Origin of the sequence: Rhodococcus sp. 06-235-1A, from assembly GCF_002258785.1 — a bacterium.
In the GTDB taxonomy this organism is placed as follows: domain Bacteria; phylum Actinomycetota; class Actinomycetes; order Mycobacteriales; family Mycobacteriaceae; genus Rhodococcoides.
Genome location: NZ_NOYI01000002.1, coordinates 173,014 through 230,684 on the forward strand (window position 1 = coordinate 173,014; position 57,671 = coordinate 230,684).

Consider the following 57,671-nt stretch of genomic DNA (forward strand, 5'->3'; position numbering starts at 1 on the left):
TTTTCCGGTTGCGTTCATTCCTGTTCACTCGCAATCGCATTGACCGCGGCGACGGTGATGGGACTGCCACCACGTCTACCTCTGACGACCAGGTACTCCACGCCGAGGTCGGCTGCGATCAGATCTTCCTTCGACTCCGCTGCGCCGATGAATCCGACCGGGCCGCCGACGATGGCTGCGGGTTTCGGGGCCCCGGCAGCGAGCAGCTCCATCAGGTGAAACAGCGCCGTCGGCGCGTTTCCGATGGCGACGACTGCTCCATCGAGTTTGTCGCCCCACAACTCCAGCGCGGCAGCGGTTCTCGTGGTGCCCATACTCCGAGCCAGATCCGGTACCCGAGGATCCGACAGGGTGCACAGCACTTCGTTGTCGGCGGGCAGTCGGCGACGAGTGATGCCGGCGGCGACCATGTTGGCGTCGCACAGAACGGGAGCGCCCGAGTTCAGCGCCGCGCGTGCAGATGTCACGACGCCGGGGGTGAATCCGATGGTGTCGGTCAGGTCGATCTCTCCGACCGCATGAATCATGCGCACGACGACCTGGGCGACATCCGGTGCGAACCGAGACAGATCGGCTTCGGATCGGATGGTCGCAAATGATTGTCGATAGATCTCCGCACCGTCGCGGACGTAGTCGTGCATGCGTGTCACGATAGGGGAGAGGGGCACCTCAGCAGGAAGCCGGTCTCGGTGCCGTCAGGACACGCGGTAGCCGATTCCGGTCGCGATGACGTCGGTGACCTCACCCTTGGGCCGCCCACAGCGCCGTTCGCACCCGGACCAGTGTTGCCGCTCGTCACGCGGAGTCATCCGAGCCTCCACAGCCGCTGCGAGGTCGGTTCGCACGTCCGCCCGCGATTTCTCGCAGCCTGGCAATCCGGTACACGCGCTCACCCGAATCCATGGCGACGCCGCGTCGAAGATCAGGCCCATAGGCGCCAGCACGCGTACAACCTGTTCGGCGGGTTCCTCGTCCAGATCACACACGATCAGCGACCGCCACGGAGTCATGATCACCGGTCGGTCGATGGCGGCGAGGAACTCGGCCAAGCGTGCGCCCATAACGCCGTTGGCAAGTCCAGCTGCCAACGCCACCAGCCCGTCGTCCTGATCGAGCCATCCGATCGGCGGCACCTCCAGCGGCTCTGGCAGCGTCAGAGCGGGGCCGGTAGCGAGTACGAGACGGTCGACGATGCGGTTCACCCCGTCGTCGAGTTCGGCAACTCTCCACTCGTTCTGCCGCAGTTCCACGAAGGCTTCGGCGCAGTTCAGCAGTGTCGAGACCACCCTGTCGCGGTCCACGCGAACTCCGCTGTCCCGTCCCGCCAACAGCACCGCGTACGACCCGTCGGGCTGCGCGTAGGCGCCGAAGTCAGGTTCGAGTCCGCACAGGTCGCCCCGGCCGTCGTCGAGAGCGAACAGCGTCCTACCTGGCAGCTGGGCCAAGTCAGGGCGCGCACACAGGCCCGTGTCGAGTTCATCCACGAGCCCACGCACATCGGTGAGACCGGCCAACCGGCCCGAGAGGGGTGAGGCGAGGATGTTGCGCACGCGTTCGTGCGTCGCGGACGGCAGCAAACCTGCCTCGGCCAATCTGCCGGCAAAGCCTTCCGGGTCCGAGACCGCCCGTACCTGGAGATTGCCTCGCGAGGTCAGCTCCAACGTGCCGTCACCCAGCTCGTCGGCCGCCCGAGCCAGAACCTGCAACTGGTCCGGCAACACCACGCCACCCGGCAGCCGGACTCGCGCCAACGGCCCGTCCGCGGCCAGGTGGGTCGTCAGCGCTCCGGGGCAGCCGTCGGACACCGGCCTTTCAGACGAACTCATGTACTCCAGGCTACAAGCGCAACAGATGAACCGATGTCGTGCTCACACCGGTAGCATTCGTTCGACACGGCTCAGGCCGGGAGGAAGCCGGTGAGAATCCGGAACGGTCGCGCCACTGTGACGGCCCCTGCAGTTCGCGTGCACGGACCGAAGTCAGACCCTCTCACCGACGAGCCGAAGAGAAGATTCACCGATCATTCGAACTACCGAAGTCGGGGGCGCGAAAACCCCCGAGGAGGGCGTTACTCGTGTTCTTGCTGCTGTCCACGTCGGACACCGATCTGCTCAGTGCCCGTGCCAGTGGAGCCGATTTCACCTGGGGTAACCCCTCCCGCCTGCTGGCGCAGGACATTCCGGCGATGGCCGAATCGGCCGAGCTGATCATCGTCCGCATCCTGGGATCGCGGCGCTCGTGGGAGGCGGGCATCGACGCCGTACTCGCCACCGGGCTTCCGGTTGTCGTTCTCGGCGGTGAGCAGACTCCTGACGCAGATCTGATGGAGCTCTCGACGGTACCTGCGAACGTCGCGGCGCAGGCGCACAACTATCTGGCCGAGGGCGGATCGGACAACCTTCGTCAGCTGTACAACTTCCTCTCCGACACCGTGCTGCTGACCGGACACGGTTTCGACGCGCCGCGGCACCTGCCGACGTGGGGCCACCTCGAGCGAAGCTCCGCGCAGCACTCCGACGGTCCGACGGTGGCGATCCTGTACTACCGCGCCCAGCACCTGGCCGGAAACACCCACTACATCGACGCTCTCGCGACGGCTGTCGAGAACGCCGGAGCCACGGCCCTCCCGATCTACTGCGCGTCGCTGCGTACGGCCGAAGCCGACCTGCTCGAGACCCTGAAGTCCGCAGATGCCCTGGTCGTCACGGTGCTGGCAGCAGGCGGCACCAAACCGGCCGGAGCGTCGGCAGGCGGGGACGACGAAGCCTGGGACGTCGCCGAACTCGCGGCTCTCGACGTCCCGATCCTGCAGGGTCTGTGCCTGACGAGCTCTCGCGCGACGTGGTCCCAGAACGACGACGGCCTCTCCCCGCTCGACGTGGCCACACAGGTCGCGGTACCGGAATTCGACGGCCGGCTCATCACGGTTCCGTTCTCGTTCAAGGAGATCGACGACGACGGCCTGACCACGTACGTTCCGGACCACGAGCGAGCAGCGCGCGTCGCCGGCATCGCAGTCAGGCACGCCCGGCTACGGCACATCCCGGCAGCCGACCGACGCATCGCTCTGATGTTCTCGGCCTATCCCACCAAGCACGCGCGGATCGGCAACGCCGTCGGCCTCGACACTCCGGCCAGCGCGATCGCGTTGATGTCGGACATGCGCACTGCCGGTTACGACCTCGGCCCGCTCGACGGCACGGACTCGGTACCCGGTCTGGCCGCTCGCGACGGTGATGCACTCATTCACGCTTTGATCGCCCGCGGTGGCCAGGATCCCAACTGGCTCACGGACGCTCAGCTCGAGGGCAACCCCATTCGCATCTCGGCGGCGCAGTACCGAACCTGGTTCGAGCAGCTCCCCGCGGATCTCCGAGACGGCGTCGTCGAGCATTGGGGCCCGGCACCGGGCGATCTGTATGTCGATCGTTCGGCCGATCCGAACGGTGAGATCGTGATCGCTGCAATGCAATTCGGCAACGTCGTGATCATGGTGCAGCCGCCGCGGGGGTTCGGCGAGAAGCCGGTTGCGATCTACCACGACCCTGATCTGCCGCCGAGCCACCACTATCTGGCGGCCTACCGGTGGATCTCGGCTACCCAGGCCGACGGCGGCTTCGGTGCCGACGCAATGGTGCACCTGGGCAAGCACGGCAACCTGGAGTGGCTGCCGGGCAAGACACTCGGTATGTCGGCTTCCTGCGGAACCGACGCGGCGCTGGGAGATCTGCCACTGATCTATCCGTTCCTCGTCAACGACCCGGGGGAGGGCACGCAGGCCAAACGTCGAGCCCACGCCACTCTCGTCGATCACCTGATTCCGCCGATGGCGCGTGCGGAGAGTTACGGAGACATCTCCCGGCTCGAGCAACTGCTCGACGAGCACGCGAACATCTCGGCACTCGACCCTGCCAAGCTGCCCGCAATCCGACAGCAGATCTGGACCCTGATGACCGCGGCGCAGATGCACAAGGACCTCGGACTCGAGGAACGCCCCGACGAGGAGGTGTTCGACGACATGCTGCTGCATGTCGACGGATGGCTGTGTGAGATCAAGGACGTGCAGATCCGAGATGGGCTGCACATCCTGGGCCAGGAACCCGTCGGTGATGCCGAGGTCGAGCTGGTGCTGGCGATGCTGCGTGCTCGGCAGATGTGGGGCGGTGAGCAGACGGTCCCCGGACTTCGCGAGGCTCTCGGGCTCAGCGAGGACGGCGACGAGGAACGCACGCGCGTCGACACCATCGAGGCGGTGGCGCACGGTCTGGTCGCGGCCATGCAGGCCACGCAGTGGAATCCCGCAGAGGCCGCACGGGTGGCGGGCGAGCACGGTGCCGTGGTGGCAGAAATTCTCGAGTTCGCCGCAGCCGAGGTGGTACCGCGTCTGCGCGGAACCTCACGCGAGATCGAGCAGGTATTGCACGCGCTCGACGGCGGGTTCATCGCGGCAGGGCCGAGCGGTTCACCGCTGCGCGGACTGATCAATGTGCTTCCTACCGGGCGCAACTTCTATTCCGTCGACCCGAAGGCCGTGCCGTCGAAACTGGCGTGGGAGACCGGTCAGGCGATGGCGGAGTCGTTGCTCGCTCGCTACCTTCAGGATCACGGGGAGTGGCCGAAGTCGGTCGGTTTGTCGGTGTGGGGCACGTCCGCGATGCGGACCTCCGGCGACGACATTGCCGAAGTCTTCGCACTGTTGGGCGTGTCACCGGTGTGGGACGAAGCATCGCGCCGAGTCACTCGGCTCGAGGTGATCGATCTCGTCGAGCTCGGCCGACCCCGCATCGACGTGACGGTCCGGATCAGCGGCTTCTTCCGCGACGCCTTCCCTCATGTGCTGGCTCTGCTCGACGATGCAGTCCGGATGGTTGCCGCGTTGGACGAGCCGGCCGAGCAGAACTACGTCCGAGCACATGCACAGGCCGATCTTGCCGAGCACGGCGACGAACGACGTTCCACGACAAGGATCTTCGGCTCCAAGCCGGGAACGTACGGTGCCGGCTTGCTTCAGCTGATCGACAGCAAGACCTGGCGCAGCGACGACGACCTCGCACAGGTGTACACCACCTGGGGCGGCTTCGCGTACGGCCGCGGTCTCGACGGCGTGCCCGCTTCGGACGACATGCGCACCGCCTACAAGCGCATTGCCGTCGCCGCCAAGAACACCGATACGCGCGAGCACGACATCGCCGATTCCGACGACTACTTCCAGTACCACGGCGGCATGGTCGCGACCGTGCGTGCGCTGACCGGAAAGTCGCCCGAGGCATACATCGGCGACAGCACGCGCCCGGAATCGGTGCGCACGCGCACCCTGTCGGAGGAGACCGCGCGGGTGTTCCGAGCCCGGGTGGTGAACCCGCGGTGGCTCGAGGCCATGCGCAGGCACGGATACAAGGGCGCGTTCGAGATGGCAGCGACGGTGGACTACCTGTTCGGCTACGACGCGACGACCGACGTCGTCCAGGATTGGATGTACGAGAAGCTGGCCGAGACGTACGTACTCGACGAGCAGAACCAGAAGTTCATGCAGCAGTCCAATCCGTGGGCGCTGCACGGTATCGCGGAGCGGCTGCTCGAAGCGGCCGAACGAAAGATGTGGGCCGAGCCGGACAAGCAGGTTCTCGACGGGTTGCGCCAGGTGTACCTGGAAACCGAGGGCGAGCTCGAAGGGGAGTAGCGACGTACTCTGAGCAGTATGGCCGCCACGTTCGAAGACATTGCCAAGGGCAAGTACGTACTGCTGACGACGTTCAAGAAGGACGGCACCGGGGTGCCGACACCGCTGTGGGGTGCCCTCGACGGTGATCGACTGCTCGTGTGGACGGTCGCAGATTCGTGGAAGGTCAAACGGATTCGCAGGAATCCGAGGGTCACCCTTGCGCCGTGCGACATGCGCGGCAACCCTCAGGGCGACGCGGTCGAGGCCACCGCAGAGATTCTCGACTCGGTCGAGACCGAAAAAGCGCGAGCGGCGATCGCATCGAAGTACGGCATCATCGGCTGGCTCACGGTCAAAGGCAGTGTGTTGCGTCGCGGCAAGAGCGGTTCCGTGGGTCTGGCGATCACCGCCGCCTGAGTAGCGAAAGTCGGCACCATCGCTCGTATGCACGGTTCCGAATGCTTTGTGAGGCAGCTTCCCCTGCTGCCGGAATGGAGCACCACGTGCCAATCGCAGTGACCGACTACAACCATGTACGCCTGACCGTCAGCGACATCGACCGGTCCCGGTCGTTCTACGACTCGGTATTCGGCTTCGACGTCGCATACGCCTGGGATCCCGACGCGGACGAGGAGACCAAGAAGGCTCTGTGGTTCCTCTTCGGCGGAGTCATCTACAAGTTCGGCGGTGGGCTGCTCGGTCTGCGCCCGGTCGCACCGAGCGACGACACGTTCGCCGAAGACCGTTGCGGTCTCGATCACCTCAGCTTCACCGTCGACACGCGCGCCGCGCTCGAGGACGCCGTGAAGACGCTCGACGACCTCGGCATCGCGCACGAGGGCATCAAGGACGCCGGGCCCGGACTGTCCATCCTGGAGTTCCGCGACCCCGACAACATCGCCCTCGAACTCTCAGGCCCCGACAAGTAGCTCGGACGGGCACTACTGTGCAGCGCTGACCGACGACATATGGAAATCGGGAATGCGTAGCGGCGGCATTGCTGTGCGGGTGAACCAGTCCTTCCACTCGCGCGGCAGTGTCGCCTCTGTCGTTCCTGCCTCGGTGACGCGTCGTAGCAGATCCAGCGGGCTTTCGTTGAAGCGGAAGTTGTTCACTGCACCGGTGATCCGACCGTCCTCGATCGCGTAGACGCCATCTCTGGTCAGGCCGGTCAGCAGCAGCGAGGTCGGGTCGACCTCCCGGATGTACCAGAGTGTCGTCAGGAGCAATCCGCGTTCTGTATCGGCAACCATCTTGTCCAGACCGACGTCCGTGCCGCCCGTCAGAACGAGGTTCTCACCCGGCACCGCGACGGGAACTCCGAACTTCTGCGCCGATGCACGTGGGTAGGACAGGGTGGACACCGATCCGTCGCGGATCCAGTCGACGCGGTCGATGTCCATGCCGTTGTCGAACACCGACACCGAATCGCTGGACGACCCGGCAACGACGAACGGGGCGTACTCGAGACCGGAGGCGTGAGGATCGGAGTACAACGTGAGCGGCAGATCCGTCAGCTTCTCACCCGTTCGCGTCCCGCCCGCACGGGAGAGCCCGGTACGGCCCTCCTGCGCTCCGCGGCCTTCCATGGTCCACATCAGATAGATCATCAGGTCCGCCACGGCCGACGGCGGAAGCAGAGTCTCGTAGCGACCAGCGGGCAACTCGACGGTGTTCTCGGCCCACCCGAGTCGCGTGGACAGCTCGTCCAGCATGGTCCCGACGGACACATCCCGGAAATCGACGGTCCCGGTGCCGACCCACGCGCTGGCCCCGGAACGCTTGCCGTTGATCTCGACCGAACCGGTCGGCTGCGTGAACGTACGACGCAGGCCCGTCGAGGTTCCGAGCCAGACGTTGTCGACCCGATGCTGAGCGAATCCGTACAACGCGTCGTGGCCGTCGAACCCGACATTCAATTCCGTTGCCAGCGAACCGAACACATCGATCGACGTGTGTTGCGCTCGGCGGTCCCAGTCCTGCGGGTCGGAGGCCGACTCTCTAGGCAGTAAGGGCATCGCGTCGTCGGCGGGCTCCGCCGATCGCGCCGCCGCTTCGCTCGCGCGAACCACGGCCTGGATATCCGACGGGTCGACGCTCGTCGACGACACGGTGCCCACTCGTGCAGTATCGGAATCACGCACGATCGAGACCACCTCCCAGCGCCGTGACGTCGCAATTCCGTTGGTGGTCATGGAGTTTCCGGCCCACCGAAGCGTGGCGTCGCTCGAGTCGGTGACGATGACGATGGTGTCGTCGACACTCGCGCAGGCGAGTGCACGTTCGATCACGAGCTGTGCGGCGATCATCTACCTGCCTCCGATCGGGTGTTGAGGACGTTGACTCCACGGAAGAGCGCGACGGGGCAGCCGTGGCTGACGGCGGCCACCTGTCCGGGTTGCGCCTTACCGCAATTGAATGCACCGCCCAGTCGCCAGGTGGACGCTCCGCCGAGCAGTTCCATCGAGCCCCAGAAATCGGTGGTCGTCGCCTGATACGCAACGTCGCGCACCTGGCCGTCGAGCACACCGTTGCGGATGCGGTAGAAGCGTTGTCCGGTGAACTGAAAGTTGTAGCGCTGCATGTCGATCGACCAGGATTTGTCGCCGACCACGTAGATGCCGTCCTCGACCGCCCCGATCACGTCGGCGGTCGAGCGGTCCGTGTCGGGATCGGCCTGCAGAGACACGTTGGCCATCCGCTGGATCGGGACATGATGGGGGGAATCCGCGTACGAGCACCCGTTGGACCGTTCGAGCCCGAGCCGGGGGGCGAAGACGCGATCGAGTTGGTATCCGACGAGTGTCCCGTCGCGAACCAGATCCCACTTCTGCGACGCCACCCCGTCGTCGTCGTAACCGATGCTGGCCAGGCCGTTGATCTCGGTTCGGTCGGCAGTGACGTGCATGATGGGCGATCCGTAGCGCAACGTACCCAGCTGGTCGGGCGTAGCGAACGAAGTGCCCGCGTAGGCGGCCTCGTAGCCGATGGCCCGATCGTATTCCGTTGCGTGGCCTATCGACTCGTGGATCGTGAGCCACAGGTTGGTCGGATCGATGACGAGATCCGTTGGTCCGGCCGCCACGGACGGCGCCTTCACTTTCTCTGCCAGCCACTCGGGAATGCGGGCCAGCTCGTCGGCCCAGTCCCATGTGCTGCGCTCACCCAGGTATTCCCAGCCCCGCCCGACGGGTGGCGCGAGCGTGCGCATGGTCTCGAACGCCCCGGCGGCGCGGTCGACCGTGGTGGCCTCGAACTGGGGATGCAGACGCACCCGCTGCTGGGTGATCGCGCTCCCGGCCAGGTCGGCGTAGAACGACTGCTCCTTGACCTGCATCACCGCTGCCGTCACATGGTCGACGCCGTCCGACGCGGCCAGACGAGACGAGTACTCGGCCAGCAACCCCACCTTGTCGGCAGTGGGTACCTCGAACGGATCGATGTCGTACTCCGACACCCACGTCGCATTCGAGTACACCGGCTCGGGGGCGAGTTCGACCCGTTCGCGATTGAGCGCACGGAGGGCGGTCGCAACCTCCACCGCTCTACGGGCGGTGACTGCAGCCGCGTCGGTACTCAACTCTGCGTGCGAGGCGAAGCCCCAGGTGCCGTCGACCACAACCCGCACTGCCAGCCCGATCTCACCGGCATCGACCGACGACTGAACCGAGCCGTCGCGCAGCGAGATCGCCTGTGTCGTCAAGCGCTGTACACGCACATCGGCGTGGGTCGCTCCAGCCGAACGTGCTGTGCTCAGCGCGGCATCCGCGAGGTCCCGCAGGGGCAGGGCGAGGAAGTCGGCATCGACCGACCGATCGGGTTGTCTCGTCACTGCACCGACGCTAGCCGAACTGCTGCCAGCCGAGTCGGACAACCATCCCCACCACGACGACGAGTAGGACGATCCTGACGAACCCGGCACCTCTGGACACCGCTGTCCTGGACCCGAGGACAGCACCGAAGACGTTGCACACCGCCATGGCAGCGCCGAGCTGCCAGTACACACTGCCGGTGACGGCGAAGAAAGCGAGGGCACCGACGTTCGATCCGACGTTGATCACCTTGGCCATCGCGGCGCTGCGGACGAACTCCGTTCCGAGCATCGTGGCGAACACGATGATGAGGAATGTGCCGGTGCCGGGCCCGAGGATGCCGTCGTAGAAGCCGATCCCCGCGGCCGCGAGACCGATGACCATCAGAACCTTGCGATGCGTCGGCGGCGACGGCGCAGCGGTTCGACCGATGGTAGGGCGGCACGTCACCAGTACTGCCACGCCGACGAGTACCACCATGATGATCGGGACGAACAGCTCGCGGTCGATCAGCGAGACGGCAGCAGCGCCGGCGGCCGAGGTCACCGCTGCGAGGACACCGGCCGGGACCAGCACCGTCCAGTTCAGCGAGACCTTCCGCGCGAATGTGACGACCGCGGCCACGGTACCGAAGACAGCGGTCGCCTTGTTCGTTGCCAGTGCCGCCTGCTGCGTCAGTTGTGGTGCCACGAGCAGGATTGCGGGCAACAGGATCAGGCCGCCTCCACCGACCACGGCGTCGACCCAACCTGCTGCTGTAGCGGCCACCAACAGCAGTCCCCAGTCCGCGACAGTCATGGGGCAAACTCAATCACATGCGTCGTTTCAGCCTGTGGCTCCGTGGGCAGCCCTTCATAGCGGATGCATTGCTGGCGGCAGGACTGTTCTTCGTCGAGATGGTAGTGTTCGTCAGTTCTGCCGATGGACTGAACGGGCCGTTGTTCCTCCTCTTCTCGGTCGTGTTGTCGGCACCCGTCGCGTGGCGGCGTCGCTTTCCTCGGTCGGTAGCATCGTTCGTTCTCGTGGCCATGGGCCTGTGCGATATTGCGGGTGCCATGGCGGGCGACGCATTCAACGGTCACCCGGCGACGCTGGCTCTGCCGATCATGCTCTACACACTCGTTGCGTACGTAGGACGAGTTCAGGGTGCCGTCTACGCCGTTGCTCTCGGAGCGTATTCGGTAGCGTCCATGCTGCTGTTCGACCAGCCGATTTTCACGACAGTGTTGTTCGGCGCTCTTCTCTACACGCTGTCCTGGCTCGCGGCTGAGTTTCTCGGTGCTCGGCGGGCCTACGACGAGGCGATGGAGGCTCGACTGGTCGTGGCCGAGTACGACCGGGATCGACGCGCCGAGGAGGCCGTACTCATGGAACGGACGCGTATCGCACGGGAGTTGCACGACGTCGTTGCCCACGGTGTCAGCGTCATGGTGGTGCAGGCCGACGGGGCCTCGTATGCGATCAGGCGCAATCCGGAGCGCGCAGAACAGGCCGTGGCAAACATCTCCGCTACCGGCCGGCTCGCCCTGGCCGAGTTGCGTCGGACGGTCGCGCTGCTGAGGACGTCACCCGACACGGACGACATGCCCCAGTACGGCACCGCCGGGCTCGCGCACGTCGTCGAGATGATGGGGCGGGCCGGATTGAACGTCGAGCTCGAACAGACCGGGAACCTCGACGACATCAGTCCGGCGATCAGTCTGGGAGTCCACCGATTGGTGCAGGAATCGTTGACCAATGTCCTACGCCACGCCGGTCACGCCCCGCGCGCCGTGGTGAAAGTCGTGCGTGAGGACGAGGCAGTCACCGTCGAGATATCGGACAACGGCACCGAGAGCGGACCCTCGTCGACGGCGGGCGGCGGACACGGACTCCTCGGGATGCGTGAGCGAGTGGCTGTGCTGCAGGGCACGCTGCATGCGGGTCGAACGCCGCGCGGCAATTGGCTCGTGCGCGCAACGCTGCCGCTCGACTGAGGGCTAGGTTGAATCGGTGCCGATCACCGTTGTCGTCGTGGACGACCAGGAACTCATGCGCATGGGATTGAACATGGTGCTCGAGGCCCAGGACGACATCGAGGTGGTGGGTGAGGCGTCCGACGGTGCGGGTGCTGTCGAGGCCGTGGCCAGGCTGGGGCCGGCCGTGGTGTTGATGGACGTGCGAATGCCCGGCGTCGACGGTGTGGCGGCGACTCGCACCATCACCGAATCCGGTTCCGACGCTCGGATTCTGGTGATGACGACGTTCGATCTCGACGAGCACGTACTGGGCGCGCTTCGGGCGGGAGCGAGTGGATTTCTGCTCAAGGACACTCCCCCCGAGGATTTGGTATCGGCGATTCGTAGCGTTGCGGCGGGCGATGCCGTCGTCTCACCGAAGGTCACCAAGCGGCTCCTCTCACGATTCGTCGCACAGTCCGTTTCGAGCACCGATGCATCGGTGCTCGAAGCACTCACCGGACGTGAGCGGGAAGTCCTGGTGCACTTGGCCACGGGCCTGTCCAACGCAGAGATCGCATCGGTGCTGCACCTGTCCGAGGCGACTGTCAAAACTCACATCGGGCGGATCCTGACGAAATTGGGAGTCCGCGACCGAGTCCAGGCCGTCGTCCTGGCCTACGAAACTGGTCTCGTGCGACCGGGTTCCTGAGAATCTTCCGGCAAACAGGGCACTTCGGGAGCGATTTCGATGCCCCGGTCGTTGTACCGGTGAAGCGAAGAAAGGACCGTCATGCTCGCTCTGTTCGTACTCTATGTCGTCGTCGAGGTCGCTGCTCTGGTCGCCGTGGGAAGCGCTGTCGGTGTGCTGTGGACCGTCGTGTTGCTGATCGGCGGATCGCTGATCGGCTCACTGTTGGTGCGCTCGCAAGGTAGGCGCGTGCTGGACAGTCTACGCAGTGCATCGCGAGGCGAGCGGTCGGCCGGCGGAGCGGTGGCCGACGGCGCTCTGTTCGCGGCAGGATCGGTCGCGATGTTCGTGCCGGGTCTGGTGACGACGGTGATCGGGTTGCTGCTGTTGATCCCGCCGACCCGGTGGCTCCTACGCCCAGCGGTGATGTGGGCGGCGGCACGCTGGCTGCCTCAGGTTGCGACTGCAACGCGGCGTATGCGCCCCACCGTCATCGACGGCGAGATCCTCGACGATCGTGCGGACGGCAGCGACCGCGCACCGAAAGCCTCCGGTTCTGCTGCGATTCTCGAGGGCCAGGTGATCGAGGCCGACACTGTCGATCGGCCGACCGGGGATTTCCGGAAGCCGCACCGGTAGGGGCAGACTGGTCGTTCGTGACCACCGAATTGTTCTGCGGCGGACGGATCTACAGTCCGACGGCTTCCGATGCCACCGCCATGGCCGTGACCGATGGAGTCGTCAGTTGGATCGGTGAGGATCGCACCGGCCGTGCGCTTCATCCCGGAGTGCCCGTCACCGACCTGGCCGGCTCTTTCGTGGCACCGGCGTTCGTCGACACGCACGTACACGTCACCGATTTGGGTCTGTCCTTGATCGGACTGGATCTCTCTCACTGCCGATCGCTCCTGGACTGCATGCGCCTGCTCGGCGAGCACGCTGCTTCGTCGGCCGAGGCGCTCGTGTGGGGACACGGTTGGGACGAATCCCAGTGGCCCGAACATCGCCCGCCGTCGACGGCCGATCTCGACGCCGCCGCGCCGGGACGGCCCGTGTATCTCACTCGCGTCGATTCACATTCGGCGGCCGTCTCGACTCCGCTGCGGGCGGCCGCGTCGGGCATCGACGCCGCCACCGGATTCGCGCCGCAGGCCCCGCTCACCGCCGCCGCCCATCATCTCGCGCGGCTGACGGCCCGGTCGATGATCACCGTTGACGTCCGGAAGCGTGCCCGCTCGGCGGCGCTCGACCGTGCTGCCGCACAGGGAATCGCCGCAGTTCACGAATGCGCGGGCCCGGTCGTGTCGGGCGTCGACGACTTTCGAGAGCTGATGGCCACCGAGCACGGGGTCGAGATCCGCGGGTACTGGGGCGAGTTGGTCGAATCGCCCGAACAGGCGCGGCAGATGCTCGTCGACACCGGTGCCCACGGGTTGGCCGGTGACATATTCGTCGACGGGTCGCTGGGCTCGCGAACCGCGTGGTTGTCGACGCCCTACGCCGACGACCCCGGTTCCGGCGTCTCGTACGAGAACGTCGACGCGATGGCCGCGCATATCTCGGCGTGCACCGCGGCCGGAATCCAAGCCGGATTCCACGTCATCGGCGACGCAGCGGTCACGGCCACCGTCACCGCGTTCTCACGCGTCGTGGCCGAACTCGGAACGCCCGCAGTCGCCGCGTGTGGGCACCGACTGGAACATCTGACCATGGTCACGCCCGAGCAGGCCGATCTTCTGGCTTCCTGGGGCGTGATCGCCAGCGTGCAACCGATGTTCGACGCGCTGTGGGGCGGAGCGGAGGGGCTGTACGCCGCACGGATGGGTGCCGAACGCGGAGCTGCGCTCCATCCGTTCGCTCGCTTGGCCTCGGCCGGCGTCTCGTTGGCGTTCGGTTCGGATGCTCCGGTCACTCGTCTGGATCCGTGGGCTACGACGAGAGCTGCCGTGAACCATCGCACCCCGGGCAGTGCCGTTTCGCCTCGCGCAGCGTTCTCGGCCGCGACGCGTGGCGCGTGGCGCGCAGGCGGCGTCCGCGACGGACTGGCGGGCACGCTGGTGCCGGGCGCGCCTGCCTCCTTCGCTGTGTGGGACGTGGACGAACTCGTCGTCCGAGCCCCCAAGGACAGCGTCCAACGCTGGTCGACCGATCCGCGCGCCGGTGTGTCGCCGTTGCCCAGCCTCGAGGCGTCATCCGAGAGCCCACGGTGTTCCATGACCGTGCATCGCGGGCGGGTCATTCATGAGCAGTGAGCACGCGCCGAGTCTCGAAGCAGCACCCTCACGGCGTACCCGGCTGCGCCGGGCTGCTTCGTCCACGCTGCTCTCGGCCGGGGCAGGCGCACTGATCTTCGGCAGCTTTCCACCGCGGACCCTGTGGTTCCTGGCACCCCTCGGTATCGCACTGTTGGCGCTCGTACTCACAGGGTTCGGCGGACGACGGGTGGTGTCGCTGAAAGCCGGCTTCGGCTACGGCTATGTCGCCGGCCTCGGCTTTTTCGTTCCGCTGCTCCCGTGGATCGGCGTGTACGTGGGCCCGATGCCGTGGTTGGCGTTGGCTGCCGCCGAGTCCGTGTTCGTGGGATTGTTCGGAATACTCGGGGTGCTGGCTGCGAGAACTGCCTGGTGGCCGCTGTCCATGGCGCTCGCGTGGAGTCTGACCGAGTGGCTGCGGTCCAGTGTTCCTTTCGGCGGCTTTCCCTGGGGCCGATTGGCGTTCGGGCAACCCGAGGGCTGGCTGCTGCCGTTGGCAAGCATCGGAGGTGCGCCGCTGCTCAGTTTTGCGGTGGCACTGACCGGCACCGGATCGGCGTCGCTGCTCGTGGCGATCTCCCGTCGACAAGGCGTGAAGTCCTTTGTCGGTCCGGTGGCTGCCACGATCGTCGCGTCCGTAGTGGCAGTGGCGCTTCTGCCGACTCTGCACAGCAACGAGGCAGAAGACGGCGGACGGACGGTCACCATCGCTGCGGTGCAGGGGAGCGTTCCGAGACTCGGTCTGGATTTCAACGCTCAGCGTCGAGCAGTCCTCGACAATCACGTCAGAGAGACCATGGCACTGGCCGCCGAGGTCGACGCAGGCAGGCAAGCTGCTCCGGATCTCGTGGTGTGGCCCGAGAACGCCTCCGATATCGATCCGCTGAGGAACAGCGACGCTGCGACTCTCATCACACAAGCGTCGGTCGCGGTCGGTGCACCGATCCTCGTGGGCACGGTACTGGTCAATGCCGATGGCACGAACTCGAATTCCGTCATTGCGTGGAACGGTAGCGACGGACCGGGTGAGCGGCACGACAAGAAGATAATTCAACCGTTCGGCGAATACTTGCCCTACCGAAGCTTTTTCCGACTGTTTTCGGAATACGCCGATCGAGCGGGATATTTCGTCCCGGGGAGCGGGAATGGAGTCGTACACGCCGCGGGAATAGCCGCCGGAATTGCCACGTGCTACGAGGTTGCATTCGATCGCGCGCTCGAAGAATCCGTGAGCTCGGGAGCAGAGTTCATTGCCATCCCTACCAACAACGCGACTTTCGGCGACACCGAAATGACCTACCAGCAACTCGCGATGTCCAGAGTGCGGGCCGTCGAGCACGGACGAACCGTCGTCGTGGCGGCGACGAGTGGCGTCAGTGCTGTCGTCTCGCCCGACGGGGACGTACTGCAGCAAACTCCGCTGTTCGCTGCAGATGTGCTGGTATCGGATGTCGCACTGCGTCGAACGCACACTGTGGCCACGCGGCTCGGCTCCGGATCCGAGCTCATCCTGGGCCTGGCCGCTATCGCTGCACTGGGCGTACCGCTTCTGCTCGGGCGTCGACGGCCCAACAACTGAAACAATCACTGAGTCTGTATTCGATTGAATTTCACGTCTCGAGGTCGGATAAGTCCGAGGGTGCGCGTGCCTCATGGGCCCCCACGTCATTCGTTCGACCGAATAGCGGACGTTCGACTGGCGCACACCGCAACTCCTGTAACAGGCTGCACGTTGTGGTCGATGCTTCTTATGACTACCGCACAAAAGCCTCCTGCCAATGTTGTATCTTTGTAAGCCGCTGGACGTGTTTTCGGGTGAGGCTTCAGAGGATGGCCAGGCGTGGTAGCACCGGCCACACGTTGTATTGGGATCGAAGTACCGACGCCGACATTGCGTCCGGGTCGTACACCTGGCCGGGGAGGGGAAGTTCGTGCCACAGAAGACGATGATTGCGCTTTTCGACGCACATTCGTTCTACGAACTCGGAGTCCGGTCGATGCGGTAGAAACCGGGTTGGATCCCTGTTTCAATCCGCTCGGCCATGCGCGACGAACAAGTACGAGCCCTTTCAAGACATCGAACGTGTGCGAACCGACACGAACGCAAATAAGAACGGAAGCCAGAATTGCTCAATCGCGCGCCCAAGCCGCCGCGGCTCGACACTCCGAACCGGATCGAGAAGTCCGGGTCGATGTATCCGACGTCGGCACTCGCCGTCGCGACCGTGCCGCCGAAGGGCAAGTGAATGCGCGCAGCAATTACCGGTGGATCTCAGACACCCCCGACCGGTCCGGGTTTCGAGAACGGCTTCCCGCTGTCGTCTGCGCAGCGAGGCATGTGGTTCGCTCAACAGCTCGCTCCTGAAGTACCGGTTTGCATCGCCCAGTACGTGGATCTGCGAGGCAGTCTCGACATAGCCGTGTTGCAGGAAGCGTCGGCGCAGGCCGGGCACGAGTTCCAGTCCGCCTACCTCCGCCTGGCCGAGGTCGACGGCGAAGCCGTTCAGGTCGTCGATCACTCCATAGACCAGTCCGTGCACTATCTGGACCTCCGCGGCGAAGACGATCCGATGACCGCGGCCCTGCAGTGGATCGACGGCAACTACGTTCAGCCGGTCGACATGGAGAACGATCCGCTCGTCGAGAGCTGGATCATTCAGGTCGAGGACGAGCGGAACCTCTGGTACAGCAAGATCCACCACGTAGCTCTCGATGGCTACGGTGCCATGACGCTCGTCAATCGCACGGCTGCGCTCTACACGGCCGCGGTCGAGCACACCGAACCTGCCCCCAACAAGGCAGCAGAACTTCGCCGACTCTTCGAGCTCGATCAGGAATACCGGACGTCCTCTCGCTTCGAGTCGGACAAGGAGTACTGGACCGCTCGCGCCGCCGACATCCACGACGGTGCGACGCTGTCGAACACGGACGGACGCACCGTCGCTGCCAGCAAGTTGCGGAGCGTGGCTCTGCCTGCGGACGTCGTCACCGCACTCGAAGGGTCCGACACGACCAAGGGCGGAACCGCGGCCGCGGTGTTCATCGCTGCATTCGGCTGTTACCTGTCCCGCATGACCGGACGCGAAGACGTCCTGGTCAACATTCCGGTGTCCGCTCGAACCACGGCACTGCTGCGCCGGTCGGGAGGAATGCTCGTCAACGTGGCACCGATCCCGATTCATGTGCCCGAGGACGCCACGGTCGGACAGCTCGTGCAGCAGGTGCAACTCGAGTTGATGGGTGCGCTTCGGCACCAGCGCTTCAGCATCGAGGACATCCGACGCGAACTGACGGCCGCGGGAAGCGACAAGCAACTCACCGGTCCGATGGTCAACATGATGTTGTTCCATCAGCAGATCAACCTGGGGTCGATCGTCGGCGAATTCAACATCGTGACGTCGGGCCCGGTCGAGGACCTTCTGGTCAACGTCTACCAGAGTGGTTCTCCGGCAAGAACATTCGTCGATTTCAGAGCGAACCCGAACCGTTACGACGACGACGACCTCACGGCACATCACTCGAGCTTCGTCGACATGGCCGAAGCATTCATCGCTGCCGGTCCCGACGTCGCCGTTGCCGATGTGCATCCGGACAGCGCGCACGAAGGACGCCGTCGCCGCCGTGCCGCGGCCCATCTCGCGTACTGGAAGGATCGGCTCGCCGATTCCCCGGACCTTCTCGATCTCCCCACCGACCGTCCACGTCCGTCGCGCATCGGCCACGTTCGCGCGACGCACGAGATCGCCCTCGGATCCGAACCGTGGACCGCCGTGAATCGGCTCGCGGCCGACCGCGGAACGACGCCGTTCGTGGTTGTGGAATCCGTTCTTGCCGTTCTCTTCTCGCGTCTGGCGAATACCGACGACGTGTCGATCGCCGTGCCCAACGGTGCCGGTGGAACCCTTGTTCTGCGGACCGATCCGGACGCCGGACGTTCGTTCGCTGACCTCGTGGACTCCACCGGAACGGCCTTCGCCGCAGCGCTCGAGCACGGTGATGTGTCGTTCGAGGACGTCGTCGAAGCCCTCGGTCTGTCCAGGTCGGGCTCGCACGGACCGTTGGCTCAGGTTGCTCTTCGATTCGGCCCTGCCGCTCTGCCGCGGGACGGAGTCGAACTGGACCTCGTCGTGACCGTGGCCGAAACCGATTCCACCGTCGTCCTCGACTACGCCACCGAACTGTTCGATGCCGTGAGCATTGCCCAGTTCGGCCGCCGTCTGGTTCGTGTTCTCGACGCTCTGACCAGTGAGCCCGATCTGCTGATCGGTGACGTGGACGTGCTCTCCACCGCCGAGCGTGCTCGTCTGGCTCCGGTTCGTGGTCCGCGGTCTGTGGTGGGTGTGGTGTTGCCGGAGTTGTTGGCTGGTGCTGTGGGTGTTGCGGGTGTCGGTGGTGTTGCGGTGGTGTCGGGTTCTCGGGTGCTTTCGTATGGTGAGTTGGATGCGGCGTCGTCGCGGTTGGCGCGGATGTTGATGTCGTGTGGTGTGGGTCCGGGGTCGTTCGTGGCGTTGGCGTTGTCGCGGTCGGTGGAGTCCGTGGTGGCGGTGTGGGCGGTGGCGAAGGCCGGTGGTGCGTTCTTGCCGGTGGATCCGAATTATCCGGTGGATCGGATCGAGCACATGTTGGTCGATTCGGGTGCTGTGGTGGGTGTGACGTTGGGTGCTCATGTGGGTGCGGTGTCGGGTGTGGGTGGGGTGTCGTGGGTGGTGCTCGATGATCCGGATGTGGTGGCGGATTTGGCTTTTCGGTCTTCTGCTCCGGTGTTGGACGAGGAGCGTTCGGGTGTGTTGCGTCTCGATGATGCGGCGTATCTGATTTATACCTCTGGGTCCACCGGTGTGCCCAAGGGTGTGGTGGTCACTCATCGTGGTGTGGGGAACTTGGCTGCCGAGGAGCGGGTTCGGTTCGGTGTGGGGCCGTCGTCTCGGGTGTTGGCGTTCGCGTCGCCGAGTTTCGATGCGTCGATTCTCGAGTTCGTGTTGGCGTTCTCGGGTGGGTCGACGATGGTGATCGCTCCGCCGTTGGTGTTCGGTGGGGTGGAGTTGGCGTCGTTGTTGGCCGAGGAGCGGGTTTCTCATGCGTTCGTCACGCCTGCGGCGTTGGCGTCGGTGGATCCGGTGGGGTTGGAGTCGGTGGAGGTCGTGGTCACCGGTGGTGATGTGTGTGCGCCGGAGTTGGTGGCGCGGTGGGCGCCGGGTCGGCGGATGTTCAATGCGTACGGTCCGACGGAGGCGACGATTTTCTCGTCGATTTCGTCGGCGTTGGTGGTGGGGGAGTCGGTCGATATCGGTTCGCCGACGATCGGTTTCGCGGAGGTGGTGTTGGATGCGCGGTTGAATCCGGTGCCGGTGGGTGTGGTGGGTGAGTTGTATCTGGCGGGTCCGGCGTTGGCTCGTGGGTATCACGCTCGGTTGGGTTTGACGGCGGAGCGGTTCGTGGCCAATCCGTTCGGTGGTGTGGGTTCTCGGATGTATCGCACCGGTGATGTGGTGCGGTGGAATTCGTCGGGTGCGTTGGAGTATGTGGGGCGCAGCGATTTTCAGGTGAAGGTGCGTGGTTTCCGGATCGAGTTGGGTGAGATCGATTCGGTGTTGGCTGCTGTGCCGGGTGTCGATTTCGTGGTCACTGTGGGGCGTGAATCTGCTGCCGGTGCCACGGTGTTGGTGTCGTACGTGTTGCCGGTGGCCGGGACCACGCTTGATGCGTCCGTGCTGCGCGAGCACGTCGGTTCGGTGTTGCCGGCGCACATGGTGCCCTCGGCGTTGGTGATGCTCGAGTCCATTCCGTTGACTCCGGCAGGCAAACTCGACCGAAACGCACTACCCGAACCCGAACTCGGGTCTCAGGGTGCATTCGAGGCGGCGCGGACCGAGTACGAGACCGCAGTGGCAGCCGTGTTCTGCAACGTGCTGGAGGTCGATCGGGTCGGCGTCACCGACAGTTTCTTCGATCTCGGTGGAAACTCGCTCGTCGCAACGCGTTTGACCGCGCGAGTCAATTCGGCCCTGGGAACCGATCTGAAGGTTCTGGATCTGTTCGAGGCGCCGACCGTCCGGGCTCTGGCTGAACGCGCGGAGGCCAAGGGTGCGTCACTGCATCGCCGTCCGGCGCTGGTTCCCGTCGAGCGCCCCGAGTCCATTCCGCTCTCTCTCGCACAGCAGCGGATGTGGTTCATCAACCAGTTCGACGTGTCGTCACCCGCGTACAACATTCCACTCACCGTTCGGTTGACGGGTCGCCTGGACGTCACCGCGATGTCCGCGGCCATCGGCGACGTTCTGTCCCGGCACGAATCGCTTCGGACGGTATTTCCCACTGTGGGGGATCTACCGAACCAGGTCATCTCCCCGGTCGAGGACGTCACCGGCGCGAGGCTCCCGCTCGAGGTCGTCGACGTCGACGTCGCGGCGGTCGATGCGCTCGTCCGTACTGCTGCGACAACAGGATTCGACGTCACGGTCGATCTACCCTTCCGTGCGGTGTTGTACCGAACCGGCCCGGACAGTTTCGTTCTGTCCATCGTCGTCCATCACATTGCCGCGGACGGTGCGTCGATCGCCCCGCTGGCTCGCGACGTCATGGTTGCCTACGGTGCCCGGTCCTCCGGGTCGGCTCCGATGTGGGAGCCGCTGGCCGTGCAGTACGCGGACTTTGCGCTGTGGCAACACGCAGTTCTCGGCGACGAGAACGACTCCACGTCCGTGGCATCGCGGCAGATCGACTTCTGGCAGTCGGCATTGGCGGACCTGCCCGACGTGCTGCCGATGCCGCTCGATCGGCCACGCCCCACTCGGCAGTCGATGCGCGGCAGTGTCACGCCGTTCACGATCCCCGGCGACGTTGCGGCGCGGTTGTCCTCGGTTGCAGCCGAACACGAGTCCACGCTGTTCATGGTCGTGCACTCCGCACTTGCGTTGCTGCTCGCACGATTGAGCGGGACCCAGGACATCGCCATCGGCACTCCGATCGCGGGGCGGGGGGATGCCGCACTCGACGACCTCGTCGGCATGTTCGTCGGCACCCTCGTGCTGCGTACCCAGGTAGAACCGCAGGCGACCTTCGGTGAGCTGTTGGCCGGTACCCGCAGCTCCGATCTCGCCGCCTTCGACAACACCGACATTCCGTTCGAGCGACTCGTGGACGTACTCGATCCGGCAAGGTCCACCGACCATTCGCCTCTGTTCCAGGTTCTTCTCGAGTTCCAGAACAATGCCTCGGCCACGCTGGAGCTGCCCGATCTCACCGTCGAGTTCGAGGAAATAGGTACCGACACAGCGAAGTTCGACCTGCAACTGCGCGTCGATCAGGACCCCTTCGACGAGTCCGGGGCGTTGTCGGCTGCCTTCACATACGCCACAGATCTGTTCGATCCGGACACCATCGACCGGTTCGTCGATCGCTTCCTGCGGATCGTCGACACCATCGGCACGTCGACGAATGTTCGCACCGGCGACATCGACATCCTGTCCGCCGCAGAACGCGAACTGATCCTGTTCGAGTGGAACGACACCGCTCGTCTGCTCGAACCCCCGGTCCGCCAGCAGATCCCGGCCGGCGACACCGACATGACTCTCAGCAGCCTGTTCGACCGGCAGGTGTTGCGCAGTCCGTACTCGACCGCGCTGGTGTTCGAGGACGAGCACATCACCTATCTCGAACTCGACGAGCGCGCCAATCAGCTCGCTCGTCACCTCGTCTCACTCGGTGTGGGACCGGAGTCGCATGTCGGTCTCGCGATCCGTCGGTCGATCGACCTGCTCGTCGGCATGTACGCCATCGTCAAGGCCGGTGGTGCCTATGTACCGATCGACCCGGACCATCCGGTCGAGCGGTCGTCCTACGTGCTCTCGAGTGCCCAGCCGGTATGCATCCTCACCACGAGCCGAGACTGGATCAACATTCCGGTTGCAACGCCGGTTCTCGCGGTCGATCTGCTCGACGTATCCGATCGAGATCGCTCCTCGGTCACCGATTCCGACCGGTTGGGTAGCCTGAACGGCTCGAACACCGCGTACGTGATCTACACCTCCGGTTCCACCGGCAGGCCCAAGGGTGTCGCAGTCACGCACTCGGCGATCGTGAACCGACTGCTGTGGATGCAGCACGAGTACCACCTCGAACCCGCCGACACGGTTCTGCAGAAGACGCCTGCCACGTTCGACGTGTCGGTGTGGGAGTTCTTCTGGCCCCTTCAGGTCGGTGCCAAGCTCGTGGTGGCAGAACCGGACGGCCACCGCGATCCGGTGTACCTGTCCCGCATCATTGCGGACGAGCACATCACCACCGCGCACTTCGTGCCGTCGATGCTGGCGGTGTTCGCAGCAGGAGCCCGAGCTGCAGAATGCGCTTCCCTCCGGCTGGTCTTCTGCAGTGGCGAGGCACTCCCGCCTGCCACCGCAGCGCAGTTCGCACAGTTCTCACTCGCGGAGTTGCACAACCTCTACGGTCCGACCGAGGCCGCAGTCGACGTCAGTTACTACCACGTGACCGGTCGCGACGCTGTCTCGATCCCCATCGGCGCACCGGTGTGGAACACCCGGTTGTACGTTCTCGACGCATCGTTGCGGCTCGCACCCATCGGTGCGCCGGGCGAGCTGTATCTCGCCGGTGTCCAACTCGCTCGCGGGTACGTCGGCCGCGGCGACCTCACGGCGGATCGGTTCGTTGCCGACCCGTTCGGTGAACCGGGTGATCGGCTCTATCGCACAGGCGATCTGGTTCGCTGGCGCACCGACGGCGAGCTCGAGTACATCGGCCGTACCGACTTCCAGGTGAAGCTGCGCGGCCTGCGTATCGAGCTGCCCGAGATCGAAGCCGTCCTGCTCCGGTCCGAGTCCGTCGCCCAAGCGATCGCGTTGGTACACAAGGACGCGAACACCGGCGAGACACTGGTGGCCTATGTGGTGGGTGCGCCTGGTTCCGCAGTCGATCCCACCGAGCTGACCGCCGAGGCCGCACGCCGCCTTCCGGCCTACATGGTCCCCTCGCACGTAGTGGTGCTCGATTCGTTGCCGGTCAACGCCAGCGGCAAACTCGATCGCAAGGCCTTGCCTGCGCCCGAGTTCACCGTCGCTGCGTCGGAATTCGTCGGTCCCGAGAATCCGGTCGAGGAAATCGTGGCCGGCATCTTCGGCGATCTGCTCGGCATCTCTCAGGTCGGCGTCACGTCGAGTTTCTTCGAGATCGGCGGTAATTCGCTGATCGCAATGCGCTTGGTCGCACGGATCAATGCCGCACTCGGTAGCGACATCGGAATCAGGGATCTGTTCGACGCGCCCACTGTGCGAGCGTTGTCCGCAGGTATCGACATCCGCGACCACGACGGCGGAGCAGCCCCACGACTGGTTCCTCAGGAACGTCCCGACGTCGTACCGCTGTCGCTGGCGCAGCAGCGAATGTGGTTCATCAATCAGTACGACACCCAGTCGGCTGCCTACAACGTCGCGTTCGCCATGCGACTGAGTGGCGCTCTCGACGTCGCCGCGATGCACTCCGCCATCGGTGACGTGTTGTCCCGGCACGAGTCGCTCCGCACGATGTTCCCGTTGACCGACGACGGTCCCGTGCAGTCGGTCCTCGATGTCGCATCGGCGCTGCCGGATCTGACGCCGATTGCGGCCGACGACGATCGGCACGTGCAAGACCTGATCGGCGACGTCGCCGGCTCGGGCTTCGACGTGGTGGCCGACGTTCCGCTGCGAGTTCGACTGATCCGCGAGCGCGAGAACGAACACGTCCTCGTCATGGTGGTGCACCACATCTCCTCCGACGGCTTCTCGAGCGCCCCGCTGGCCCGTGATCTGATGGTCGCCTACAGCGCCCGCGCGGCCGGGCACGCGCCGAGCCAGGAACCACTGCCGGTCCAGTACGCCGACTACGCGCTCTGGCAGCGCCGATACCTCGGCACCGAGTCCGAACCCGAATCGTTGATGGCGCAGCAATCGACCTACTGGGTCGACACGCTGTCGGGCAGCCCCGAGGTTCTGCCTCTGCCGACCGACCGCCCTCGGCCTGCGGTGGCGTCTCTGTGCGGCAGCACCGTCTCGTTCGAGATCGATGCCGTGGTCCACGCACGACTGGCTGCTGTTGCTGCCGAACACAATTCGAGCTCGTTCATGATCGTGCATGCTGCCCTGGCCGTCCTTCTGGCCCGACTTTCGGGTACCGAGGACATCTCTGTCGGAACGCCGATCTCGGGTCGCGGGGATGCTGCGCTCGACGAACTCGTCGGCATGTTCGTCAACACACTCGTCCTGCGTACCCAGGTGCCGGGCTCCACCCGTTTCGAAGACCTGCTCTCGGACGTTCGCGCCACCGACCTCGCCGCGTTCACGCACGCGGACATCCCGTTCGAGCGCGTGGTGGATGCGGTCGACCCCACGAGGTCGACGGCCCACGCGCCGTTGTTCCAGGTGATGCTCGAATTCCAGCACACCGACCGCCCGACGGTGACGTTGCCCGGACTGTCGGTCGAGGCAATCGAACTTCCCAACGACATCTCCAACTTCGACTTGCAACTGACGGTCTCGGAAGAATTCGACAGGTCCGGTACGCCTGCCGGCATCAGTGCCGGCTTCCGATACGCCACAGAACTCTTCGATGCAGACACCGTTCGTGTCCTCGCCGATCGACTCGTGCGAATTCTCGACGTCGTGACGACCACGCCGTCCGTTCGGGTCGGCGACATCGAGATCCTGTCGGCCTCCGAACACGCCTCTCTGGCTCCGGTTCGTGGTCCGCGGTCTGTGGTGGGTGTGGTGTTGCCGGAGTTGTTGGCTGGTGCTGTGGGTGTTGCGGGTGTCGGTGGTGTTGCGGTGGTGTCGGGTTCTCGGGTGCTTTCGTATGGTGAGTTGGATGCGGCGTCGTCGCGGTTGGCGCGGATGTTGATGTCGTGTGGTGTGGGTCCGGGGTCGTTCGTGGCGTTGGCGTTGTCGCGGTCGGTGGAGTCCGTGGTGGCGGTGTGGGCGGTGGCGAAGGCCGGTGGTGCGTTCTTGCCGGTGGATCCGAATTATCCGGTGGATCGGATCGAGCACATGTTGGTCGATTCGGGTGCTGTGGTGGGTGTGACGTTGGGTGCTCATGTGGGTGCGGTGTCGGGTGTGGGTGGGGTGTCGTGGGTGGTGCTCGATGATCCGGATGTGGTGGCGGATTTGGCTTTTCGGTCTTCTGCTCCGGTGTTGGACGAGGAGCGTTCGGGTGTGTTGCGTCTCGATGATGCGGCGTATCTGATTTATACCTCTGGGTCCACCGGTGTGCCCAAGGGTGTGGTGGTCACTCATCGTGGTGTGGGGAACTTGGCTGCCGAGGAGCGGGTTCGGTTCGGTGTGGGGCCGTCGTCTCGGGTGTTGGCGTTCGCGTCGCCGAGTTTCGATGCGTCGATTCTCGAGTTCGTGTTGGCGTTCTCGGGTGGGTCGACGATGGTGATCGCTCCGCCGTTGGTGTTCGGTGGGGTGGAGTTGGCGTCGTTGTTGGCCGAGGAGCGGGTTTCTCATGCGTTCGTCACGCCTGCGGCGTTGGCGTCGGTGGATCCGGTGGGGTTGGAGTCGGTGGAGGTCGTGGTCACCGGTGGTGATGTGTGTGCGCCGGAGTTGGTGGCGCGGTGGGCGCCGGGTCGGCGGATGTTCAATGCGTACGGTCCGACGGAGGCGACGATTTTCTCGTCGATTTCGTCGGCGTTGGTGGTGGGGGAGTCGGTCGATATCGGTTCGCCGACGATCGGTTTCGCGGAGGTGGTGTTGGATGCGCGGTTGAATCCGGTGCCGGTGGGTGTGGTGGGTGAGTTGTATCTGGCGGGTCCGGCGTTGGCTCGTGGGTATCACGCTCGGTTGGGTTTGACGGCGGAGCGGTTCGTGGCCAATCCGTTCGGTGGTGTGGGTTCTCGGATGTATCGCACCGGTGATGTGGTGCGGTGGAATTCGTCGGGTGCGTTGGAGTATGTGGGGCGCAGCGATTTTCAGGTGAAGGTGCGTGGTTTCCGGATCGAGTTGGGTGAGATCGATTCGGTGTTGGCTGCTGTGCCGGGTGTCGATTTCGTGGTCACTGTGGGGCGTGAATCTGCTGCCGGTGCCACGGTGTTGGTGTCGTACGTGTTGCCGGTGGCCGGGACCACGCTTGATGCGTCCGTGCTGCGCGAGCACGTCGGTTCGGTGTTGCCGGCGCACATGGTGCCCTCGGCGTTGGTGATGCTCGAGTCCATTCCGTTGACTCCGGCAGGCAAACTCGACCGAAACGCACTACCCGAACCCGATTGGTCCGCTCAGGTCACCTCGGGCCGCGAGGCCGAGAACGCGGTCGAGAAGACGCTCGCCGGCTTGTTCGCCGAGGTCCTCCGACTGGACCGCGTCGGCGTCGACGATTCGTTCTTCTCGCTCGGCGGCGACAGCATCATGTCCATCCAGCTGGTGTCGCGCGCGAAGGCGGCCGGCCTGGCTCTTTCGCCACGAGATGTGTTCGAGCACAAGACCGTTGCCGCACTCGCCGAGGTCGTGGCGGCCGGCGACGGCACCGCTGCGCTCGTACTGGACGAACTACCGGGAGGCGGCGTCGGCGATGTCCCGCTGACCCCGATCGTGGCATGGATGCTCGATCGGACGCCGGTGCTCGACAAGCACACTCAGACCGCAGTTCTGACGCTTCCCGTCGATATCGAGCTCGACGTTCTCGAAGCCACCGTCCAGACCGTTCTCGACCACCACGACATGCTTCGTGGGGTATTGCATCGCGGCGAAGATCCGTCGATGGAGGTGCTCCCGGTCGGATCGGTCACGGCGCGCTCCATCGTGCACCACGTGACGTCGACAACCGTTCGGGGACAAGAGTTCTCCGAGCAGGCAAGAGCCGAGGCAGCGGCTGCAGTAGGCCGCTTGGCACCCGATTCCGGTGTGATGATCCAGATGGTGTGGTTCGACGCCGGTTCCGAGGGGAGCAGGTTGCTCGTCGTCGCCCACCACCTGGTGATCGACGGGGTGTCGTGGCGAATTCTGGTTCCGGACCTCGCATCGGCATGGGCCCAGATCATCGGAGGAAACAGTCCGGAACTGGCTCCGGTCGGCACCTCCGTGCGCCGTTGGTCTCACGGGTTGCGTGAGGTCACCGCCACCCGAGGAGACGAGCTCGAGATCTGGCGCGGCGTACTGGCGCAACCGGATCCACTCATCGGATCACGCGCACTCGATCGTGACATCGACGTGTATCGAACGGTCGACAAGGTCGAGCTGACGCTGCCGACCGACGTCACCGAGGGGCTGCTGACAGCACTGCCCGACGCATTCCACGGCAGTGTCAACGACGGCCTGCTCGCCGCGCTTGCGCTCGCCACCGCCGTATGGCGACGTGATCGCGGTGTGGTGGTCGACGACGCCCTCATCTCGCTGGAGGGTCACGGTCGCGAGGACCACGTCGTACCGGGTGCCGATCTCGGTCGCACCATCGGTTGGTTCACCACGATCTACCCGCTCAGACTGACCCTCGACGGCATCGATCTGGACGACGCACTTGCCGGCGGTGCAGACGGTGCACGTCTGATCAAGTCGGTCAAGGAGCAGCTGCTCGCCGTTCCCGATCACGGCATCGGCTACGGCATGCTCCGCTACCTGGACGAGGACGGTGCCGCTGCTCTACGCGACTTCCCGGCTCCCCAGATCAGTTTCAACTACCTCGGGCGCTACAGCACCGACATTCCGGACGAGCTTCGCGGACACGGCTGGCTGCCGGTCGACGATGCCGGTGTCGGCGATTCGCAGGACGACGATCTTCCCGTGGCCGCCGTGCTCGACATCAATGCCGTCACCACTGCCACACCGACGGGCCCGCGACTGGAAGCCACGTTTGCATTCCCCACCGGTGTGCTCGACGCGGACGAGGTCGCCGAGCTGGCCGAGCTGTGGCGACAGGCACTCACGGCTCTGACTCAGCTCGCCCAGCGGCCCGGGTCCGGCGGCTTCACACCGTCCGACCTCGATCTGGTACGCCTCGATCAGAGTTCCATCGACAACCTCGAACGGGTTTACCCGACGCTGGACGACATCTGGTCGATGACGCCTCTGCAGGCCGGTTTGCTGTTTCACGCGGAATTGTCGGATCAGTCCGTCGACGCGTACATAGTCCAGCTGGTACTCGAATTGCGCGGGGACGTCGACGAGGCGCGATTCCGCCGGGCCGCCGACGCCCTGCTCCGTAGACACGCCAATCTGCGCACTGCCTTCGTGCACAACAACGACGGCGAGTCGATCCAGATCGTGCATCACGATGTGGACGTGCCGTGGTCGTCGATCGACCTCACCGGTCTGGACGTCGACGACCGGGCCGCCGAGCTCGAGCGCATCGAACATGCGGACCGAGCCACCCGTTTCAACATGGCTCAGGCTCCGCTGCTGCGCTTCATGCTGATCACGGTGGCTCCGGGCGAGTGGCGTCTGGTGATGACCAATCACCACATCCTGCTCGACGGTTGGTCCACGCCTCTGCTCCTCAAGGACCTCTTGACTCTGTACGTGGTCGACGGCGACGAAACCGTTCTTCCTCGCGTTCCGGCATACCGCGACTACCTGTCGTGGCTGGCGAAACGGGACCGCTCGTCGGCAACCGATGCGTGGACGAATGCGCTCGCGGGATTGTCCGAACCGACCTTGCTGACGCCGGTGGAAAGCCGGCGCCAGGAATCGACGCTGGCCGGCCGCGCGTTGGTCTCGTTGGACGTCGAACAGACCGATCGCTTGCGGGCCGTGGCCCGCGCCCGCGGCGTCACGATGAACTCGATGGTGCAGGCGTCGTGGGCCATGGTCCTCGGCACTCTGACCGGACGCTCCGACGTGGTCTTCGGTGCGACGGTGTCCGGCCGCCCGCCGGAGGTCTCCGACATCGAGTCGATGGTCGGATTGTTCATCAACACTCTTCCGGTCCGCATCGTGCTCGATCCGTCCGAGACATTGGGCGAGTACCTGGATCGGGTGCAGTCCGAACAGGCTGCGCTGCTCGATCACCACTACCTCGGCCTCACCGACATCCAGCGGGCTGTCGGACCGGCCGTTGCGTTCGACACCCTGACGGTCTTCGAGTCGTATCCGATGGACCGCGCGGGGCTGTCGGCCGAGACCGACCTCGCCGGCATGCATGTGCACGACGTACACGACGGCAGCGACACGGCCCAGTATCCGCTGACGCTGGTCGCGATGGTCGACGACAAGCTGCACATCGAGGCCAAATATCTCCCGGAACTGTTCGAGCACAGTGTCGTTCGCGCGACCGTCGACAGAATCGTGCGGGTACTCGACGCCATTTCCACCGATATCGACCGACGGGTGGGTTCGCTGTCGCTGCTGTCGGAGGACGAACTGGGCCGACTGGCACCGGTACACGGCCCGGCATCGTCGGATGTTCGGCTGCTACCGGAAATTTTGACCGATGCTGCCGCCGCGAACACCGACGGCATCGCGTTGTGGAGCGCTGACGCGAGCCTGGACTACGCAGAGCTCGACGCACGATCGTCCGCTCTGGCCCGTGCCCTGATCACGCGCGGCGCAGGACCGGAAACTGTTGTCGCTCTTGCCCTGCCTCGCTCCGTCGATTCGGTTCTCGGCATCTGGGCGGTCGCCAAGACCGGCGCGGCCTTCCTGCCCATCGATCCGAGCTACCCCCGCGATCGCGTCGAGCACATGCTCGTCGACTCGAACGCGACCATCGGCCTCACTCTCTCGGCGCATGTTGCCGCGGTCGACGGTCTCGGCTCCGCCCGGTGGACCGTCCTCGATCGCGAAGACACGCGCAGCGAGCTCGCCGATTGCTCGACCGACCCGGTGGGAGACGACGACCGCACCCGTCCGTTGCACGTCGATCAGGTGGCTTACCTGATCTACACCTCGGGGTCGACCGGTGTACCCAAGGGCGTCACCGTCACCCATCGCGGGCTCGCGAATCTGGCAGAGGAGGAGCGAACCCGATTCGAGGTGGCATCCGATGCCCGGGTTCTGGCGTTCGCATCACCGAGCTTCGACGCGTCCATCCTCGAACTGGTCATGGCGTTCTCCGGTGCCGCAACGATGGTCATCGCACCGACCTCGGTCTACGGCGGCGTCGAGCTGGCCGCGTTGCTCTCCGAGCAGCACGTGACGCATGCATTCGTCACGCCTGCCGCGCTCGCGTCGGTGGACCCCGAAGGCCTCACCGAGCTGCGAGTCGTCGCCACCGGTGGCGATGTGTGCCCGCCCGAGCTGGTGGCCCGCTGGGCACCGGGCCGGCTGATGTTCAATGCGTACGGTCCCACCGAAGCGACGATCTTCTCGTCCATCAGCGATCGACTGCACGTCGACTCCGCTATCGACATCGGTTCGCCGACAATCGGTTTCAGTGAGGTCGTTCTCGACGCACGGTTGCATCCCGTTCCGGTCGGAGTTGCGGGAGAGCTGTATCTCGCCGGGCCCGCGCTGGCGCGTGGCTACCACTCCCGATTCGGCCTGACCGCAGACCGATTCGTTGCCAATCCCTTCGCTGCACCGGGTGCGAGGATGTACCGCACCGGAGATGTGGTGCGGTGGACCGATTCCGGAACTCTCGAGTACGTCGGGCGCAGCGATTTCCAGGTCAAGGTGCGCGGCTTCCGAATCGAACTCGGCGAGATCGACGCGGTTCTGACCGACGATCCGACGGTCGAATTCGCCACCACGGTCGGCATCGACGGTCCCACCGGGAACACGATTCTGGTCGCGTACGTTCTCCCGCGGCCCGGTCGCCGGATCGACGCCGCCGCGTTGCGCACTCATGTGTCGAATTCGCTTCCGACTCACATGATTCCGACCTCCTTCGTGGCACTCGAGTCGATTCCGCTGACCCCGGCGGGCAAGCTGGATCGAAATGCACTGCCTGCTCCCGATCTTCATCTCGGAAGCGACTCACGTGCCCCGCGCGACGAGTCCGAGCGAGTCATCGCCGAGATCTTCGGCGAGGTGCTCGGAATCGACGGCGTCGGTATCGACTCGAGCTTCTTCGATCTGGGCGGCGACTCACTCAGTGCCACCCGACTCACCGCACGGGTCAACTCTGCCCTCGACACCGCGATCAGTGTGCGTGCTCTGTTCGAGGCACCCACTGTCGAATCGCTCGCGGTGCGAGTCCGCAGCAACCCGGAGGGTGCAGCTCGCCGTCCCGCACTCGTCGCGAAGCCGCGACCGAGTTCGATTCCGCTGTCCTTGGCCCAGCAACGAATGTGGTTCATCAACCAGTTCGACGTGACGTCGGCGGCCTACAACATCCCTCTCGCCGTGCGACTGACAGGACGACTGGACGTCGCTGCAATGAGCGCAGCCGTCCGCGACGTTCTCCAACGACACGAGTCACTGCGCACGGTGTTCCCCACCCACGGGGAACGACCCGAGCAGTCGATCCTCGACGTGGACACGGTGTCGACGGAACTCGACGTCGTGGATCTGGACACCACCGAGGTGGTTGCGGCCATTTCGTCGGCCGCCGCAACGGGATTCGACGTCTCGACCGATCTACCGTTCCGCGCAGTTCTCTACCGGCTGGCAGCGGACGAGTTCGTTCTCTCGATCGTCGTACACCACATCGCCGCCGACGGAGCGTCCATGGCACCGCTGGCGCGAGACGTCATGGTGGCCTACGGAGCCCGCGCAGCGGGTGTCTCCCCGATGTGGGCACCACTCGAGGTGCAGTACGCGGACTTCGCGATGTGGCAGCGAGACGTACTCGGTGACGAGTCCGATTCGTCCTCGCTCGCCGCGCAGCAGCTGGAGTTCTGGAAGACCAATCTTGCGGATCTGCCCGAGGTGCTCCCGCTGCCGCTGGATCATCCCCGCCCGGCCCGTCAATCGTTGCGCGGCAACAGTGTGCGCTTCGAGATCGACCGCAGTACTCACGCGGCACTGAGCGACGTCGCGCGTGCCAACGAGGCAACCGTCTTCATGGCCGTACACGCCGCGTGGTCGATCCTCATGGCACGCATCAGTGGCACCGAGGACATCGCGGTCGGTACCCCCATCGCCGGACGAGGCGACGCCGCACTCGACGATCTGGTCGGGATGTTCGTGGGAACGCTGGTTCTGCGTACCGAGGTGGCACCGCAGCTCTCGTTCACCGACCTGCTCCGTGCTACGCGCACAGCCGATCTCGCGGCGTTCGAGAACACCGACGTACCGTTCGAGCGATTGGTGGACGTTCTCGACCCGGCGCGGTCGACCGACCATTCGCCTCTGTTCCAGGTGCTGCTCGAATTCCAGAACAACGCCTCGGCAACGCTCGAGCTACCTGACCTCACCGTGCAGGCTGTGGACATAGACGCGCACGTGGCGAAGTTCGACCTACAGCTGACCGTCTCGGAACAGTTCGACGAGTCCGGTCAACCGTCCGGCATGACCGGCGCGATCACCTACGCGGTGGATCTGTTCGAGGAATCGTCCGTCGAGGAGTTCTCGGCGCGGTTCGGTGCGGTACTCGACGCAGTGACAGCGAATCCCGAGAGCGTCGTCGGCGACATCGATCTGTTGCTCCCCGGTGAGCTCGGTGCGATGACGCACGAGTGGAACCACGCTGGCGTCACGGCAACAGATGCGACTCTGGCCGACCGATTCTCCTCTGCTGCAGCCCGATTCCCGGATTCGCGCGCGGTCGTCTTCGGCGATCGCTCGATGACCTATGCCGAACTCGACGAATTTTCGAGCCGCCTGGCCCGTGTTCTGATCGCTCGCGGAGTGACGTCCGAATCGCTCGTTGCGGTCGCGATGCCGCGTGACGAGCAATTGATCGTGGCACTGCTCGCAGTGATCAAGTCCGGCGGCGGGTATCTGCCGATCGACGTCTCGTACCCCGCGGACCGGCTGGCGTTCATGCTCGACGACGCCTCGCCCGTCTGCGTGATCTCCACTGTTGCCGACAGCGCAGCCGTCCCGGCCTCCGATCTCGATGTACTGCTCGTCGATTCACCGGAACTGATCGCCGAGATGAACGCCGTCTCCGGCACTCCGCTGACGGATGCGGACCGTTCGGGCGCCACCAGCGCAGACTCGATCGCGTACGTCATCTACACCTCGGGGAGTACCGGACGACCCAAGGGCGTACAGATTGCGCACCGCAATGTGGCGACACTGTTTGCGAACACTGCGGATCTGTTCGATTTCGACGACCGCGACGTGTGGACCATGTTCCACTCGTACGCGTTCGACTTCTCGGTGTGGGAGCTGTGGGGCCCGTTGCTGCACGGCGGAACTCTCGTCGTCGTCGACTACTACACGGCGCGCTCACCGGAGCTGTTCCGCGAGTTGTTGGTGCGCGAGAAGGTCACGGTGCTCAACCAGACACCGACGGCGTTCTATCAGTTCGCGGAAGCCGACAGGGTTGCCACCGCAGCTGTCGGAGCTGCCGACGACTCCGCGGAACTCTCGCTGCGCTACGTGATCTTCGGTGGTGAGGCACTCGATCTCGGACAGTTGGGCCGTTGGTATGCCCGGCACGACGAGTCCGCGCCCACCCTGGTGAACATGTACGGCATCACCGAAACCACGGTCCATGTGAGCCACCTGGCCTTGACCGAAGCGTTCGCGGCCTCGGCCTCGGCCAGCGTCATCGGTCAAGCGATCCCGGCACTGAATGTGGCCGTTCTCGACACGCGTCTGAACCCGGTTCCACCAGGAGTGACCGGCGAAATGTACGTGTCCGGGGCACAGCTCTCTCGCGGCTACCTCGGTCGGGCCGGCCTGTCCGCGACCCGGTTCGTCGCCGATCCGTCCGGTGAGGCCGGCGCTCGGATGTACCGCACCGGTGACACGGCGCGGTGGAATCGCGACGGAGCGCTGGAGTACCTGGGTCGCAGCGACATGCAGGTGCAGTTGCACGGATTCCGCATCGAACTCGGCGAGATCGAGAGCGCTCTGCTGGAATTCGACGGTGTCGCTGCCTCCGTGGTCTCGGTGCGGGACGACGGCTTCGGCGACCGCCTGATCGGGTACGTCGTCGCCGAAGCCGGCCGGACCCTCGACCACTCCGCGGTTCTCGACTTCGTCGGCACCACGTTGACGTCCTACATGGTGCCCGCGGCGCTGATCGTGCTCGACGAGTTGCCGCTCACCGCAAACGGAAAGCTCGATCGCCGCGCCCTGCCTGCTCCGGACTTCTCGGCGAACGTGACCGAAAGCCGCTTGCCGGCAACCGAAGTCGAATCGATTCTCACCGGCCTGTTCGCCGATGTCCTCGGCCTCGACACCGTCGGCGTCGACGACTCGTTCTTCGCGCTCGGCGGCGACAGCATCATGTCCATCCAGCTGGTGTCCCGCGCCAAGGCGGCCGGTCTGGTCCTGGCTCCACGTGACATCTTCGAGCGCAAGACCGTGGCCGCGCTGGCCGAGGTCGTCGTTCTCGGAGGCGACGCCGTCGTACTGGAGGAACTCGACGGTGGGGGAGTCGGTTCGCTACCTCTGACCCCGGTGGTTCACTGGATGTTGGACCGCAGCACCGACTTCGGTCGCTACACCCAGACCGCCCTGCTTCAGCTCCCGGTCGGAATCGAGACCGCCACGCTCGAGCGCACCGTCCAGGCCGTGCTCGATCGTCACGACATGCTGCGGTCACGGCTGTTCCGAGACACCGACGGCGTCTGGCGCGAGCACGTCTCACCGGTCGGCGCTGTTTCGGCCGCGTCCGTCATCCATGCGGTCACGGTCGATTCCATCGACGGTCCCGACTTCTCCTCCCGTGCCGGGGCGGAACTCGACGCAGCGGCAGATCGATTGGTCCCCGCCGACGGCGTCATGGTGCAGATGGTGTGGTTCCAGGGCCCGAACGGGTCCGGCCGACTTCTCGTCGTCGCACACCACCTCGTCATCGACGGTGTGTCCTGGCGAATAATCGTTCCGGATCTCGCGACTGCATGGAGCCAGATCGTCGCGGGCGACGAGCCTGCACTGGCACCGATCGGTACGTCGATGCGGCGGTGGTCCACCGGATTGACCGACGTCACTGCGTCCCGCGCAGGCGAGCTCGGGCTGTGGCAACGCATTCTCGACGGCGACGATCCGACCATCGGTTCGCGCCCCCTCGACAAGCGGGTGGACGTCGACGCGACAGTGCAGCGCATCCGTACGTCGCTGCCGGTCGAGGTCACCGAGCGTCTGCTCACCACCGTTCCTGACGTCTTCCGAGGCAGTGTGAACGACGGCCTGCTGGCCGGATTGGCCTTGGCTCTGACCGCGTGGCGCCGCGAACGCGGTCACGCCGTCCGCAGTGCCTTGATCACCCTCGAGGGCCACGGTCGTGAGGACGCCGTGGTGCCCGGTGCCGATCTCGGCAGGACCGTCGGCTGGTTCACCACGATCTTCCCGGTTCGCCTCGACCTGCGCTCCGTCGATATCGCCGACGCGTTGTCCGGTGGAGACTCCGCAGGCGCACTGATCAAGGCCGTCAAGGAGCAGCTGCTCGAGATCCCCGATCACGGAATCGGCTACGGCATGCTGCGGTACCTCGATCCCACCGGAACCGACACTCTGTCCGGGTTCGCCGCTCCGCAGGTCAGCTTCAACTACCTCGGGCGCTTCTCGACCGGATCGTCCGAAGGCATGGCCGACGTGGGCTGGATTCCCGTGGCCGACGCCGAACTGGGCGACGCACAGAATCCGGACATGCCCGTGCCGGCAGCGTTGGACATCAATGCCGTCACGACGTCGACACCCAACGGCCCCCAACTCGACGCCACGTTCGCTTTCCCGGCCGGGATTCTCGGCGCGGACGAGGTGGATCGGTTGATCGAGCTGTGGACGCAGGCACTCACCGCGATCACCGAGCACGCCTCGACCGACGGTGCGGGTGGCCGCACTCCGTCCGATCTCGAGTTGGTGGACATCGATCAGAGTTCCATCGAGGTGCTGGAGAAGCGGTTCCCCGACCTGGACGACGTGTGGTCGATGTCGCCGCTGCAGGCCGGCCTGCTCTTCCACGCGCGCCTCGCAGGCGAGGTCGGCAGCGACACTGCAGGCGTGGACGCGTACATGGTGCAGCTCGGGCTCGAGCTGCGTGGCGCAGTCGACTCCGAACGGATGCACGCCGCCGTCGACAAGCTCGTCTCTCGTCATCCGAACCTGCGAGCGGCGTTCGTGCACAACAGCACCGGAGAATCTCTGCAGATCGTGCAGAGTTCGGTGACTGTTCCGTGGTCCGAGATCGATCTCCGCGGTGAGACCGACGTAGAGGCGGCATTGGAGGCAGTCCTCGAGGCCGACCGCGCGGTGCGATTCGAGATGGACGCTGCGCCGCTGCTGCGGTTCACACTCATCACCCTCGCCGACGATCACTGGCGTCTGTTGCTGACCAACCACCACATCCTGTTGGACGGTTGGTCGACACCTCTGGTCGTCAAGGAACTGATCACGCTGTATGTCACCGAATCCGACGACTCGATGCTTCCGCGGGTCCCCGCTTACCGGGATTACCTGGCGTGGATGCGTCAACGCGACGTCGCGATCTCGACCGCGCAGTGGATCAGTGCCATGTCAGGCGTCGAAGAGCCGACACTCCTGGTCACCGGTGACCGGGGTCGGCAGCTGTCCACGGTCTCCCGCGAAACCGAGCGCTCCTTGTCGATCGATACGACGGCTACCCTTCGCGACTTCGCGGCGCGTCGTGGATCGACTCTCAACACGCTGGTTCAGACCGCGTGGGGCATCGTTCTCGCCACTCTGACCGGTCGCGACGACGTCGTGTTCGGTGCAACCGTGTCGGGACGGCCGCCGGAGGTCCCCGGCATCGAGGGCATGATCGGACTGTTCATCAACACGCTGCCCGTTCGAGTCACGCTCGACCGAGGCGAAACGCTCGGCGCACTGGTCGATCGTGTCCAGGCCGAACAGGCCTCGCTGCTCGATCACCACTACCTCGGGCTGACCGACATCCAGCGTGCAGCCGGGGCCGGCGTCGCATTCGACACCCTGACGGTGTTCGAGTCCTACCCCGTCGATCGTGCAGGAGCTTCTGCTGCAACGGATTTCGCGGGCATGCAGGTGACGGACATCCTGGGAACCGACGCCGCGCACTACCCGCTGACCCTGGTTTCCTCGGTCGACGAGCGCCTGAACCTGAAGGCCAAGTACCTGCCCGAACTGTTCGCCGTCGAGGACGTCGACGCAATCGTCGATCGAGTCGAGCGTGTGCTGAATGCGGTACTGACCGACGAACGGCAGCCTCTGGCTCGGCTCGGACTGCTGTCGGAGACGGAATACGCCGCCCTGGCACCGGTACACGGTGTCGACGGACGATCGCGACGGTTGTTGCCGGAGATTTTCTCGGACGCAGCAGCCGTCGACCCGGATGCCATCGCCCTGCGGAGCGCCGATGGTGAGATGACCTACCGAGAGCTGGACCGACGGTCGAACCGACTGGCTCGGATTCTGCTGAGCCACGGTGTGCACACCGAAACGTTCGTCGCGCTCGGAATCGCGCGATCCATCGAGTCCGTCCTGACCGTGTGGGCGGTTGCCAAGTCCGGTGCCGCGTTCGTTCCGGTCGACCCGAACTACCCGGCCGATCGCATCGAGCACATGCTGGCCGATTCCGGCGCGAGCTTCGGTGTCACCACTCGCGCTCATCTCGACGACCTACCGTCCACGGTGCCGTGGATCATCCTGGACGATCTCGCAACGGACGGCCCGAACGCCGTCGGTGACGAGCCCATCGCCGACGCCGAACGGCTCGGTCGCGTCACTCTCGAGAGCGCTGCTTACACGATCTACACGTCGGGCTCGACGGGTGTTCCGAAGGGGGTCGTGGTCACCCACTCCGGCCTCGACAATTTCGCGACCGAGCAGCGCGAGCGCTACCGGGTCACGAAAGACTCTCGCACACTGCATGTTTCGTCGCCGAGCTTCGATGCCTCCGTGCTCGAATATCTGCTCGCATTCGGTGTCGGGGCCACGATGGTGATCGTGCCGCCGACCGTGTACGGCGGCGAGGAGCTCGCGTCGCTGCTGGCATCGGAAGCGGTCACTCACGGATTCATCACCCCGTCCGCACTGGCATCGGTCGACCCCACCGGTCTCGACACGTTTGCCGACGTCGTCGTCGGTGGCGAAGCGGTTCCGTCGGAGTTGGTCACCAAGTGGGCTCCCGGCCGCAACCTGTTCAACGGCTACGGACCGACCGAAGCCACCATCATGTCCAACATCAGTGCACCGATGGTTGCCGGCGAGCCGGTGTCGATCGGCGGACCCGTGCGCGGCGTCCATGAGGTCGTCCTGGACTCGCGGCTGCAGCCGGTCCCCATCGGTGTGGCAGGAGAGCTCTACCTCGCAGGTGTCGGCCTGGCCCGCGGTTACCACGACCGAATGGGACTGACGGCAGAGCGTTTCGTCGCCGATCCGTTCGGTGTGCCCGGTGCGCGCATGTACCGCACCGGTGACGTCGTGCGGTGGTCGCCGGATCTCACGATCGAGTACGTCGGACGGAGCGACTCCCAGGTCAAGGTTCGCGGATTCCGCATCGAACTGGGCGAGATCGATGCTGCGCTGTCGAGCCATCCGGCGGTCGATTTCGCGGCGACCTTCGGCACTCCGGGGCCCTCGGGTGCAACGGTTCTCGTTGCGTATGTCCGTCTGGCAGGGGAGTACCGAGAAGCAGCGGTCAGCGACTTCGACACCGTGGTATTGCGCGATCATCTCGCAGCTGCGTTGCCGTCGCACATGGTTCCCAGCGCCATCGTCGTGCTCGAGTCGATCCCGCTGACTCCGGTGGGCAAACTCGACCGCGCTGCACTGCCGATCCCCGAGTTCGGCTCGGCCACGTCGTACCGCGAACCGAGCACTCCCGCCGAACTGACCGTCGCTGCAGTGTTCGCCGAAATCCTCGAGGTCGATCGAGTCGGAGCCGACAACAGCTTCTTCGAGCTGGGCGGCGACTCGCTCAGTGCCACTCGGGTGATCGCGCGGGTCAACGCCGAATTCGGTACCGCGATCGGCGTTCGCACGATCTTCGAAACGCCCACGGTGTCGGGACTGGCGAAGGCAGTCGGCACTGCGGACACCCGAACACAGCGTCCGGCTCTCGTCGCGGTTCGACGTCCGGAGCACATTCCGCTCTCGCTCGCTCAGCAGCGGATGTGGTTCATCAACCAGTTCGACACCTCGTCTGCGGCGTACAACGTGCCGTTGGTCGTCAAACTGACCGGACAGCTGAACACCGCTGCTCTGGCCGCGGCGGTCGTCGACGTTCTCGAACGCCACGAGTCGCTGCGCACCACGTTCCCCGATGGTCCGCAGTTCCCCGTGCAGCTCGTACATCCGGCAAAGGACGTCGCACCGGCGGTCGAACCCGAACGGATCGATGCCGCAGTGCTCACCGACCGGGTGGCCCTGTTGGCCGGGCGAGGGTTCGATGTGACGACCGAGATCCCGGTGCACGTCGAGCTGTTCCAGGTGCTCGATCCTGCCGGTGACACGGCCGACGATCCCGTATTCGTGCTCGCTATGGTGGTGCACCACATCGCAGCGGACGGCGCGTCGATGGCACCTCTGGCCCGCGACGTCGTGCTTGCGTACTCGGCGCGCAGCGCCGGACGTGCGCCGGATTGGCAACCGTTGCCGGTCCAGTACGCCGATTACACGATCTGGCAACGTTCGCTGCTCGGAGACGAGCAGGACGCGTCGAGTGTCGCGGCGGCTCAGCTCGAGCATTGGTCGAACACGCTCGCGGGACTTCCCGACGTGTTGCCGCTGCCGACCGACCGACCGCGACCGACCACCCAGGATTTCCGGGGCGGCCGAGTGCGCTTCACGATCGATGCCGACATCCATCGCACGCTCGTCGACATCACTCGCGAACAGAACGTGAGTATGTTCATGGTCCTGCACGCGGCCTTCGCGGTGGTGCTCGCTCGGTTGAGCGGCACGGACGACATCGCGATCACCACTCCGGTTGCCGGACGCGGAGACGCCGCCCTCGACGATCTCGTCGGTATGTTCGTCAACACGCTCGTGCTGCGTAGCCGGGTGGACGAAGCCGCAACGTTCGAGGAGCTGCTGAATCAGGTCAAGGCACACGACCTGGACGCCTTCGACCACACGGAGATGCCCTTCGAGAGAATCGTCGAGGTCCTCAACCCCACCCGCTCGACGGCCTACGCTCCGCTGTCACAGGTGGCGCTGTCCTTCCAGAACAACGAGAAGGCATCGCTCGAGCTTCCGGATCTGCGCGTGGAAGGTTTCGACTTCGACGTACCGGTAGCCAAGCAGGATCTTCAGCTGCTGCTGTCCGAAACCTTCGACGCCGACGGTCGTCCGTCCGGCTTCGAGGCCGCATTCGACTACGCCACTTCGCTGTTCGATCCAGTCAGTGTCGAGGCCATCGCGGCGCGTCTGATCCGCGTTCTCGACGCCGTCGGGAACGACCGACACATCGCCGTGGGAGATATCGACATTCTCGGTGCCGACGAGAAGCAGGCTTTGGCACCGGCCCGCGGATCGGTCGACGTCGCAACACGGACATGGCCGGAAATGCTCGCTGCATCGGTGGCGCTCGACCCCTATGCGGTCGCTGTCACCTATCGAGGCGTCAGCCTGTCCTACGCCGACCTCGACAGCTGGTCCAACCGGATCGCTCGAATGCTGATCGATTACGGCGTCGGTCCCGAGACTTTCGTCGCATTGGCTCTGCCTCGATCGATCGAGTCGGTCCTGTCGGTGTGGGCGGTGGCCAAGACCGGAGCCGCCTTCCTGCCCGTCGATCCGAACTACCCGGCGGACCGAATCGCTCATATGCTCGAAGATTCTCATGCCGCAATGGGTCTGACCGACATCGACAGCAGGGAATCGCTGCCCGATACCGTCCCGTGGCTGGTTCTGGACGATCCGGAGACTTCGGCGGAGCTTTCTCGCTACCCGGCAGACGCGGTGACCGATGTCGAGCGCACGGCCACCCTGCACCTCGACCACCCGGCCTACTTGATCTACACCTCGGGTTCGACCGGGCGGCCCAAGGGCGTTGCCGTACGCCATCGCGGGTTGGCCAACCTGCAGGCCGAGGTGATCGAGCGGTTCCGTCCAACCCGAGATTCGCGGGTATCGCACATTGCCTCGCCGAGTTTCGACGCGTCGGTGTACGAGCTGACGATGGCATTCGGAGTCGGTGCGACGGTCGTGATCGTGCCTCCGGGAACGTTCGGTGGCGGTGAACTCGCCGATCTGCTCGAATCCGAACACGTGACGCACGCATTCCTCACTCCGGCGGCGTTGTCCTCGATCGACGAGACTCGACTCGGCACTGTGCGCGTCCTTGCCGTCGGCGGCGAGGCCTGCACTCCGGAACTGGTGGCCAAATGGGCACCGGGCCGCAAGATGTTCAACGGCTACGGACCGACCGAGACCACCATTCAGGCCAGTGTCGGTGGGCCGTTGGTGCCCGGCGGCACCGTCGACGTCGGCGGGCCCGGAACCGGATTCCGGTTCATGGTGCTCGACGCGCGTCTGCGGCCGGTACCGGCAGGAGTGTCGGGCGAGCTGTACATTGCAGGACCCGGCACCGCACGTGGCTACCTGCGTCGATTCGGACTCACGTCCGAGCGCTTCGTTGCCGACCCGTTCGGTACCCCGGGCGAGCGGATGTACCGGACCGGTGACGTCGTGCGCTGGGGTAGTACCGGCACGGTCGAGTTCGTCGGACGCAGCGATTTCCAGGTCAAGGTGCGCGGTTTCCGCATCGAGCTCGGCGAGATCGATTCCGCCCTCACCGAGCACGAACACGTCGGATTCGCAGCCACGATCGGACACACCGCGGCGTCCGGTGACACGGTGCTCGTGTCTTACGTGCTCGCGGCAGACGGTGAGACGGTCGACACCGAAGCACTGCGAGATCGCGTCGCCAAAGCCCTTCCGCGCCATATGGTTCCGTCGGTGATCATCGAGCTCGACGATATTCCGCTCACCCCGGTGGGCAAGCTCGATCGTCGGGCACTGCCGATACCGGAGCTGACGGTGTCGACGACTCCGTACCGAGCCCCGAGTACCGACGTCGAGGCAGCCATCGCCGACGCGTTCGCTCAGGTTCTGGGAGTCGAACGAGTCGGTATGGACGACAACTTCTTCGAGCTGGGCGGAACCTCGTTGGTGGCCACGAAGATCGTGCCTGCCATCGAAACCGCAATCGGAGTGAGAGTGCCGCTGCAGGCGTTGTTCGTCGATCCGACACCGGCCGGGCTGGCAGCACGGGTCGCGTCCGACGCCGACGCCTCGGGTGCCGATCTCGATTCGGTGTTCGGAGTGGTGATTCCGCTGCGCAGTACGGGCTCGAAGGCACCGATGTTCTGCGTCCACCCCGGCATCGGGCTCTCGTGGGGTTACGCCGGTATCGTCTCGAAACTGACCGACGACCGTCCCGTGTACGGCTTGCAGCTGCCGAGCATCGTGGAGGGTACGACCTTCGGCTCGATACGCGACCTCGCGCATCGATACGCCGACGAAATCCGAGCCGTCCAACCGGTGGGGCCGTACCACCTACTCGGTTGGTCGCTCGGCGGCTCGCTCGCCCACGCCATCGCCGTGGAACTGCGCAGCACCGGGAGTGAAGTTCGCACTCTCGCTCTGCTGGACAGCTACGTCGACGGCCACGACGACGACACCGTCGACGGGGTATTGAGCGTGGAGAATCTACTCGGTGGATTGGGGCTGGACTTGACGGCGCAACCGTCGGCCGAGCCGTTGACCTACGAGCGAGGCGTAGAACTGCTCGACGAATCCTTGGGTCAGACGACCGGCGTGACTGCCGATCATCTGCGAAGAATCAACGCAGGATTCGAGAATTCGACAAGAATCATGGCCGAGTTCGTGCCGGACGTCTTCGACGGAGATGTTTTGTTCTTTTCCGCAACGAAGGGTGCGAGCGACGGAATTGTCAGATCACCGCAGGAATGGCGACCGTACGTTGCAGGGGATATCGTCATCCACGACGTCGAGGTTTTCCACAACGAGATGACAAATGCCGATGCGGCCGATGTAATCGGGCCGATTGTCGATTCTCATCTGGGCAATACAGCTGAATAACGTTTGGCGTGTTCTTCACATCGAGGACCACCTGTACGAATACCATCGGCGTTCGGTACCAATGTGGTCGAATGCTCGTCACTACAACCAGGGGACAGAAGTGAAACTGATCAGAACAGCTACGGTCGCGGTGGCGTTGACCGCTGCGGTAGCCACCGGAGCGGGCCACGCCGTAGCAGACCCGTCGTCGGACACGGTGAACTACCAGACGTCGGTCAACCCGGATGGATCCGTCAAGACCATCCTCGACGCCGGACTGTTCCGTGTCGATGCGACCAGCGAGACGGTGTCGGTCATCGACCAGGCCGGTGTCACGCTCGCCTCGGTTCCGCTGGAGTACACCGTCAACGGCACCGTCTACTCGATCGCACCCTTGATCGGTGCCGAGGGTCGCGAGTTGACGTTGACTCCGCAGACTGTTCCCGTCGCTGACGTCGCAGGCCCGCGGACCAAGCAGCAGGCGTTCGACAACATGGTCAACCAGCTGGCAATCGGCTGGAACAACGGCGGCGGTGTCGGCACGGCAATCGGTGCCGGCCTGGGCTTCGCCATCGGCTGTGTGTCGATCTTCCCGAACTTCATTTCCGGCTGCATCATCGGAACCGTGATCGGTACCGTCGCCGGAGCTGTAATCGGAACTGCGAACGGCAATCCGCAGGCTCAGCCTGCGGTGTTCGAGTACTTCACCACTCCGTAAGTACGTCGGCTTCGAGCCGAGGAGTGTCGAACAGCGGGTAGGGCGCAGACGCCCTACCCGCTGTTCTCTGTTCTACCGGTCAGCGCGCGGCGCATCGACACAGCCTTGACCATCGTCTCCTCGAACTCCTCGTCAGGATCGGAGAGAGCGACGATCGCGCCTCCGACGCCGTACGTCACTTCGTGCTCGGTGGCCACGATCGTACGAATAACGATCGAGAAGTCCGCCGTGCCCGTGATCGAGAAGTAACCGATGGCACCCGAGTAGACCCCACGCGGCCCGTCTTCGAGCTTGTCGATGATCGCCATCGTGCGAATCTTCGGAGCTCCGGTCATGGATCCACCCGGAAACGCTGCGCGGATACAGTCTGCTGCCGACGCGTCGTCGCGCAGTCGTCCGCGAACTGTGGATACCAATTGATGAACTGGGGCGTAGGTCTCGACATCGAACAACTTCGGGACGTGCACCGACCCCGGTACACAGACCTGGGCCAGGTCGTTGCGCACCAGGTCCACGATCATCAAGTTCTCGGCTTTGTCCTTCTCGTTCGCGACGAGATCCGCTTTGAGCGCGTTGTCCTCTTCGGCGGTGGCGCCCCGGGGTCGTGTTCCCTTGATCGGCTTGGACTCGACGATGCGGTCGGCATCGATTCGCAAGAAGCGTTCCGGAGACGCGCTCAGCACAGACACTTCGGGAAATTTGAGCAGGGCGCTGTACGGAGTGGGGTTGATCTCGCGCATGTACGAGTAAGTAGCCGCTGCGTCGATGGAACCGGCAACGGTTGCTGTGTTGGTCAAGCAGACTTCGTAGGTCTCACCCGAGCGAATTTCGGCGAGGCACTGGGAAATGAGATCCAGATAGCGGGCGCGGTCGTGGCGCAGTCGTGGTTCGACCGAACGATCGGCTCCGAGCAGTGGAGTACCGGATCCGCCTGCACTCGAACGGGCAGTCGTCGTGGTCGGTCCGGACAGGGCACGCAGTGTGTCGGTGACCGAGTCGAACCACTCGGCCAGTACGGGATCGCCCGGCGTGGTAGCCAAGCCCATCAAGTAGAGAGTCCCGGCCTCGTGGTCGAAGACCAACGCGCGATCTGCAAAGACCATGGATGCGTCCGGGGTGGCAGACGTGTGCACCAGTTGGCCGCCGGTGTCCGCCTTGAGCTCGTAGCCCAGATACCCGACGTAGCCCAGCCCGAAGGCAAACGGGAGGTCGTGCCGAGGGGGAGTGGCTCGCTCCCGCAATCTGTCGTCGATGTAGTCGAAGAAGGTGGAGTGAATGTGCTCGGTGCTGCCGTCGGCACCTTCAACGGTCACGGTGGTCTCCGCAACGGAATAGGTCACGTATTCCGCGTGCGGCCCCGAGCAATCGCCCATGACGGTGAACCGGCATTCGGGCTCGAGTGCTGCGCTACCGTCCAACCAGAAACTCTTCGAGCCTTGCGCGAAGAGAGCCTCGAATACCCGCTCGGAGTCGAATTCCTCGTCCAGAGAACGTGTTTCGATGGTGAACATCGAATCTTGGGTACCTGCAGCACTCGATTCGCTGGACTGGGCCAACGTCAGGTCGCGAAAGTTGGCCAGAAGCTCGCGCCCGTATTCGGTGCTGATGGACTCGGGATGGAACTGCACTCCCCACATCGGCTTGCTGCGGTGCCGAACTGCCATCACCAGGCCGTCCGGTGTCCATGCCACTTCCTCGAAGTCGGCCGGCGTTCGCGTCACGACCAACGAGTGATAGCGCACTACCGAGTAGGGCGACGGAATCCCGGCGAACAGATCGACACCGGTGTGCGTGATATCGGTGATTCTGCCGTGCATCGGCGCCGGAGCAAGATCCACACTTCCACCGAACAGGTGGCACAGGCCCTGATGCCCGAGGCAGACACCGAGAATCGGCAGCCCGGACTCCATGATCACGCGACTGCTGATGCCGAAGTCCTGCTCCAGATCGGGGCGGCCCGGACCGGGGGAGATGACGACATTGTCGTACGCGGCGAAGTCCAGTGACGTCCACTCGACGTCGTTCTTGACCACCGTCGGCGGGCGGCCGTTCACCTCGGCCAAAAGGCTGTACAGGTTGTAGGTGAACGAATCGTAGTTGTCCACCAGAAGCGTGTTGATCGTCATCGGCTTGCCTCTACCGTTCGCTTTCGAGGCCGGGCCCGCTCGCAGGAGAATCGATGATCAGATCCTCGACGCGACATGCCTCGGCGATCATGGATCGGTACAGCTCCTCGAGGAAATCGGGGGACAGGCCGTTCGCCGACGCGAATTCGCGGGCGCGTTCGGTCACCAATCCGACGCGTCCGGGTTGCATCATCGGAATATCGTGTTCGCGTTTTACGTGTGCTACCCGTACACACACATCGATACGATCCCGAATTGCTGCACGCAGTACTTCGTCGATTCCGTCCAACTCACGTCTCAACTCGACGAGCTTCTGCTCGCCGACTGCGCGATGACCTTCGGATTTCGCCTCTGTGGCAGCCGTGCGCAGGGCTTCGTTGGAGCGCTGATCAGAATCCTGGCTCACGAGTTACTGCCCCCTGATGTTTCGACTCCAGTGGTGATGTTTATCGGAATTCGCTGGCCTTTGTTACCGCCGACATTGCCGATCGACGACCTGCGCGGCAATCGATGCTCGATCATGACACCTTGCGCGGTTTCACCGCCACTCAACAGTATTGGAACCCACGAAAGCGCGACGATAAACACACCGTCCGCGTTCCGAACGTACGCCGAGTTGGAATTGCACAAAAAAACTGCACCGCCGGATTGTTTCCAATCAGGCGGTGCAGCCGACGAAAATCACGCGCCGCGGCGCTTGACCTTCAGCAAGTCGAGGCGCTCTTTGAGCAGTTCTTCGAGCTCGTCCACCGAGCGCCGTTCCAGCAGCATGTCCCAGTGGGTGCGCGGAGGCTTCACCTTCTTGGCCTCAGGAGCGGTCCCCTCGATGAGCGACCCTTCGAGGCCGTTACGGCAGGCCCACGTGCCGGGGATCTCCGCGTCGTCGGCGAACGGGACGTCGAACTCTTCGCCGTTGTCGCACCGGTATCGAGCAACGCGGCGCGGGGCCAGGTCGTGATCACGATCGGTCTCGTAACTCACGGCTCCCAGTCGGCTGCCTCGAAGTACACGATCTGCCATGGTGAAGTCCTCTCCATCGATAGTAGGTACGCGCGTCGGTGTCATCCGTCGACACCGAGCTACACCGTCTACCCACTGATCTACAACGTCGCCACGCGTCGGTTCGTTCCCGAGCCGATGAGACCCGGTGCCGTGCCGACGGCGCAACTGATGAACGCATCTTACCTTCCGGTCGCAGTAGGCTGAACGACCATGTCCGTCAGAACCCGCCGCGACCAGACGTGCACGTGGTGTGGGCGCCCCGTTGCCGACTCCGGAACCGGGCGTAAGCGGCGGTACTGCCGTCAATCCTGTCGCCAACGCGCCTACGAGCAACGCAGTGCGATGAAAGGGACATCGATTCCGGACGACTCGATCGTGCTGACTGCCGAGGAGGCGTCGGCCGCGGCCGATCGAGCGTTCGAGGTCCGGTGCGCCGCCGAGGATGTCAACACCGCGGTGACCGAAGGTGCCGATCCCGCGGAACTGCACCGCTTGTGCAGCGAACTGCTGGCCAAAGCGCGCGACGCGGAGCGCTTGCGCTGACCGCGACGGCGGGGGAGTCGCGGCACATCGGGACGCTGAACTGCGGTTCCTCTCTCGTTCACCGGCTCCGTGGACAATGGTCGAGGTCCGCGTATCTGCGCGGACCTCGCGACACAGCAAGGAGCTCCATGGCGTTCTGGGATCAACTCAAGTCCAAGGCACAGGAACTGAACGGCCAGCTGCAGACCAAGACCAGCCAGTTCAAGAACAAGGAATTCGCGAACGGCAGTATGGCCATGTGCGCACTGATCGCGGCAGCGGACGGCACCATCGATCCCGCCGAGCGCCAGAAGACTGCCTCTCTGATCGCCGGCAACGAGGCACTTCGGGTCTTCGAGTCCGACGAACTTCGGCAGAAGTTCGACTGGTACTGCGACAAACTCCAGGGTGATTTCGATTTCGGCAAAGTCGAAGCGACAGCCACGATCGGCAAGTTGAAGTCCAAGCCCGAACAGGCCCGAGCCGTGATCCAGATCGGCATCATCATCGGCGGTGCCGATGGCCATTTCGACGATCATGAGAAGGCCGCTGTGCGCAACGCGTGCTTCGCGGTGGGAATCGATCCGACCGAGTTCGAGCTCTGAGACTCCCGATCCGAAGTTCCACGACACCGGATCGCAGCACGGCGATCGACGAAGCAACCACTTCGTCGATCGCCGTTCGCGTCAGGCGTCGTGCACTGTGAAATAGCCGGATTGCCGGGATACTGGTGACACTCCGACGGCATCCGCCGATGTCGTCGATCCGTTGGAGATCCGGTTGTTGCCCACCAGCCAAGGGACCGTGCATGACAATTGCCGCGATCTACCTCGTCATCGCTTTCGGTTTGGGCGGCCTTGCCATGGCGGTTCGGCTACCTCCCCTCGTCGGTTTTCTTGCTGCGGGATTCGTCATCAATGCCCTCGACGTGGGTGAGGTGCCTCAGCTCGAGCTGATGGCAGATCTCGGCGTCACCCTCTTGTTGTTCGCCATCGGCCTCAAGCTCGACGTCCGCATTCTGCTGCGCCGAGAAGTGTGGCTGACAACGTCGGTGCATCTGGTGTCGAGCATCGTGGTCGGCACCACCATCCTGTGGCTGGCTGCCGTCGCCGGATTGGCCATGTTGTCCGGACAGAGCCTCACGACGATTGCATTGCTCGCCTTCGCCATGTCGTTCTCCAGCACTGTGTTCGTGGTCAAGGTTCTCGAAGAACGAGGGGAGTCACACGCTCTCTACGGGCGCGTGGCTATCGGTGTCCTGGTGATGCAGGACATCGTTGCCGTGGTGTTCTTGACCGTCACCAGCGGCACGCTGCCGAGCCCTTGGGCGCTGACTCTGGTACTGCTGTGGCCTGCCACTCGGGTCCTCCGAAGAGTGTGGAGCGGCCTCGGCCACGGCGAGATGCAGTCTCTGTTCGGCATCGTGATGGCCTTGGTGCCCGGGTACGCATTGTTCTCCGCCCTCGGTCTCAAAGGAGACCTGGGTGCGTTGATCGTCGGTGTGTTGCTGGCATCGCATCCTGCCTCGTCCGAGCTGTCGCGATCGTTGTTCCACATCAAGGAACTGCTGCTGGTGGGCTTCTTCGTGTCGATCGGTCTGACCGGGTTGCCGGACCTGCCCAGTCTCGGCGTCGCACTGCTCATGGTGCTTCTGCTTCCATTCAAATCCGTTCTGTACCTCGCTCTGTTCGCCATGATGAAGTTGCGGTATCGCACAGCTCTGCTCGCGGGACTTAGCCTGATGAACTATTCCGAATTCGGTCTGATCGTCGTCTCCGTCGGAGTCACGACCGGTCTGCTGGCGCCTGCGTGGTTGGTGGAGATGTCGATCGCGGTGGCGCTGAGCTTCGTCGTGTCGGCACTCGTGAACGGCCGAGGACATTTGATGGTCGAGAAGATCGCAACCCGACTGCCGGATCAGGATGAGCAGAGCCTGCACCCGGAGGAGCGCTCCGGGGACGCCGGCGACGCAGAGGTCGTCGTGATCGGAATGGGGCGCGTCGGGTTCGCGGCCTATCAGCGGCTCACCGATCACTACGGTCTCGATGTGGTGGGTGTCGACTACGACGGGCCTCGTATTCGCCGCCTCGCCGATCAGGGACTGCGAGTCATCGAAGGGGACGCAACCGATCTCGATTTCTGGCATCAACTGCGGCACTCGGAGTCGGTACGGATAGCCGTGCTCGCGATGCCACGTCACGGTGCGAACGTCACGGCACTCGCCTGTCTACGAGAATCCGGGTTCAGCGGCACCGTCGCTGCCGTCGCCCGCTACGACGACGAAGTTCAGTGGGCAAAGGAACACGGTGTGGACATCGCCTTCAACGTCTACGCTGGCGCGGGATTGGAGCTGGCGGATCAAGTAGGGCATGCACCCCCGACCCCCGTCGGCGAGGCTTCGGACGACGACCTCGGCACACCCGATGCAGACAGCGTCCTCCGACCGGCGACGGAACCGGGAACGTACAAGGAGAGCCAGTGACCGACCGTTCGACACCTTTCAATGCCGAATGGAACTCCCAGGCCAGGGGAGAGACGCCGACTCAGCAACTCGACCGCAACTGGCTGGGGCTACTTCAGGAATTGCGCGTCGAGCAGACCGGGGTACAGCTGTTGACCGGATTTCTGCTGACTCTGCCGTTTCAGCAACGGTTCGACGACGTCTCCACATTCGGGCGCGCTGTGTATCTGATGACGGTCAGCGCTTCGATCATCGCAACCATCCTGTTGATTGCACCCGTTGGGATGCACCGAATTCTGTTCCGTCACAAAGCAATAGGTGTACTCGTACAGGTCGGCAATCGACTCGCGATCGCCGGCTTGGTCATGCTCGGCATCGCACTGGTGGGAGTCGTAGCTCTCACGTTCGATTTCGTGGTGGGCCCGCTCGTCGGCATCGTGGCTGCTCTGGTCGCTCTGAGCCTTCTCCTCGCATTGTGGGTCGCACTGCCACGGTGGTATCTGAAATCTCGATGACGTCGCCGGAGTCGAGAGATTCGGTGGTGGTTCGCCTCACGCTGGCCAACGACTGCGTTTCGCGCGATACATCTCCGAGTCCGCGATGCGCAGTACGTCCTGCGCAGACTGCCGCACGTCACTGTCCGCGTCGATGTGTACCGCTGCCGACCCGACGCTGACGGTGAGCCCGGACAACATCCGGGCCTGTCTCAGGCTTGCTACGAGCTCCGCAGTTCGGGCAGCGAGGTCGGCAGGCCGACCGACGGCGATGCACGCGAACTCGTCACCGCCCAGCCGTGCGACGATCCAGCGGTTCGCGGCGAGCGCCCGAAGATGCTGGGCTACATCGACGAGGACAGCGTCGCCGGTGTGGTGTCCGTAGTTGTCGTTGACGCCCTTCATGCCGTCGACATCGGCGGCGACGGCGCACATCACCTTCGGTTCGACATCCGGCGTTGTCATCGCGGTGGCAGCTACCGCAGCGAACAGCCCGCGACGGTTGTGCAGACCGGTCAGCGGATCCACCAGCGATTCTCTTGCACGAGAACGGAGTTCGCTCACGTACACCACCAAGACCAGTGGAGAGGCGAACATCAGCAACATGGTCAAGCTGTGTGCGGCGACGACCCAGCCGCTGGCGATGTCGGCCTGGACCGTGCGTACGGCCACGACGGCCAGAATGGCCGTAGCGAAAAGCATATGTATGGCGCAGGGGAGTGGCGGCACCGCTATTACGGCAAGCATCGTGATTACAGCGAACAAGACCGTTCCGCCCATTGCCGTCAACGCCGTGTCTTTCATCACCAGGCTGACCGCGATGGATATATCCGAATACACGATGAACGCGCTCAGCAGACGCCGGCCGGGCCATCTGCCGAACACCCAACGCAGCGCGACCGGAAACGCGGTCAGACTGATGGCGACCACTGCATACACTCGCCAACCGCTGTACTCCTCGGACGGTGCGCTGAGCAATCCGATGAGCCCGATCGAGAACGTGCCCAAGCCGACGATCAATCGAATGAGGCGAGTTCGAGTCGCGTCCAGATCCAACAACTCCGACACCGACGTGTCCTCGCGTGGGCGTGACGCATTTCGACCCGAGGCCGAGCTGAACGGACGAACGGCAAACATCGAGTGACCTTCGGCTGGTTTTTGCCCCGACTGACAATTCCACGGAGCGTAGCAGGAACGGTCTTTTCGACCGGTCGATCGCCGATACTGACCACTGTGACTGTTTGTCCCTCGAGCGACAGTCGCCGATGTCAGGTGGCGATAGTTGGCAGCCGCTCCATCACTCCGAATCGTCACTGTGACGATTCGGAGTGATGGAGCCGGACCAAAGAGGCGAAGGGCGGCCCGGGGTTCGGCCGAATCCGAGCATTCCATCCATTCGCGGCGAGGAGCCGCCCGCCGGGCGAGGTCGACGGATGACCGCCGAGGCATGGTAGAAAGTGGATCGCGCGATGGGACATTCGACGCAGGCATATCGAGAATGCGTCAGTCCACGCGAGACGGCGCGGCCGACCATCGATACAGCTTCCGAACTGCGATCAGTTTTTGCCGATAATCAACATTATGTCAAGTCGAACTCCCGGCACTGCATCCGACTGCGACGCGCAGACTTGGCGCTGGTGGTATGTCCAGCATTCTGCGGTGCGGTGGCCGGGCATCGAATGAACGAACACCAGGCATCACTCAAAGACCCATGGTGCAATGTCGATAGTGAGGAACGTGAAGCAATACGACGAATTCCGATATGCAGGGTTTCCGCTCGGTCAGGCGGGGAAATCCGCGCTACGAGATAGCGTTTCGTTCGACCGGATGTCGCCCAGGTTCTGTTCCAGCGCGTCGATCACGGCGTCGTACCCGCTGTTGCCCAGAATCAGCCGGCGTGGCGGCGGGTCTTGAGCCATCGCTGCGATCACCGCGCGGGCACCGCGATGCGGATCGCCCGGTTGCACCCCGTTCATGTCGACGAAGGCGGTACGGACCTCATCCAGCATGTCGTGGTATTCCGGAATCGCTTCCGCGACAGGCTCTTCAGCAAAACCAGCGTAGGCGTTCGTACGGAAAGCCCCTGGTTCGACCGCCAACACGGAGAGGCCTTGCCCGGCGACCTCCTGGCGCAGCGCGTCGGTGACGGCCTCGATCGCGTACTTCGTGGCGCTGTAGTAGCCGAATCCGACCGCAGCCAGAAGCCCAGCCACTGAGGACACGTTGACGATCCACCCGCTTCCGCGGTCGCGCATACCTGGTAGCACTGCTCGCGTGACGGACAGTACTGCGAAGAAATTCAGCTCGAACATCGCCCGTATCGAAGCTTCGTTCATGCCCTCGATCGATCCGTACCAGCCGCGGCCGGCGTTGTTGACCAGCACGTCGATACCGCCGAAATGCTCTTCGGCTGTTCGTACCGCCTGCAGTACCTGTTCCGCGTCGGTGACATCCATGGGCACGACGAGAACGCGGTCACCGTACTGATCGGCCCACGACGCCAGGTCCGCTGGACGCCGGGCGGTGAGTACCACGCGGTCCCCCGCCTCCAGCGCCACCTCGGCGTACGCCATGCCGAAGCCGCCTGGCGTGCCGCCGGTGATGAACCATCGTTTGCTCATGGCTCGATCACCAACCGGTCGATAAACGCGCCGTCCAGGGTGAAGCGGTAGTGCAAATCGACAACTCCCCCTGGGAAATTGCCTTCCAGGTGCTGCTTGACGTCGACAGTCGTGCCGGTCGTGGTCGCTCCGGTGAACTCGGTTGTGTAGGTGTACTCACTCTCACTGACCGATGCGGTCAGCCAGGCCTCGATCTCGCCGCGGCCCGAGTGGTCATGGCCTTCATCGGTCACTACGGCATCTGCGGTGAACACAGTGAGCGCTCGAGCGCCTTGTCGGGCGTCCAGTGCGGTCATGAACATCTGTACGTTGTCCGGGAGTCCATCCCATTCTGTGGTCATGACACCACGGTGACGCCTCCCCCAGGGGGAAGGTCAACACCGGGTCGGCACACTGGTGTCCACGCCCGACACCTGCCCGGGGCCACGACGGTCGCTCAGTTCGGACGATCCGCCATGCGAGGTATCGCCGCGACAAGAGTATTCATCGCGGTGTCGGTTCCCTCGATCGCAAGACTTCCTGCGGTCAGCGCGTCAGCAACAAGGAGACGGCCCGCGACCACACCGGCGACGGTTCCCGAATCGCCGGTGACCGTGGCGTCGGCACCGCCTGGTGCAGGGCCTCGGGTTACTGTCGTCGATGACCCGGCGTGGATGATATGGACACTTTCCCCGTCGATCGTGAAGTCGTACACCCCGCTCCCCTCCGGCTCGCGGCTGGCGATGAGCCTGGCGAAAACAGTCAGGCTCCATTCCGGCTGAAAGTGTTGGTCCGGTGTGCGGTCCGAGTCGAGTTGGTGCCGGGCTCCCCAGATCGCCAGCGGCACCAGCGCGTCGGCGAGTTCCCAGCCTGCGTCAGTGAGTTCGTAGACCGTCGATGCGGCCGGAGGTGGGAGTTCCCGCCGTGCAATCACCCCGTCGGCATCGAGTTGTTTGACGCGCTCTGCGAGCAGGCTCGTACCGATGCCGTGCAGCGATGCCGCGAGGTCGGTATAGCGCTTCGGCCCTGCCATAAGGTCCCGAACGATCAACAGAGTCCACCGTTCGCCGACGGAATCCAATGCACTGGCCAACCCGCAGAACTGCTGATAGCTACGCCGAGTCATACCGAGAGCATACATAACCGAAGCACTGAAATAGGATTTATGATTGCCTACTTCTGAATCTTATGTAATTGTGTCATCGAATTCCTTCGACGAGAGGACATCCGATGTCCACTACCGAGGCGCGGAACTTCGTCGACGCGTTCACCGACGTCCGGGCCCGGTCCGGCTCTTGGCGCTACGCGCGCGAACCGCGGGATACGTACACCCGAACAGCACAGGAGGACGCGTCATGAGAATTCTCGTGGTCGGTGCCAGCGGTTACAACGGCAGCCGCATTGCGGCTCAACTCCGAGAGCGGGGTCATTGGGTGCGCGGGTTCGTCCGCGACAAGCGCCGCGCTCCAGCCGGATTGGACCATTTCGTAGTCGGAGACGTCGCCACCGGAGTCGGACTCTCGGAGGCGCTCACGGATATCGATGTCGCCTACTACTTCGTACATTCTTTGGATTCGACCGATCAAGACGGTCGAGACCTCGCCGCAGCCCGCCACTTTGCGTACGCCGCGAACTCGTCCGCGCTGCCTCGCTGCGTCTTCTTCAGCACCCTCCCCGCCCCCAACGGTGCACCCGCACCGCTCTACCAACGCAACCGCCTCGCCGTCGAACAGGAACTCCTCGCCCTGTCCGGGATGATCGTCGTTCGCGCTGGAATGGTCCTCGGCCACCGGTCACGAGGAATGCGGCCCTATGTGCAACTCATCCGCCGCGCTCCCCTGATCCCGATGGGCCCATGGCGCAGACATCGCATGGCTGTCGTCGACATCGCCACCACCACCGACTGCCTGATCCACGCCGGCACCACCCCCGAACAGATCGGCCGCATCGTCGACATACCAGCATCGGGCGAACCCACACATGAGCAGCTCGTGCGCGCGATCATGGACGCCCTCAACCTGCACAGACCGATCGTCAGAGTCCCGTGGAGCACGCCCACGGTCGACGCATTCCTTACTTCGCGCTTCACCGATGACTCGTTTCACTTCAGCCGACATCTCGCCAGCATCAACCGATTCGACTACATCGTCGACCCCACGCGCTCGCGCCCCTTCGCCCACATCACACCCCTCCCCCTGGATTCCGCCCTCGAGATGGCAGTCCGTGACACCCGGTGACGCCGAATGCATCACCAACACCGCACCGCGTTCTCATGCTTGGTGGGCCGACACAGAAATGTGCGCAATTCCTTTCCAGCCCCAATAGATTCGGTGTCTGGTGATCCGCGTGCCGTCGAGTTCCATGACTTCGACGAGGTCCAGTTGATCGCCGTACGGTGTTTGCCGGGGGTATTCCCACATCAAACGGTGGCCGTCGAATGCATAGGTGTCAGAGCGGTGGAGTGATCGAAGTTCGGTGTCGTCGGGTCGGCGTCGGGTCGCTTCCTCGAGGAAACTGTCCAGTGCAATCCGACCTTCGACAATTCCTGATGCCTGGTCGAAAAGCACGGATACAAGGGGGCTTTCGAGTGTCGCGTCGTCTGCGTAGAGCGCCCCAAGGGCGGGAGCATCGCGTTCGCTGATGCGTTTGTGCCACTCATCGAAGACATAGGCGGCTTGTTCTGTGGTTGCGGGCACGTCGGCTCCTGTTCTGTAGCGGAATGGTCAGAGGTACACGAGTCCGAGTCGCGCTTCCAATGCGCGGTGTCCTCGTGGTGTCAGCGAAACGGCACGTTCACGCGGTGTGCGGGAGATCCATTCGGCATTGACCAAGGTCCGGCAGATCTCGGCGCCGAGGGAGCCTGCGATGTGGTGGCGTTGCTCGGTCCAATCGACGCACGCTCTGAGCAGCGGGCGTCGGGATCGGGAGTCCCGCGCGGCGTCGATGTCGACGCCTATGGCGGCGAAAACATCGTGTGCTCGCGGGCCGAGTTCGTATGGGCAGTCGTCGCCGCTGCCGGCGGACAGTGGGTCGGTGTCGGCTCGCCCTGCGTCTGCCCGGCCGTCGGTACGTACCAGCGCCTGGGATTCGAGCAGCGCCTCGGTGATGGTGACGCCGAGCTTGCCGGCGATGTGGTCGTAACAGGTTCGGCCCCGGCGCAGAGCGTTGGCGCGGGTGCCTTGCCGCAGGCTGGTGATTTCGTACGGTTCGGCGATCAACGCCAGGGACTCGAGTGCGGCGGCAATCTCGGGTCCGGCGAGGCTGTAGTAGCGGTGTCTACCGGTCGCGGTGACCCTCAGCAAGTTCCCGGCGACGAGCTTCTTGAGATGACCGGAGACCGATTGAGCACTGACTCCGGATTCGGCGGCCAGCACGCCGGCCGGTAATGCACGCCCGTCGGCGAGTGCCATCAGGATTCGTCCGCGGGCCGGATCTGCGATCAACGCCGCCACGGATGCGACGTCTGCGTCGCCGTACCGGCTGGTCGTCGCCGTGCGGGGGCTCGAAGTGCTCATGCCTACAGTCTGCGCCGAGGTCACTTCATCGTGCGGTGAAGTATTCGCCACCGGGGCTGAAGGGCTCCTTTCGCGTCACAAGTGCAAACGGGACACCGGAGTCACACTTCATGTGCCCTGGGAAACACTCCTCGGGGTAGCCGAGACGGCCCGCAAAAAGCAACGAGCGGACTCGAGCCGATCGACGTCGTAGTCTTCCCATTTCGCGGCAGGCACATCCTGGCGTCCCACTTCGATGAATCTCCGTCTGGCGAAGAAGTCGGCGGCCTCACCGCTGACGGTCACTGCGAACAGGTTCGCAATCCCCCGTTCGCGACAGAGTTCGATCAATCCGTCGATCAGGAGGCCCCCGGCTCCGAGCCCGGAAAACTCCGCAACTGTGATCAAACCCGATACCTCGCCGAATCCTGTTCCGGCGTATCGGTCCGTCTCGAGTCCGACGATGCCGGCCAAGTGCCCAGTGCGCAGAACCCGAGCACCGAGACCCCCGGCAGCCATCCGCGCAATCTCGATCCGACTGCGCTGCTTGAGAACCCCTTCCCGCACTCCCTGCGCGACCAGCGCCTCGATTGCGGGGAAATCGTCCACCTGAAGTGAGGCCAGGTGAAGGTATCGCCCTTGGGTCAGGACGGTACCGCGGCCGTCGAAGGTGAACAGCTCGAATTCGAGATCCTCAGCACGGCAGAGGTTTACGCTGTACGCCCCGCCTGCAAGCGCCTCCTGAGCCGCATGCGGGAATTCGTCGAGCCCCCGCTCGGCAAGGTGCCGGGTGAGACGCTCACGGTGCAGGTCGATATCCGCGAAGCTGCGAGGCGGAGTCCCCCAGCCGCCGCCCGGATCGGTGAGCACCATCTTGGATGCCCTGACGCTCGCAGCGACGGA

Annotated in this window: 32 protein-coding genes (2 of these 32 only partly in view); 16 read left to right on the forward strand and 16 right to left on the reverse strand. The window is 64.4% G+C overall.

Annotated features, from left to right (window positions below; genetic code table 11):
* The 3 genes in view from CH275_RS00850 to cobG are tightly spaced (at most 54 nt apart) and all read right to left on the reverse strand, a layout consistent with a single transcriptional unit that may run on beyond the window.
* Positions 1-18 carry the 5' portion of a precorrin-2 C(20)-methyltransferase gene (locus CH275_RS00850; protein WP_094674300.1) on the reverse strand. The gene continues 1,476 nt to the left of window position 1, outside the view, so only the first 18 of its 1,494 coding nucleotides appear in the window; the start codon lies at positions 16-18; the stop codon falls past the left edge of the window.
* A complete protein-coding gene (locus tag CH275_RS00855; protein WP_094674302.1) occupies positions 15-641 on the reverse strand; it encodes a precorrin-8X methylmutase in 627 nt (208 codons plus the stop codon). The genes CH275_RS00850 and CH275_RS00855 overlap by 4 nt, the downstream gene beginning before the upstream one ends.
* Before the next feature lie 54 nt (positions 642-695).
* Positions 696-1,826 (reverse strand): precorrin-3B synthase, encoded by a 1,131-nt coding sequence (gene cobG / locus CH275_RS00860; protein WP_094674304.1) that lies wholly within the window; start codon positions 1,824-1,826, stop codon positions 696-698.
* Between the two features lie 248 nt (positions 1,827-2,074).
* Here cobG and cobN point away from each other — a divergent pair, with 248 nt between their 5' ends.
* From cobN to CH275_RS00875, 3 genes are all read left to right on the forward strand, one after another.
* Positions 2,075-5,680: a cobaltochelatase subunit CobN gene (gene cobN / locus CH275_RS00865; protein ID WP_094674306.1), complete on the forward strand. Its 3,606-nt coding sequence runs from the start codon at positions 2,075-2,077 to the stop codon at positions 5,678-5,680.
* 18 nt (positions 5,681-5,698) lie between these two features.
* Positions 5,699-6,079, forward strand: a complete 381-nt coding sequence (locus CH275_RS00870) for a PPOX class F420-dependent oxidoreductase (RefSeq protein WP_094674308.1) — start codon at positions 5,699-5,701, stop codon at positions 6,077-6,079.
* An 86-nt stretch (positions 6,080-6,165) separates the two neighbouring features.
* Positions 6,166-6,591, forward strand: a complete 426-nt coding sequence (locus CH275_RS00875; RefSeq protein ID WP_094674629.1) for a VOC family protein — start codon at positions 6,166-6,168, stop codon at positions 6,589-6,591.
* A gap of 12 nt (positions 6,592-6,603) precedes the next feature.
* On the opposite strand, the gene CH275_RS00880 is transcribed toward CH275_RS00875, so the two are convergent.
* Genes CH275_RS00880 through CH275_RS00890 form a run of 3 tightly spaced genes read right to left on the reverse strand, consistent with a single transcriptional unit; the run spans position 6,604 to position 10,272 of the window.
* The gene (locus tag CH275_RS00880) at positions 6,604-7,971 is read right to left on the reverse strand and encodes a metallopeptidase TldD-related protein (RefSeq protein ID WP_094674310.1); all 1,368 of its coding nucleotides are present in this window, start codon (positions 7,969-7,971) and stop codon (positions 6,604-6,606) included.
* Positions 7,968-9,494, reverse strand: a complete 1,527-nt coding sequence (locus CH275_RS00885; protein WP_094674312.1) for a TldD/PmbA family protein — start codon at positions 9,492-9,494, stop codon at positions 7,968-7,970. Before CH275_RS00885 ends, CH275_RS00880 begins: the two co-directional genes overlap by 4 nt.
* Before the next feature lie 10 nt (positions 9,495-9,504).
* Positions 9,505-10,272: a TSUP family transporter gene (locus tag CH275_RS00890; protein WP_094674314.1), complete on the reverse strand. Its 768-nt coding sequence runs from the start codon at positions 10,270-10,272 to the stop codon at positions 9,505-9,507.
* A 17-nt stretch (positions 10,273-10,289) separates the two neighbouring features.
* Here CH275_RS00890 and CH275_RS00895 point away from each other — a divergent pair, with 17 nt between their 5' ends.
* The 7 genes from CH275_RS00895 (at position 10,290) to CH275_RS00925 (ending at position 44,069) form a co-directional block, all read left to right on the forward strand.
* Positions 10,290-11,450: a sensor histidine kinase gene (locus CH275_RS00895; RefSeq protein ID WP_094674316.1), complete on the forward strand. Its 1,161-nt coding sequence runs from the start codon at positions 10,290-10,292 to the stop codon at positions 11,448-11,450.
* Positions 11,451-11,466: 16 nt separating this feature from the next.
* Positions 11,467-12,123, forward strand: a complete 657-nt coding sequence (locus CH275_RS00900; protein ID WP_094674318.1) for a response regulator — start codon at positions 11,467-11,469, stop codon at positions 12,121-12,123.
* Between the two features lie 81 nt (positions 12,124-12,204).
* Positions 12,205-12,741 (forward strand): FxsA family protein, encoded by a 537-nt coding sequence (locus CH275_RS00905; RefSeq protein WP_094674320.1) that lies wholly within the window; start codon positions 12,205-12,207, stop codon positions 12,739-12,741.
* 17 nt (positions 12,742-12,758) lie between these two features.
* The gene (locus CH275_RS00910; RefSeq protein WP_094674322.1) at positions 12,759-14,354 is read left to right on the forward strand and encodes an amidohydrolase; all 1,596 of its coding nucleotides are present in this window, start codon (positions 12,759-12,761) and stop codon (positions 14,352-14,354) included.
* Positions 14,344-15,933, forward strand: a complete 1,590-nt coding sequence (gene lnt, locus CH275_RS00915) for an apolipoprotein N-acyltransferase (RefSeq protein ID WP_094674324.1) — start codon at positions 14,344-14,346, stop codon at positions 15,931-15,933. Before CH275_RS00910 ends, lnt begins: the two co-directional genes overlap by 11 nt.
* A gap of 667 nt (positions 15,934-16,600) precedes the next feature.
* On the forward strand, positions 16,601-43,372 hold the full coding sequence (locus tag CH275_RS00920) for a non-ribosomal peptide synthetase (protein ID WP_094674326.1): 26,772 nt from the start codon (positions 16,601-16,603) through the stop codon (positions 43,370-43,372).
* Positions 43,373-43,472: 100 nt separating this feature from the next.
* Complete coding sequence (locus CH275_RS00925; protein WP_094674328.1) at positions 43,473-44,069, forward strand: hypothetical protein; 597 nt, start codon at positions 43,473-43,475, stop codon at positions 44,067-44,069.
* Positions 44,070-44,122: 53 nt separating this feature from the next.
* Here the strand turns inward: CH275_RS00925 and pabB are convergent, their stop codons facing one another.
* The 3 genes from pabB to CH275_RS00940 form a co-directional block, all read right to left on the reverse strand.
* Positions 44,123-46,195 (reverse strand): aminodeoxychorismate synthase component I, encoded by a 2,073-nt coding sequence (gene pabB, locus CH275_RS00930; RefSeq protein WP_094674330.1) that lies wholly within the window; start codon positions 46,193-46,195, stop codon positions 44,123-44,125.
* Between the two features lie 10 nt (positions 46,196-46,205).
* Positions 46,206-46,601, reverse strand: a complete 396-nt coding sequence (locus CH275_RS00935; protein WP_256990800.1) for a chorismate mutase family protein — start codon at positions 46,599-46,601, stop codon at positions 46,206-46,208.
* Positions 46,602-46,876: 275 nt separating this feature from the next.
* A complete protein-coding gene (locus CH275_RS00940; RefSeq protein WP_027497120.1) occupies positions 46,877-47,215 on the reverse strand; it encodes an RNA polymerase-binding protein RbpA in 339 nt (112 codons plus the stop codon).
* A 192-nt stretch (positions 47,216-47,407) separates the two neighbouring features.
* Here CH275_RS00940 and CH275_RS00945 point away from each other — a divergent pair, with 192 nt between their 5' ends.
* The 4 genes from CH275_RS00945 (at position 47,408) to CH275_RS00960 (ending at position 50,695) form a co-directional block, all read left to right on the forward strand.
* Positions 47,408-47,740: a hypothetical protein gene (locus tag CH275_RS00945; RefSeq protein ID WP_094674332.1), complete on the forward strand. Its 333-nt coding sequence runs from the start codon at positions 47,408-47,410 to the stop codon at positions 47,738-47,740.
* A gap of 128 nt (positions 47,741-47,868) precedes the next feature.
* Positions 47,869-48,324, forward strand: coding sequence for a tellurite resistance TerB family protein (locus CH275_RS00950; protein ID WP_094674334.1), 456 nt, complete (start codon positions 47,869-47,871; stop codon positions 48,322-48,324).
* Positions 48,325-48,527: 203 nt separating this feature from the next.
* The gene (locus tag CH275_RS00955) at positions 48,528-50,201 is read left to right on the forward strand and encodes a cation:proton antiporter family protein (RefSeq protein ID WP_094674336.1); all 1,674 of its coding nucleotides are present in this window, start codon (positions 48,528-48,530) and stop codon (positions 50,199-50,201) included.
* Complete coding sequence (locus tag CH275_RS00960) at positions 50,198-50,695, forward strand: DUF6328 family protein (RefSeq protein ID WP_094674338.1); 498 nt, start codon at positions 50,198-50,200, stop codon at positions 50,693-50,695. Before CH275_RS00955 ends, CH275_RS00960 begins: the two co-directional genes overlap by 4 nt.
* A 36-nt stretch (positions 50,696-50,731) precedes the next feature.
* On the opposite strand, the gene CH275_RS00965 is transcribed toward CH275_RS00960, so the two are convergent.
* From CH275_RS00965 to CH275_RS00980, 4 genes are all read right to left on the reverse strand, one after another.
* Positions 50,732-51,811, reverse strand: a complete 1,080-nt coding sequence (locus CH275_RS00965) for a GGDEF domain-containing protein (protein WP_179275907.1) — start codon at positions 51,809-51,811, stop codon at positions 50,732-50,734.
* Positions 51,812-52,455: 644 nt separating this feature from the next.
* Complete coding sequence (locus CH275_RS00970; RefSeq protein WP_094674342.1) at positions 52,456-53,295, reverse strand: SDR family NAD(P)-dependent oxidoreductase; 840 nt, start codon at positions 53,293-53,295, stop codon at positions 52,456-52,458.
* Positions 53,292-53,636 (reverse strand): nuclear transport factor 2 family protein, encoded by a 345-nt coding sequence (locus tag CH275_RS00975; protein WP_256990801.1) that lies wholly within the window; start codon positions 53,634-53,636, stop codon positions 53,292-53,294. Before CH275_RS00975 ends, CH275_RS00970 begins: the two co-directional genes overlap by 4 nt.
* Before the next feature lie 95 nt (positions 53,637-53,731).
* Positions 53,732-54,400 (reverse strand): winged helix-turn-helix transcriptional regulator, encoded by a 669-nt coding sequence (locus tag CH275_RS00980; protein ID WP_094674635.1) that lies wholly within the window; start codon positions 54,398-54,400, stop codon positions 53,732-53,734.
* 104 nt (positions 54,401-54,504) lie between these two features.
* Here CH275_RS00980 and CH275_RS29830 point away from each other — a divergent pair, with 104 nt between their 5' ends.
* Both CH275_RS29830 and CH275_RS00985 read left to right on the forward strand, forming a co-directional pair.
* A complete protein-coding gene (locus CH275_RS29830) occupies positions 54,505-54,633 on the forward strand; it encodes a hypothetical protein (RefSeq protein WP_256990802.1) in 129 nt (42 codons plus the stop codon).
* A complete protein-coding gene (locus CH275_RS00985) occupies positions 54,630-55,511 on the forward strand; it encodes an SDR family oxidoreductase (protein ID WP_094674344.1) in 882 nt (293 codons plus the stop codon). Before CH275_RS29830 ends, CH275_RS00985 begins: the two co-directional genes overlap by 4 nt.
* A gap of 33 nt (positions 55,512-55,544) precedes the next feature.
* On the opposite strand, the gene CH275_RS00990 is transcribed toward CH275_RS00985, so the two are convergent.
* The 3 genes from CH275_RS00990 to CH275_RS01000 form a co-directional block, all read right to left on the reverse strand.
* On the reverse strand, positions 55,545-55,970 hold the full coding sequence (locus CH275_RS00990) for a hypothetical protein (protein ID WP_094674346.1): 426 nt from the start codon (positions 55,968-55,970) through the stop codon (positions 55,545-55,547).
* Between the two features lie 27 nt (positions 55,971-55,997).
* A complete protein-coding gene (locus CH275_RS00995; RefSeq protein ID WP_094674348.1) occupies positions 55,998-56,789 on the reverse strand; it encodes an ArsR/SmtB family transcription factor in 792 nt (263 codons plus the stop codon).
* Between the two features lie 108 nt (positions 56,790-56,897).
* Positions 56,898-57,671 carry the 3' portion of a GNAT family N-acetyltransferase gene (locus tag CH275_RS01000; RefSeq protein ID WP_094674637.1) on the reverse strand. The gene runs 411 nt beyond the window's last position, so only the last 774 of its 1,185 coding nucleotides appear in the window; the start codon falls outside the window, past its right edge; the stop codon is at positions 56,898-56,900.

Excerpts from the sequence above, each read along its gene's own strand:
- pabB (WP_094674330.1), bottom strand. The coding sequence starts at position 46,195 with ATGACGATCAACACGCTTCTGGTGGACAACTACGATTCGTTCACCTAC.
- CH275_RS00980 (WP_094674635.1), bottom strand. The coding sequence starts at position 54,400 with ATGACTCGGCGTAGCTATCAGCAGTTCTGCGGGTTGGCCAGTGCATTG.
- CH275_RS00895 (WP_094674316.1), top strand. The coding sequence starts at position 10,290 with ATGCGTCGTTTCAGCCTGTGGCTCCGTGGGCAGCCCTTCATAGCGGAT.
- CH275_RS00955 (WP_094674336.1), top strand. The coding sequence starts at position 48,528 with ATGACAATTGCCGCGATCTACCTCGTCATCGCTTTCGGTTTGGGCGGC.
- CH275_RS00890 (WP_094674314.1), bottom strand. The coding sequence starts at position 10,272 with ATGACTGTCGCGGACTGGGGACTGCTGTTGGTGGCCGCTACAGCAGCA.
- CH275_RS00905 (WP_094674320.1), top strand. The coding sequence starts at position 12,205 with ATGCTCGCTCTGTTCGTACTCTATGTCGTCGTCGAGGTCGCTGCTCTG.
- CH275_RS00970 (WP_094674342.1), bottom strand. The coding sequence starts at position 53,295 with ATGAGCAAACGATGGTTCATCACCGGCGGCACGCCAGGCGGCTTCGGC.
- CH275_RS29830 (WP_256990802.1), top strand. The coding sequence starts at position 54,505 with ATGTCCACTACCGAGGCGCGGAACTTCGTCGACGCGTTCACCGACGTC.
- CH275_RS00870 (WP_094674308.1), top strand. The coding sequence starts at position 5,699 with ATGGCCGCCACGTTCGAAGACATTGCCAAGGGCAAGTACGTACTGCTG.
- CH275_RS00920 (WP_094674326.1), top strand. The coding sequence starts at position 16,601 with ATGCGCGCAGCAATTACCGGTGGATCTCAGACACCCCCGACCGGTCCG.
- CH275_RS00950 (WP_094674334.1), top strand. The coding sequence starts at position 47,869 with ATGGCGTTCTGGGATCAACTCAAGTCCAAGGCACAGGAACTGAACGGC.
- cobG (WP_094674304.1), bottom strand. The coding sequence starts at position 1,826 with ATGAGTTCGTCTGAAAGGCCGGTGTCCGACGGCTGCCCCGGAGCGCTG.
- CH275_RS00880 (WP_094674310.1), bottom strand. The coding sequence starts at position 7,971 with ATGATCGCCGCACAGCTCGTGATCGAACGTGCACTCGCCTGCGCGAGT.
- CH275_RS00965 (WP_179275907.1), bottom strand. The coding sequence starts at position 51,811 with ATGTTTGCCGTTCGTCCGTTCAGCTCGGCCTCGGGTCGAAATGCGTCA.
- lnt (WP_094674324.1), top strand. The coding sequence starts at position 14,344 with ATGAGCAGTGAGCACGCGCCGAGTCTCGAAGCAGCACCCTCACGGCGT.
- CH275_RS00855 (WP_094674302.1), bottom strand. The coding sequence starts at position 641 with ATGCACGACTACGTCCGCGACGGTGCGGAGATCTATCGACAATCATTT.
- CH275_RS00975 (WP_256990801.1), bottom strand. The coding sequence starts at position 53,636 with ATGACCACAGAATGGGATGGACTCCCGGACAACGTACAGATGTTCATG.
- CH275_RS00940 (WP_027497120.1), bottom strand. The coding sequence starts at position 47,215 with ATGGCAGATCGTGTACTTCGAGGCAGCCGACTGGGAGCCGTGAGTTAC.
- CH275_RS00995 (WP_094674348.1), bottom strand. The coding sequence starts at position 56,789 with ATGAGCACTTCGAGCCCCCGCACGGCGACGACCAGCCGGTACGGCGAC.
- CH275_RS00945 (WP_094674332.1), top strand. The coding sequence starts at position 47,408 with ATGTCCGTCAGAACCCGCCGCGACCAGACGTGCACGTGGTGTGGGCGC.
- CH275_RS00985 (WP_094674344.1), top strand. The coding sequence starts at position 54,630 with ATGAGAATTCTCGTGGTCGGTGCCAGCGGTTACAACGGCAGCCGCATT.